The organism is Rosistilla carotiformis (assembly GCF_007753095.1).
Taxonomy (GTDB): domain Bacteria; phylum Planctomycetota; class Planctomycetia; order Pirellulales; family Pirellulaceae; genus Rosistilla; species Rosistilla carotiformis.
In genome coordinates this window covers 461,372-519,042 of sequence record NZ_CP036348.1, presented here as the reverse complement: position 1 = coordinate 519,042, position 57,671 = coordinate 461,372, and the positions used below count along the sequence as shown (strand labels likewise).

Annotated in this window: 37 protein-coding genes (2 of these 37 running past the window's edge); 21 read left to right on the top strand and 16 right to left on the bottom strand. The window is 59.0% G+C overall.

All coding sequences use genetic code 11. The annotated features are described in order from the left end of the window. Both Poly24_RS01910 and Poly24_RS01905 read right to left on the bottom strand, forming a co-directional pair. Nucleotides 1-898 carry the 5' portion of a FecR domain-containing protein gene (locus Poly24_RS01910; protein WP_145089685.1) on the bottom strand. The gene continues 866 nt to the left of window position 1, outside the view, so the window shows 898 of its 1,764 coding nt (coding positions 1-898); it begins with the start codon at nucleotides 896-898; its stop codon lies off the left edge, out of view. Beyond that, entirely contained in the window at nucleotides 898-1,458 is a 561-nt protein-coding gene (locus Poly24_RS01905) for a sigma-70 family RNA polymerase sigma factor (protein ID WP_145089682.1), read from the bottom strand. Before Poly24_RS01905 ends, Poly24_RS01910 begins: the two co-directional genes overlap by 1 nt. A 912-nt stretch (nucleotides 1,459-2,370) precedes the next feature. Here Poly24_RS01905 and Poly24_RS01900 point away from each other — a divergent pair. The 6 genes from Poly24_RS01900 (at nucleotide 2,371) to Poly24_RS01875 (ending at nucleotide 11,323) form a co-directional block, all read left to right on the top strand. Beyond that, the gene (locus tag Poly24_RS01900; RefSeq protein ID WP_145089679.1) at nucleotides 2,371-4,863 is read left to right on the top strand and encodes a DUF1592 domain-containing protein; all 2,493 of its coding nucleotides are present in this window, start codon (nucleotides 2,371-2,373) and stop codon (nucleotides 4,861-4,863) included. Nucleotides 4,864-4,886: 23 nt separating this feature from the next. Then, entirely contained in the window at nucleotides 4,887-6,263 is a 1,377-nt protein-coding gene (locus tag Poly24_RS01895; RefSeq protein WP_145089676.1) for a DUF1552 domain-containing protein, read from the top strand. Further along, the gene (locus Poly24_RS01890; protein ID WP_197452249.1) at nucleotides 6,260-7,528 is read left to right on the top strand and encodes a hypothetical protein; all 1,269 of its coding nucleotides are present in this window, start codon (nucleotides 6,260-6,262) and stop codon (nucleotides 7,526-7,528) included. Before Poly24_RS01895 ends, Poly24_RS01890 begins: the two co-directional genes overlap by 4 nt. A 125-nt stretch (nucleotides 7,529-7,653) precedes the next feature. After that, entirely contained in the window at nucleotides 7,654-9,036 is a 1,383-nt protein-coding gene (locus Poly24_RS01885; RefSeq protein ID WP_231753412.1) for a hypothetical protein, read from the top strand. A 309-nt stretch (nucleotides 9,037-9,345) separates the two neighbouring features. Then, nucleotides 9,346-10,428, top strand: coding sequence for a PepSY domain-containing protein (locus tag Poly24_RS01880; protein ID WP_145089673.1), 1,083 nt, complete (start codon nucleotides 9,346-9,348; stop codon nucleotides 10,426-10,428). Nucleotides 10,429-10,582: 154 nt separating this feature from the next. Then, nucleotides 10,583-11,323 carry a class I SAM-dependent methyltransferase gene (locus tag Poly24_RS01875; RefSeq protein WP_145089670.1) on the top strand — a complete coding sequence of 247 codons (741 nt, stop codon included), beginning with the start codon at nucleotides 10,583-10,585 and terminating at the stop codon, nucleotides 11,321-11,323. Between the two features lie 53 nt (nucleotides 11,324-11,376). Here Poly24_RS01875 and rarD read toward each other — a convergent pair whose 3' ends face one another. From rarD to lepA, 3 genes are all read right to left on the bottom strand, one after another. Beyond that, on the bottom strand, nucleotides 11,377-12,318 hold the full coding sequence (rarD, locus tag Poly24_RS01870; protein ID WP_231753411.1) for an EamA family transporter RarD: 942 nt from the start codon (nucleotides 12,316-12,318) through the stop codon (nucleotides 11,377-11,379). Between the two features lie 424 nt (nucleotides 12,319-12,742). Further along, nucleotides 12,743-13,918, bottom strand: a complete 1,176-nt coding sequence (locus Poly24_RS01865) for a Gfo/Idh/MocA family protein (RefSeq protein ID WP_197452247.1) — start codon at nucleotides 13,916-13,918, stop codon at nucleotides 12,743-12,745. A gap of 51 nt (nucleotides 13,919-13,969) precedes the next feature. After that, nucleotides 13,970-15,766 (bottom strand): translation elongation factor 4, encoded by a 1,797-nt coding sequence (lepA, locus tag Poly24_RS01860; protein WP_145089667.1) that lies wholly within the window; start codon nucleotides 15,764-15,766, stop codon nucleotides 13,970-13,972. Nucleotides 15,767-15,947: 181 nt separating this feature from the next. Here lepA and Poly24_RS01855 point away from each other — a divergent pair, with 181 nt between their 5' ends. The 9 genes from Poly24_RS01855 (at nucleotide 15,948) to Poly24_RS01815 (ending at nucleotide 30,171) form a co-directional block, all read left to right on the top strand. After that, a complete protein-coding gene (locus Poly24_RS01855) occupies nucleotides 15,948-16,922 on the top strand; it encodes an Rpn family recombination-promoting nuclease/putative transposase (RefSeq protein ID WP_145089664.1) in 975 nt (324 codons plus the stop codon). Between the two features lie 270 nt (nucleotides 16,923-17,192). Continuing rightward, nucleotides 17,193-18,365: a hypothetical protein gene (locus Poly24_RS01850; protein WP_145089661.1), complete on the top strand. Its 1,173-nt coding sequence runs from the start codon at nucleotides 17,193-17,195 to the stop codon at nucleotides 18,363-18,365. Nucleotides 18,366-18,592: 227 nt separating this feature from the next. Continuing rightward, nucleotides 18,593-19,903, top strand: coding sequence for a beta-ketoacyl-[acyl-carrier-protein] synthase family protein (locus tag Poly24_RS01845; protein WP_145089658.1), 1,311 nt, complete (start codon nucleotides 18,593-18,595; stop codon nucleotides 19,901-19,903). Nucleotides 19,904-20,173: 270 nt separating this feature from the next. After that, nucleotides 20,174-21,493 (top strand): xylose isomerase, encoded by a 1,320-nt coding sequence (xylA, locus tag Poly24_RS01840; RefSeq protein WP_145089655.1) that lies wholly within the window; start codon nucleotides 20,174-20,176, stop codon nucleotides 21,491-21,493. Between the two features lie 266 nt (nucleotides 21,494-21,759). Then, nucleotides 21,760-22,902 (top strand): glycosyltransferase family 4 protein, encoded by a 1,143-nt coding sequence (locus tag Poly24_RS01835; protein WP_145089652.1) that lies wholly within the window; start codon nucleotides 21,760-21,762, stop codon nucleotides 22,900-22,902. Next, the gene (locus tag Poly24_RS01830; protein WP_145089649.1) at nucleotides 22,899-25,250 is read left to right on the top strand and encodes an O-antigen ligase family protein; all 2,352 of its coding nucleotides are present in this window, start codon (nucleotides 22,899-22,901) and stop codon (nucleotides 25,248-25,250) included. Before Poly24_RS01835 ends, Poly24_RS01830 begins: the two co-directional genes overlap by 4 nt. 71 nt (nucleotides 25,251-25,321) lie before the next feature. Beyond that, on the top strand, nucleotides 25,322-26,560 hold the full coding sequence (locus Poly24_RS01825; RefSeq protein WP_145089644.1) for a DUF1573 domain-containing protein: 1,239 nt from the start codon (nucleotides 25,322-25,324) through the stop codon (nucleotides 26,558-26,560). A 37-nt stretch (nucleotides 26,561-26,597) separates the two neighbouring features. Continuing rightward, nucleotides 26,598-28,469, top strand: a complete 1,872-nt coding sequence (locus Poly24_RS01820; protein ID WP_145089641.1) for a multiheme c-type cytochrome — start codon at nucleotides 26,598-26,600, stop codon at nucleotides 28,467-28,469. 253 nt (nucleotides 28,470-28,722) lie between these two features. Further along, entirely contained in the window at nucleotides 28,723-30,171 is a 1,449-nt protein-coding gene (locus Poly24_RS01815) for a sulfatase-like hydrolase/transferase (protein ID WP_197452246.1), read from the top strand. Nucleotides 30,172-30,197: 26 nt separating this feature from the next. On the opposite strand, the gene Poly24_RS01810 is transcribed toward Poly24_RS01815, so the two are convergent. The 5 genes from Poly24_RS01810 to nusA all read right to left on the bottom strand — a co-directional run bounded on the left by Poly24_RS01810 (nucleotide 30,198) and on the right by nusA (nucleotide 37,278). After that, nucleotides 30,198-30,938 carry a YebC/PmpR family DNA-binding transcriptional regulator gene (locus Poly24_RS01810; protein ID WP_145089638.1) on the bottom strand — a complete coding sequence of 247 codons (741 nt, stop codon included), beginning with the start codon at nucleotides 30,936-30,938 and terminating at the stop codon, nucleotides 30,198-30,200. Between the two features lie 164 nt (nucleotides 30,939-31,102). Next, nucleotides 31,103-32,152 (bottom strand): hypothetical protein, encoded by a 1,050-nt coding sequence (locus tag Poly24_RS01805; RefSeq protein ID WP_145089635.1) that lies wholly within the window; start codon nucleotides 32,150-32,152, stop codon nucleotides 31,103-31,105. Between the two features lie 70 nt (nucleotides 32,153-32,222). Then, on the bottom strand, nucleotides 32,223-32,618 hold the full coding sequence (rbfA, locus tag Poly24_RS01800) for a 30S ribosome-binding factor RbfA (RefSeq protein WP_145089632.1): 396 nt from the start codon (nucleotides 32,616-32,618) through the stop codon (nucleotides 32,223-32,225). 72 nt (nucleotides 32,619-32,690) lie between these two features. Further along, nucleotides 32,691-35,591: a translation initiation factor IF-2 gene (gene infB / locus Poly24_RS01795; protein ID WP_145089629.1), complete on the bottom strand. Its 2,901-nt coding sequence runs from the start codon at nucleotides 35,589-35,591 to the stop codon at nucleotides 32,691-32,693. 163 nt (nucleotides 35,592-35,754) lie between these two features. Beyond that, entirely contained in the window at nucleotides 35,755-37,278 is a 1,524-nt protein-coding gene (gene nusA, locus Poly24_RS01790) for a transcription termination factor NusA (protein WP_145089626.1), read from the bottom strand. Nucleotides 37,279-37,752: 474 nt separating this feature from the next. Here nusA and Poly24_RS01785 point away from each other — a divergent pair, with 474 nt between their 5' ends. Beyond that, on the top strand, nucleotides 37,753-38,178 hold the full coding sequence (locus tag Poly24_RS01785) for a response regulator (RefSeq protein ID WP_197452245.1): 426 nt from the start codon (nucleotides 37,753-37,755) through the stop codon (nucleotides 38,176-38,178). 34 nt (nucleotides 38,179-38,212) lie between these two features. On the opposite strand, the gene xerD is transcribed toward Poly24_RS01785, so the two are convergent. Next, complete coding sequence (gene xerD / locus Poly24_RS01780) at nucleotides 38,213-39,163, bottom strand: site-specific tyrosine recombinase XerD (RefSeq protein ID WP_145089619.1); 951 nt, start codon at nucleotides 39,161-39,163, stop codon at nucleotides 38,213-38,215. A 317-nt stretch (nucleotides 39,164-39,480) separates the two neighbouring features. On the opposite strand from xerD, the gene Poly24_RS01775 reads away from it, so the two are divergent. Then, entirely contained in the window at nucleotides 39,481-41,418 is a 1,938-nt protein-coding gene (locus tag Poly24_RS01775) for a c-type cytochrome domain-containing protein (RefSeq protein WP_145089615.1), read from the top strand. Nucleotides 41,419-41,444: 26 nt separating this feature from the next. Here Poly24_RS01775 and Poly24_RS01770 read toward each other — a convergent pair whose 3' ends face one another. Both Poly24_RS01770 and Poly24_RS01765 read right to left on the bottom strand, forming a co-directional pair. After that, nucleotides 41,445-42,860 (bottom strand): DUF1501 domain-containing protein, encoded by a 1,416-nt coding sequence (locus tag Poly24_RS01770; RefSeq protein ID WP_231753410.1) that lies wholly within the window; start codon nucleotides 42,858-42,860, stop codon nucleotides 41,445-41,447. 4 nt (nucleotides 42,861-42,864) lie between these two features. Then, complete coding sequence (locus Poly24_RS01765) at nucleotides 42,865-46,026, bottom strand: PSD1 and planctomycete cytochrome C domain-containing protein (RefSeq protein ID WP_231753409.1); 3,162 nt, start codon at nucleotides 46,024-46,026, stop codon at nucleotides 42,865-42,867. A 78-nt stretch (nucleotides 46,027-46,104) separates the two neighbouring features. Here Poly24_RS01765 and Poly24_RS01760 point away from each other — a divergent pair, with 78 nt between their 5' ends. After that, nucleotides 46,105-46,848 (top strand): AraC family transcriptional regulator, encoded by a 744-nt coding sequence (locus Poly24_RS01760; protein ID WP_145089606.1) that lies wholly within the window; start codon nucleotides 46,105-46,107, stop codon nucleotides 46,846-46,848. Between the two features lie 103 nt (nucleotides 46,849-46,951). On the opposite strand, the gene Poly24_RS01755 is transcribed toward Poly24_RS01760, so the two are convergent. The 3 genes from Poly24_RS01755 to Poly24_RS01745 form a co-directional block, all read right to left on the bottom strand. Further along, nucleotides 46,952-47,998 carry a hypothetical protein gene (locus Poly24_RS01755; protein ID WP_315852229.1) on the bottom strand — a complete coding sequence of 349 codons (1,047 nt, stop codon included), beginning with the start codon at nucleotides 47,996-47,998 and terminating at the stop codon, nucleotides 46,952-46,954. Between the two features lie 364 nt (nucleotides 47,999-48,362). Continuing rightward, the gene (locus Poly24_RS01750; RefSeq protein ID WP_145089603.1) at nucleotides 48,363-49,049 is read right to left on the bottom strand and encodes a PH domain-containing protein; all 687 of its coding nucleotides are present in this window, start codon (nucleotides 49,047-49,049) and stop codon (nucleotides 48,363-48,365) included. Nucleotides 49,050-49,798: 749 nt separating this feature from the next. Next, nucleotides 49,799-50,716: an endonuclease/exonuclease/phosphatase family protein gene (locus Poly24_RS01745; RefSeq protein WP_145089601.1), complete on the bottom strand. Its 918-nt coding sequence runs from the start codon at nucleotides 50,714-50,716 to the stop codon at nucleotides 49,799-49,801. A 978-nt stretch (nucleotides 50,717-51,694) separates the two neighbouring features. Between Poly24_RS01745 and hisD the strand changes: the two genes are divergently transcribed. From hisD to Poly24_RS01730, 3 genes are all read left to right on the top strand, one after another. Continuing rightward, nucleotides 51,695-53,056 carry a histidinol dehydrogenase gene (hisD, locus tag Poly24_RS01740; protein WP_391556902.1) on the top strand — a complete coding sequence of 454 codons (1,362 nt, stop codon included), beginning with the start codon at nucleotides 51,695-51,697 and terminating at the stop codon, nucleotides 53,054-53,056. A gap of 143 nt (nucleotides 53,057-53,199) precedes the next feature. After that, on the top strand, nucleotides 53,200-54,273 hold the full coding sequence (hisC, locus tag Poly24_RS01735) for a histidinol-phosphate transaminase (protein WP_145089595.1): 1,074 nt from the start codon (nucleotides 53,200-53,202) through the stop codon (nucleotides 54,271-54,273). A gap of 290 nt (nucleotides 54,274-54,563) precedes the next feature. Then, nucleotides 54,564-57,671 carry the 5' portion of a PSD1 and planctomycete cytochrome C domain-containing protein gene (locus Poly24_RS01730; RefSeq protein WP_145089592.1) on the top strand. 366 nt of this gene lie beyond the right edge of the window, so 3,108 of the gene's 3,474 nt are visible here — the first part of the coding sequence; the start codon lies at nucleotides 54,564-54,566; the stop codon falls past the right edge of the window.

Here is a 57,671-nt window from a genome sequence, read left to right as displayed (position 1 = left end):
CCGATCTCAGCGAATCGACCCCCGCCACCTTGATCTCCGGCTGGACCGACGCATTCTGAGAGAACCGGGACTGAGAGTAGGCCTCCAAACGCAAGGGCTTGTCCCCCTGAGCAGGCGTTCGGGAAATAACTTCCACCTCCCCTTCGTAGACCTGGATATCTGCATGCCCCGATTCGTCGACCACGGCACCAAATTTTGTCCCCAGATCAATGATCCGCATGTCGGGCGTCAACACGGTGAATCCCTTCGCCCCATCGGGAACCACAGCCGCTAGCTTACCGCGATGCAAACAGGCTTCCCACGCCGACCGAAGCTCCAACCGCGCGGGCCCCTCGACGACAACTCCAGCGCCACACTGGAAGATCAACCGAACCAAACCAGCATCGATGTGGACCAGATCTCCGGCTCGCAACGAGTCACCGTATTCGATCGGCTGCTCATTCCAGACGGCGTCTTCGCTGTCCAGCAGAACAGCGACGACCGGCGTCTCGGGAGATGGAATCACCGCTGTCGCGCGCGGAACCGCGTCTTTGTCGTCAATGGCGATTGGAGTGTGCCGCGAATCGGACAGAAAAAACGCAGCGAGCAATAAGACAGAGGCAACCAGCGCCGCGAGGACTCTCCAATGGGCAACAATGCTTACGTGACGCGATGGCCGGTTCGATAGAATTGCCGGATCCGCTTGCTCGAAGACGCCTTGCCAATCGACATCCTCAGATGACTCGTCGGTCGGATAGTTGGCCTGAAGCAACGTATCGAACCAAATCTGCTGAGTGTAGGTTTGCAATCGCTGCGGATCCCGCAACATGAGGTCATCCAACTCGCGGTGTTCCCCATCGGACAGCGAGTCTGCCAACAATTTGGCCAACAACGTTTCGAAGCGTTTCGTTTCGGACATCAGGTCGCCACCTCGGCATCCAATTTCCGTTCGACACAACCACGCAACTGCACGCGAATCCGAAACAACTCCATCGCCAACGACTCGGCCGTGCGACCTTGCGATTCTGCAAGAAGCTTGACGGGCACCTGCTTTTGATAACGCGATTGCAACAATCTGCGTCGGGTTTCATTCAGTTGCTGCAAACAGGACCGCAACAGCGTTAGTTTCTCATTGGCATGCTCGGCTTGTTGCGCTGAGATAGCGGCGATTTCCGCAATCATCGGTTCACTGAGCGACTGATGCCGCTGTCGCCCATGCTTTTTCCAGTAAGCCAACGTTTGAAGATGGGCGATCTTGCATGCCCACGACATAAAGGTCCGCGAAGGATCGTATTCGACACGCTTCCGCCACAGCACCATGTTTGTCTCCTGAAGCACGTCGTCGAGATCTGCATCGCAACGCAACAGGGTCCGCAGAAACGCTCGCAAGGGCACTTGGCTGCGGGCGATCGAAGCCACGAATTGTTCATCGCATAAGGCTTCTTGCGCTTCACAAGGAGATGCTACGTCCACATTCATTCCCTTCTCCTCGAGCGATCATCATCGATCAAATGGAAAACTTCTCGGTGAAAGACTTATCCGCAATCCCGTCAAGATAACGACAATATTCAGAGTTTTTGAGAATTCGGGGATTTTCGCATCCCTACAGACCCAAGCAATGCGCGATGATCATGCAATAACACAGCACTTTCACCGACCGCTAAAAAAATTTGGCACGGCGTGAAGCATCCGTTACGCCAGACGCTCGAGACGGCATCGCGATGGCCACCCGACCACCACTGAACCCATATACCCCAATCGCCGACACGGCGTTTTGGCGTTTCCCTACCGCCGGATTAGGCACTGTGCCTTCAGGCAGTCGGACTGCGCTTCGCATCGCGAGGAGTTGTGTGCGTGCGAGATAGTGTGATGCAAGTTTGTCGTTGCGAGTCGCAACACATCGCTATTTTTTGTGCCCGCCGATGCAAGGCTCCACGGTTGTTCTTTCGCGAGCCGCCTCGCGATCGAACGCTTGCAAAAAGCCGCAATTCTTGTTGCCCTGCAACTTCTGAAGAAAACCTTGGCACGCTGTTCTCCAGCGATTCCCAAGCCCGGCCAACGCGACTGAGGAAGAAGACCAAACGCACCCTTCTAGGGGCGTGCAAATCACATAAGATGGAAGTAAAGTAGGATGAACCCCCATCAAGCCGTTCAAACCATCGCTGCACATGCTGCGGTCCCGCTCGATCCCAATTGCTTCAAACTCCGTGGTGCAGCAACCCCATGGGCTCCAATACCGAGCCCCGCAGCGTCGTCTCCACCAAACTTCCGAAGTTCCAAGTTGACGTCACAAATGTTGCTGGCAGTCTCGAGCCGACGCGTAAGATGGACTGACGGAAACAGGCAACTTGAGACTCCGTTTTTATTGCAATGCAGAGAAGTAACTTTCTAATGACGCCCCAATTCATCGCCCCCAACCTCGTTGTTCTTCCCTCCTCGACGGTGCCTCGCTGTTTCATCGCTATTGTGCTGTTCCTCGCTGCCGGCCTTGGACTGGAGAATGCCGCCTACGGGTCGGATCCGTTTGAAGCCTTCCTCGAGAAGCATTGCGTTCGGTGTCATGGCCCTGAGAACGAAGAGGGGGACGTGCGGATCCACCAACTCTCTCGCGATTTCAAGTCGGGGCTCGACAGCCATCATTGGGCCGAGGCACTTGAGAAGGTTAACAGTGGCGAGATGCCTCCAGCAGGAGAGCCGCAACCGACGCAGGAGGAAATCTCGGCGTTCGTCGCCAATCTTGACGCACGCCTGAAAGAGGGTCGAGCGGCGCGGATGGCGGCCAGACCGCCAGTGTCGCATTACCGACTGAGCCGGAAAGAGTATCAAAATACGGTCTATGATCTGCTCGGCGTGCGCTATGATCCCACCAAGCCGGGCGAATTGAACGAAGATACGCTTTGGCATGGTTTTGAGCGGATCGGGTCGGAGCTTTCACTCTCCCCATCCCACATCGATCGCTACTACCGGGCTGCGGAACTCATCCTCGACAGGGCCTTCCCCGCCACCTCCAGCGAGCCCCGAAAAGTCCACAAGACCGCGGCCGAATTGCGTTACGGCGGTGGCAAGGCCCAACAGGAGGCGCTGGACCGATTCGGCATCAAACGGCCGCTGCGCTATCTGCTGTTTCCCGGCAATGTCCAGAACGCCCTCTCGCCCAATTGGTTCGGCCGGACCGGGCCGGAGCACAGCGGGCTATACAAATTCCGCATCCAAGCCAGTGGAGTCCGACCGACCGGTGGCCAACCGGCGCATCTGAGCATCGGCAAACGGACGGGTGAGGAGACGGTGGATGGCCTGATCGAGTTTGACATCACCGCCCCAGAGGACAGTCCGCAGGTTTATGAATTCGAAGTGTTCCTTGAGATGCCCACGAGTCTGCACTTCTGTGTGGTGGCGACCGATGTTGTGGACCGAAGAGCCGGTGCCGCCTTCCGCAATGCGCTCAGCAGCCGGGGCGGTTATATCTTCACGCACAGCAGCGAGACCCTGCTCCTGAATCCGAACGCTCCGCAGATGTTCGATGACAAAGGGAACGGCATCTTCTCCACCGTGCTCCTCGACTGGATCGAATGGGAGGGACCACTTGTTACGGAATCTGAAAAGTCTCGGCGCAACGATCTTGTCCCTCCCGATGACGCGGCGCCCGAAGTGGTCGCAGCGCATCTTCAACGCTTCGCCGAACGCGCCTGGCGGCGGCCGGTGAAAACGGAAGAGCTGGAGGCTTATCTGCAAGCCTACCACTTCGAGCGAGAAGCGGGAGAGAAGACGGCCGACGCCTTTCGTGTCGCGATGGTGGGCGTGCTGACCTCCAGGCACTTCATCTACCTCGTCGAGGGCGACCCCGTGGCTCGCGAACGCCTCAACGACTGGGAACTTGCCTCCAGGCTCTCCTATTTCCTCTGGAGTTCGATGCCCGACGACACCCTGTTCACGGCTGCCCAAGCGGGCTCCCTGAATGGTGAGGGGCTGAAGCAGGAGGTGGACCGGATGTTGACGGACGACAAGATCCATCGCCTGGTCGACGACTTCGCCCGACAGTGGCTGCAACTGCACCGCGTGGGAATGTTTCCCCCGGACAAGAAGCTCTACCCGGTCTACGATGCGTGGCTCGAGACGAGCATGCGATCTGAGCCGATCGAATATTTCCGTGAGATGTTCGCGAAGAACCTACCGATCGACAGTTTCATCGATTCCGATTGGACGATGGCCAACGCCCGGCTGTGCGATTTCTACGGACTGCCGGAACCGAAGTCGGACGGATTTCAGCGCGTCGCGCTGAAGCCTGAGGATCATCGCGGCGGTCTGCTCACGATGGGAGCGGTACTCGGGCTGACCTCCGATGGCACTCGCCATCGCCCGGTCCACCGCGGTGTGTGGGTCAGCGAATCGATCTTCAACAAACCACCTCCGCCGCCACCGGCGAACGTAGACGCCATCGAGCCCAATCCGCCGAAAAGCCCCAAAGCGACTCTCCGCCAGAAAATCGAGGCACACCGCAACGACGCCAACTGCGCCGCGTGCCATGCGAGAATCGACCCCTTGGGACTTGCGTGGGATAACTACGATGCCATCGGCCAATGGCGCACTCATGAAAAGGTTGCGGCGGGCCTCGGCGAAGATCCCTTGGTCGATCCCTCCGGCGTGTTGCCCGACGGCCGTTCATTCGAGGATTCTGTGCAATTTAAACAGCTGCTGCTCGAAGACCGCGACCAGATCTCGCGGGCCTTCATCGAGCATCTTTGCACCTATGCTCTCCGCCGCGTCCTCACCGTCGACGATCGAGAGGAAGTGGCAGCGATCGAGGCGGAAGCCAAAAAACACGACTACCGCGTCAAAGATGTCATCCGAGCTGTGGCCCTGTCCAACCTGATCCGCAAACGCTAACCAACCGAAATCGTGAGAACCCTATGAGCAACTATCTTTCCCAATCCTGGCTGATCGACCGCCGCCATGCCCTTCGTGCCATGGGCAGCTTGATCTCGCTGCCCCTGCTGGAATGTATGGTCCCACTGCGGGCGGCCGAAAAGGAAACCGCCGCGCCCCGCCGCAGTGCCTTCATCTATCTCGCCAACGGCGTCCATTCGCTGAACTATCAGATCACCACACCGGGCAAGGACTACCAGCTTTCCAGATCGCTCATGCCTTTGGAGAAGCATCGCCAGGTCATCACGCCCATCAGCGGCCTGCATCATCCGGGTGCCCTCAGCCATCACCACAACTGCATCTCGGTCTGGTTGACCGGCGGAAAGCTCGGTCCTTCGGATCGCAACACGATCTCGGTGGACCAGAAGATGGCGGAGGTCACGGCGCAGCACACCCGCGTCGCGTCGATGGAGGTCGCCATCACGCAGGATTCCCTCGCCTGGACGGCGGACGGCGTCCGGCTGCCTGCGATGCGTCGTTGCAGCGAGATCTTCGCATCGATGTTCGAGGAACCCAAAGGAGGCAAAACGGCACAAAGGAGGGCGCTGCGTCGCAAAGGGAGCGTCCTGGACGCGAACCTCGCCGAAGTGCGGCGACTCGAGAAAAAGATGGGATCGGCCGACAAAGGGCGGATGGACCAATACCTCAGCTCCATCCGCGAGGCGGAGATCCGAACGCGACGGGCCGACGCGTGGCTCGACACGCCGCTGCCGGTCGTTTCCGACGCGGACCGCAAACGCACCAACCGCGATATTGCCACCACCATGGCAGGTGATTATTTCCGCACGGTCTACGACCTGATGGTGCTCGCCTTTCAAACCGACGTGACGCGCGTCGCCACCTTCAGCATGGGAGGTGAAGGAGATGCCATCGCCATTCCCGAAATCGGTATCACCGAGTCGCGCCATCAATTGAGCCACCACGGCGGGGACGCAGGCTACATGGAAAAGCTGACCATGTATGACACCTTTGCCGTAGAGCAGTTCAGTTACTTCCTCACCCGGCTTGCGGAGACCAACGACCTCAACGGCAAGCCGCTCCTAGACTCGACGATGGCCCTGTTCGGCAGCGGCATGTGCTACGGCCACAGCCATGGTAACGCGAACCTCCCGCTGGTCCTTGCCGGTGGGTCGGATCTCGGGCTGAAGCACGGCAGCCACCTCGACTTCAATCAGTCGGCGGATGACTTCAAAGGCTACGCGCTCGGTTCCGACGGAGCCCTCACGACCGCCCACTATCAACTGTGCAGCCGTCCCGCGAATCCGAACGCCCACATGAGCAATCTGCTGCTCATGATGGCCCAGCGGATGGGCGTGGAAATCGACCAATTCGGCGACAGCAACAAGGTGATCGAAGTATGATGCGTTTCCTCAATCCAACCTGGCTTGCGGCCCTCTGCCTCTGCCTGTTCACAATCGCCAGCACCGCGGACGAGCCGTTCCGCCCCGAAGCGGGAACGTTCCCCGCTTTGGATCAAGCACACTCCTATCGAGGCGAACTTGTCTTCGTGGATCATGCCAACCGCCGCGGCAGCATCCGCGTGCAAGGGTCGGGCATGTTCTTCCGCAACGACCCGCACCCCTTCGCCATGCTCCCCTACGGCATCGTGCGTTATCACGACGCACCGGCGGATCTGCGCGACATCCCGTTGGGCACCGTGCTACACGTTCGGGCGTTTCTCCCGCCCGACCCGACGATCTCTGCCGTGCCAGTACTGCCAGTCAACAACAAGTCAAAAGACGCGAACCACAATCGCGGCACCGGCATCGCCCCCGCTGAGAACCACGTGCTCCTCCTGGAAGACGAACCCAGTCACTGCCAGCGCGAAGGATTGGTCTGGAAGCTCAAAGAAGTGGACCTCAAAAAAAACAGCGAGGGGATGATCGTCGCACGCCGTGAACCGAAGGAAGGTAGCAACGAAAACGCCACGGAGGAATCGATGACCTTCGACGCCGCCACGCGCATCTGGCGCGGCCGCGAATGCCTCTTGATCGAGGACTTGATCTCCGAAGGCACCTGGCCCACCAGCGGCAAGAAATCGCTCGATGGGCAGACCGCCCTGCTCGGCATCACCTGGAAGCCGACGCCCGACGGCGTGTTCACGCGCTTCCACATCTCGGACATCTGGCTGGACGACGAGGCGATGCAACGCGCTGCCCGCAAGCAAACCGAAACGCACAAGGCTTTTATCCGCAGTCGCTGGATGCCCGCCTGGATCGATCACGTCGAATATGGAAAGTTCGGTCGCGCCAAGGTGACGGCGACCTTGTTCGGCGGCATGGACGAATCCCTCTACGCCGATTTCGAAAAAGATGCCCCTGCCATGATGAATGCGGTCGAGCAAACGCTGAAGCACACCCACGGCGCCTACGGCCCCGCGCACATGGCTTCACGAGGTTCCATCCTGGAGGTCACTCAGACGAGCGGAGAGGTGCCGTTGGGCAGCAGCGGCATCCAGATCCATTTTGAGACCGACCTGATCATCGAAGGCATCCGCCCCGGCAGAGTTGTCCGTGTCCGGCCAACAAGCTGGCCTCAGGTTCAGTTGCCGCGCGAGGAATACCTCAACGATGGATCCAACATGGAAGAACGCTTCCCGACCCCGGCGATCTTCCCAAAATACTAACCCTGAAAAATCGCCCGGGCTGCCTATCTCAGAGACTCCGGTCGCAACCGTTTTCCGATTCGATGTCACCCAATGGCAACATTGGCGAGCGGCGGAAAGCAAATTCCCCGGCGAACATAGAACCGTTGTCGCGACTGTTCCTGAACATCGAGGACAGGTTTTCTAATCCGATAAGTTTCCACCTGCCGCTCCCCTTGCGATCCCAATCGGCACGCATGTTGAAATTGAGCTTGATCCCTATGCACCCCACCCTCACATCGCTCGCGGCCCTCTACATCAGTCTCTCCTTACTCGCAAACGCCGCCAGCGCGGACGAGCCTTTCCGACCTGAACCGGGAACGTTTCCCCCTTTGGAAAAATCGCATTCCTACCGCGGAGAACTCGTGTTCGTGGACCATGCCAATCGCCGCGGCAGCATCCGCGTGCAATCGATCGGCGTGTTCCGAAGAAACGCTCCACACCCCTTCGCCATGCTCCCTTACGGCATCGTGCGTTATCGCGGCGCACCGGCGGATCTCCGCGACATCCCACTAGGGACGATCATGCACGTCCGGGCCTTTCTCCCGCCCGATCCCACGATCTCCGCCGTACCGGTGCTTCCGGTGGATAACCGCAAGAAAACCGTCAGCCTAAGTGGTGTCGGAATTGCTCCCGCCGAGAACCACGTCCTCCTGCTCGAAGACGAGCCCAGCTATTGCCAACGCGAGGGCAAGGTCTGGAAGCTCAAAGAAGTGAACCTTCAAAACAACCAAGGGATGGTCCTCGCCAGCCTCGAAGCGAAGCAAAGCGATGGCGATGACGCGAGCGTGGAATCGATGACTTTCGATGCCGCCACCCGTATCTGGCGTGGTCGTGAACGACTCAGCGTCAAGGATTTAATCGACGAAGGCAACTGGCCCGCCAGCGGCAAAAAATCCCTCGGCGGCCAAGCCGTCCTGCTCGGACTCACCTGGAAGCCCACTCCAGGCGGCGTGTTCACTCGCTTCCATATCTCGGACATCTGGCTCGACGGCACCGCGATGCAACGTGCCACCGACAACCAAAACGAAGTGCACAAAGCTTTTATCCGCGGCCGTTGGATGCCCGCCTGGGTCGATGCCGTCGAGTACGGCAAGTTCGGCCACGCCACCGTAACCGCGACGCTGTTTGGCGGTATGGATGCCTCCCTCTACGCTGATTTCAAGCAAGGTATCGCGGCGCTGATGAATGCGGCCGAAAATACGTTGAAGCATACCGAAGGAGGCACCGCGGGGCCTTCGCAAATGGCCGCGCGAGGCTCGATCCTCGAAGTCACAACGACGCCCGGAGACGTTCCGCTGGGCAGCAGCGGCATCCAGATCCGTTTTGAGATGGACCTCATTACCGAGGGGATCCGCCCCACGCGAGTCGTCCGCATCCGCCCTGCAAACTGGCCCGACGTCCACGTGCCACGCGAGGAATACCTCAGCGACGGGGCTTCTAGCGTTAACGAACGTTTCCCCACCCCAGATATCTTCCCGAAATACTGATTGGCGTTTTGTCATTGATTCTTCGTTCCTGCGACCGACTCCACTTACGCGGCTGACCGGCAGATCGAGGCGCTTTGCATCAAAACCGATCCACCTCCCCTGCCCTGCCCCACTCTCTGACGTGGCTGCCGACGCGGTGAGGCGACTCGATTGCCCCCCTTGTTGCTTGCCCAGATTGCAGCAACGATCTAAACGACTCCGCACCCTACGGAGAACATCTCACTTTACAATGCATTCGCTGAGCGTAACTGCGATCCACCGCGCGATCGCGTTGGCCGCGATTCACCTCCCCAATCCTCAACGCCTGCCATGTCGAGCTCGACCGAATCCGCCACTCCCAGTTCGCCCGACGATCTCGATAACGCAAATGGCGAATCGGCGCGACGGGTTCCCAAAAAGAAGACGCGAGCTGAAAAGCTGGGCCGATCGACGGTGATGCTGCTGCGGCGGATCCATCTCTATTCGGGCATCTTCATGTTCCCCTGGGTGCTGATGTACGGGTTCAGCGGATGGATGTTCAATCACCCGCGGATGTTCACCGCCGACGAAGTCACCACCTATCGCGCGGCGGATCTCGACGACGGGCTGCTGACCGACCTGACATCGGCGCAGCAGACGGCGATTGCGGTCGTCGAACAAATCAACCTTCAAACGTCCGAATCCCAGGGCCCCGAACTGCGCATCACCGACGACCGGCGACCGCTGTTCAGCGGACACCTGGAATACAACGTCAACACTCCCACCGCCAAACACCAATTGGCCGTCAACCCCGTCACCGGCGACGGCGAAGTTCGCACGACGCTTGTCGATCCCGAAGCTGACGACGCGGCAGATAATAAACCCGATCCGTTGGCAGAGGTCTATCGAGTCGAGATCGAGCCAAATGTGTCGGCCGACATCCAACGCCAGATTCCGGAAGTGCTCGATCAATTGGGGCTGCCATCGAACCGGGCCAGCCTCGGGTATCGAAAACTGAGCGTCGTTTTTTCGGCCGAAGCCGACGGAATTCCCTGCATCGTCAGCTACAACTTGGCCGACGGCAGCGTCAACAGCGTTCGCGAGGACGACCGCCCGCAACTGACCAAAAAAGCCTTCTTGCAACGCATGCACCTGGGACGGATCTACACGCCGGTCATGGAGATCCGTTGGCTGTGGGCGCTGCTGGTCGATGCGATGTTCGTCTCGATGGTCTTCTGGGGCTGTTCGGGGTTATTGATGTGGTGGCAGATCAAACGAACGCGATGGTTGGGAATGGGGCTGCTGGCGACAAGCATCTTGTTCGCCACCTTCGTCGGCCTGGGCATGCACGATCAAATGACCAGCACCGGCCCGCCGAAGAAGATCCCAGCAAACTTGCCAACCGACACAAAGACACCCGGCAATTCGAAATGACCCGTGGCCGCACGTTCCAATCGATCTCGAACGGAACGGCGCGCATGCCCCTTGCTACAATGGGCGCCGACGCCAACATTCGGCCAGCCAGTGCAGGCAGACCAAGAAACAATTCAACAGCCAACCCTATAGTCCAAAAGGAATGAGAGCACCGATGACTCACCGATCCTTCCTTCACATCTCGCTAGCAGCATTGTTTGCCCTCTCGGTCCAAACGTCAGCACGACTGGAAGCCCAACAGACGGCAACCGAAGCCCCCGCGTCGATCCCCCTGCCCGCTGGGATCAACGACAACTTCAAGGATCCCGAACTCAACGTCAGCGAATGGCTGGATCGCTTCGAAGTCGAAAGCCGCGAGGTCTACGCCGGCCGAAAAGCTGTGCTCGAAGCGTGTGCGATCAAACCGGGCGAAAGGATCGCCGACGTCGGGGCGGGGACCGGTTTCTACAGCCAGTTGTTCGCCAAGACGACCGGCTGGGACGGATGGGTCTACAGCGTCGACATCGCGCCAAGCTTCCTGCAGCACATCGCCTCGCGAGCGACCGCCGACGGAATCGAAAACCTGACAACGGTACTCGGCACCGACGTTTCGATCCGCTTGCCTCCCGAATCGGTCGACCTCGTCTTCATCTGCGATACCTACCATCATTTCGAAAAACCGATGCAATCGCTGGCCTCGATCTACCGGGCGCTAAAGCCCGGCGGACGATTGGTCCTGATCGACTTCGACCGCATTCCAGGCAAATCGCGTGAGTTCATCCTCGGCCACGTGCGGGCTGGAAAAGAGGTCTTTCAAAGCGAAGTCGTCGCGGCAGGCTTCCAGTTCACCGATGAAGTCGAAGTCGATGCGTTCGAAGAAAACTACCTGCTGCGATTCACCAAGCCCAGCAAATAGAAGGTAGCGTCTGCGGTTGGTCGCCTTTCGCTCTGCGAAAGGCGACCATCGTTCTATTCGGCTAGCGCGACTTGGCGGGCTTGCCGCGTCGCTCGGCTCTGCATCTGCAGGCCGCCGACGATGAAGACGGTCACGCCGGTCCAGACAAACAGAAAACCAATCAACTTGCTGCCGCCAAACGCTTCGCCAAGCAACACGACTCCGACAAACCACTGCAACGTGGGCCCCACGTATTGCAGGATCCCGATCGTCGTCAGCGTGACGCGTTTGGCCGCGGTCGCAAATAGAGCCAACGGGGCGATCGTGAGCGCTCCACCGATGATCAACAGCAACCAAGTGACCGGCGTGTAAGGTTGTGCGCCCGGATCGGGGGACTGCAGCAACAGGAACGCCAACGCGGCGGGAAACAGCAGCCCCGTCTCGATCGACAATCCTTCCAAAGGGGGCAGCGTCGCTTTCTTCTTCAGTAGACCGTAGGTCGCAAAAGCGGAGGCCATCGCCAACGCGATCCACGGCATCCCCGAGCCCATCATCACCATCACGGCAACGCCAACCGCGGCAAAGCCGACGGCGATCCACTGAAATGGCCGCAACCTTTCGCCCAATACGACGACTCCAAGCAGCACGTTCAACAGCGGGTTGATGTAATAGCCCAACGAGGCCTGCAGCACTTGGCCGCTGCCGACCGCATACATAAACGCACCCCAGTTGATCCCGATCATCGTTGCTGTCGCCGCGTAGATCGCTAATTTCCGTGGCTCACGAAGCTGCAGCAGAGCGCGACGCAGCCGAGGCATCGCGATCGATAGCGTCATCAACAACAGGAACGACCAAATCACGCGATACGCCGTCAACGTAGCCGAGGGAACGTAATCGAGCAGATGCCAGTAGAGCGGAAAAAAGCCCCACATCATATGGGCACCAACAGCGCACATCGCACCGATCCGCTCGTGACGCGTCGACAAATCGCACTCTTCACCCTGCTGCTCGTTCAACCCGTTTTCCTCTTTCCCTTCATCCCTCTTCCCGTTGCATCCAATGGATCCTTGCCGATCGCCAACCCGCCGCTTGAGACAACGTATCGGGCGATAGGTTCAGTGGCAACGGACACCATCTGGCGGCTGGCCCCCTGCAAATGGGAGCACAAAGTTGCGATGCCCCGCCCCAGCGACATGCCAGCAAACGATGCCACTGGCCCAGCCTACACGCCCAATCCATTTATGAATATGTGCCCGAGGGAATCGAAACGGCGCAAGCATTTCCATTGTTCAGGACGCATGACGAACCGGCTAAATTCGCGTGAACATACGGTTGCCGCGAGGGACCGTGGGGAGCGACGAAGGACAAACTGCAGCTCGGCGAGATGTGGGATTGTAGCCGACGATCAACCGTCGCATTTTTCGCATCGATGGTCGCCTTTCATATTGACGACGGCGACCCGCCGAGCGTCACCCAGCGTTGTTCTGCCGATGACGTCTGCCCGGCTTCGGCCAGCGCCACCCCGTCGACGCCGCGACGCAGCGTCCAAGGAAAGGGTTCGTCCGCCGCAACGTGCCGCAAAAACAACTCCCACTGAACTTTAAAGGCGTTGTCGTAGGTTGTCGTGTCGGGCAGCTTCTGCCATCCGCTGCGGAAGTCGATCGGTTGTGGGATGTCGGGATTCCAAACCGGCCGCGGCGTCGCAGCCATCTCTTGAACCCAACAGTCTCGCAATCCAGCGACCGCCGAGCCCTTGGTCCCATCGATTTGGATCGTCAACAGATCGTCGCGTCGCACCCGCGTCGCCCAAGAGCAATTGAACTGGCACGTGATCCCGCTTTCGGTCACAAAAATCGCATACGCCGAATCGTCCGCGGTGCAGGGATAGGGATTCCCCGCCTCGTCGATTCGCTCGGGCAGATCGATCGTCGCGTGAGCCAGAACGCGATCGATCGGGCCCAACAGATCGCCCAGCAGATACTGCCAATGACAGAACATATCCAACATCATCCCGCCGCCGTCCTCGCGACGATAGTTCCACGAAGGCCGCTGCGCCGGGCGATCGGGATCATGGCCGGTGAAGACCCAATAACCAAACTCGCCGCGGACGCTGAGGATATCGCCGAAAAAGCCTCCGTCGCGGAGCGCTCTCAATTTGCAAACGCCCGGCAACCACAACTTGTCCTGGACCACACCGTTTTTGATCCCCGCCGATTCACAAAGCTCGGCCAAGACCATCGCTTGAGGCACATCGACGGCGATCGGTTTTTCGCAATAAACCGCCCTGCCCTGCTGAGCCGCCTGGCGGACGATCGACGCCCGCACCTGAGTGCTCGAAGCATCGAAGACGATATCGACCTGGGGATCGGTCAGGACGGCATCGACATCGGTCGACCAAGCGACCTGCGCCCCGATCTCTTCGTCCGCCACAACCTCCGCCAAGTGTCGCAACTTCGCCTCGTCACGCCCCAACAGAATCGGCGTCACCTGAATCATTTCTCCGCTGGCCGCGCGGACGCCTCCTTGGCGCATGATCGCCAAAATCGAGCGGACGAAATGTTGATGGGTTCCCATCCGCCCGGTGACACCGTGCATCGCGATCGTCAGATTCGTCATCTCACAGACCAACTTTGATTGCTAGAGCTATCGAAGAACGAAACCGGCCGATCAGTCTTTATCGGCTTGCAACACGGAGACAAACGCTTTTTGCGGGATGTTCACGCTGCCGAACTGCTTCATCTTCGCTTTACCCTTCTTCTGCTTCTCCAACAGCTTATTCTTCCGCGTCACGTCACCGCCGTACAGTTTGGCTGTAACATCTTTGCGGTAGGGTTGGATCGTCGCACGGGCGATGATCGTGCCACCGATCGCACCCTGGATCGGGATCTTAAACTGGTGTCGTGGAATCGCTTCGGCAAGCTGTTCGCAGTAGTGCAACGCTCGCGTCCGCGCCTTCTCGCGGTGGACCAGATAAGAGAGTGCATCGATCGGTTCTTTGTTGACCAAGATCTCCACCTTCACCACGTCGGTCGTGCGGTATTCGATCGGCACGTAATCGAACGATCCGTAACCGCGAGTGATCATCTTCAGCTTGCCATAGAAATCGAACAGCACCTCGCCCAGCGGCATCTCGCTGACCACTTCGACGCGCCCCGCCGACAGGTAGTTCATCGTCTGCGATTCGGAGCGATGATCTCGACACAACTCCATGATCGGACCGACATACGCCTCGGGCGTCAGGATCGTCGCCTTGATATAAGGTTCCGCCGCCGATTGGATCTTCATCGGGTCGGGCCAATAGCTCGGGTTGTCGACTTCCAACGTCGAACCGTCGGTCATCGTCAACTGATACTTCACCGAGGGAGCGGAAATCACCAGCCCGATGTCAAACTCGCGTTGCAGTCGTTCCTGGATCACGTCCAGGTGCAACAAGCCGAGAAAGCCGCAGCGGAAACCGAAGCCCAACGCGGCGGAGCTATCTTTTTCGTAAGTCAACGCAGCGTCGTTGATGGCCAATTTGTCCAAGGCCTTGGTCAGGTCCTGGTATTCGTCGGTGCTCATCGGATAGACCGACGAGAAGACAACTTGGCGCGCCGGTTGATAGCCGGGAATCGGCGCGTCGGCCGGGCGATCTGCCAGCGTGATCGTATCGCCGATCTCGATGTCTTGGACGCTTTTGACTCCCGCGACGATGTAGCCGACTTCGCCCGCGCTGAGCTGTTTGCGCGGAACCAGCTTCAGTTGGTTGTAGCCGAGCTCATCGACTTTGAAGTCGCGATCGGCGTGCATGAAGTGGATGATGTCGCGCGGCTTAAGCGTCCCTTCCATGACGCGAACCTGCAGGATCACGCCGCGGTATTTATCGAAGTGGGCGTCGAAGACCAACGCCTTCAGTGGCGCCGTAGGGTCGCCTGTGGGAGGAGGTAGATGTTCGACGATCCCAGCCAACACATCCTCGATCCCTACGCCGGTCTTCGCCGAAACCGGAATCGCCGCAAACGGATCGAGCCCCAGATCCGAATCGATCTCCTCGCGAGCTCGGTCGACATCGGCTGCCGGAAGATCGATCTTGTTGATCACCGGCAACATTTCCAAATCGTATTCCATCGCCAGGTAGAGATTCGCGACGGTCTGCGCCTCGACGCCCTGGGATGCGTCGACGACGATCAACGCCCCGTCGGAAGCCATCAGCGAACGGCGGACCTCGTGCGAAAAATCGACGTGCCCGGGGGTATCGATCAGGTTCAGCAGATAGTCCTGACCATCGGGAGCTCGGTAGTCCAACGTGACGGTATTGCTTTTGATCGTGATCCCCCGCTCGCGTTCGATATCCATCGAATCAAGCATCTGGTCGTGGAACTCGCGCAGCGAAACCCCGCCGCACGACTGGATCAGGCGATCCGCGAGCGTCGATTTACCGTGATCGATGTGAGCGATAATGCAAAAATTGCGAATATGTTTCATTCGTCGAGTTCTTTGAGGTGGGGGAGCCATTGTCTCGCAAGCACCTCAATCCTAATGAAAGAGACGAGCCGACGACAGGGAACGCCGGTTTGAGAACATTCTTGCTCGCAATGCCGCCCCCCACGCGACTGGATTGTTCAAGGACTCCGGCCTCGGCGACAATAAGGGGCGGAGGTGCCCGATGGCTCTGGGGATCAGTCCTTTAGTCGACTTTGCGTTCAAGAAGATCTTTGGCAGCCCTGAAAATGTTCGGGCGCTGATCGGACTTCTCAATGCCGTGCTCGACCGGGCTTCACCGATCATCGCCGTGGAGATCCTCAATCCGTTCAACTACCAAGAATTCGCCGATGCGAAACAGATCGTGCTGGATGTCAGAGCCCGCGATGACCAGGGGCGATCGTTGAACGTGGAGATGCAGGTATCACGTGTCGGCGGATTGCTGCAACGGCTGAACTATTACGCCTGCTCGCTGTACGTCGACCAGATGCAACGCGGTGGCAACTACTGGACACTCCGCCCGGCTATCTCAATCTGCTTTCTCAACGACCAATTATTTCGCGACACACAACAACCGCACCACTGGTTTGAACAGGTCGATATGGCCAGCGGACGCCGGTTGGCGGGCGGGATCGAAGTACACACGATCGAGCTGCCAAAGTATAATTTGTTAGCCGCCACGATCAGCCAAGCGAGCCGGATCGAACAGTGGGTCTATTTCTTGTTGAAGGCAGATCAGCACGAGACTGCCGAACTGCGGCAAATGTTTTCAGCGTTGGAGTTCCAGGCCGCGATCGATGCAATCGACCGAATCGCAGCGAAAACCGAGGACCGAGTCATGTACGATGAACGAGAAAAAGCGATTCGCGACCAACAATGGTTAATGGAAGGAACGCGCATGGAAGCCCGCCAAGAAGGATTACAGCAGGGAATGCAACAAGGTTTGCAGGAAGGAATGCAGCAAGGCTTGCAAGAGGGGCTACAAGAGGGTTTACAGAAGGGACGCCACGCGGGCGTGCTCGCCGGTCAAATCCAGCTGCTGCAGCGATTGTTGCAACAGCCCGAACAGCCATTGGAAGAACTGCTGCAATTGCCCACCGAAAAACTGACGGCACAACATACCGATCTCCAATCGCAAGCCCGTCTCCGCAACACCTGAGACGCGGATTGCCCAAAGCCTCTGCGGAGGCCAGACGCGTCCATCCGAAATGGTAAACGTCCAGCCTGACCTAGCGCAATTGCCAGCAAAGCTGTCGACGATGTCGCTTTCAAGGCTTTTTAAAAATTGGGCTAAACCTTTGCCGCTCCGCCGCCGGGATCGCTCTTGGCCCGCGTGACATCGCCTGTCTATACTCCCGGCAACGCGCTACCATTTTGAGTACAAAATCGATCGATCTTGCTGGCAGACGGCGACCAAGGAAGGCAACGCATGTTCCAAAAGACTCTACACGCATCGCTCACGATCGCACTGGCGATTGGTTTTGCGACGTCCGCGCGCAGCCTCAACGCCCAAGTCACTCCGCCCCCCACAACCGGTGGACTCTCGACACCGCCGAGCATGCAACGCGCACCGGCCACAACCGCAGCGACTTCGGTCAGCGGACAGCTGCCGCGCGATGCGAACCAAGAGTTCCGGCAATACGACCTGAGTCGCTACACCAACAACCTGTCGAAGATCGACAAACCCGAACAAGCTGTCGTCGATTGGGTGCTGCGAGAAACCGGCACCGATGTCTGGTTCTCCGAACCCTTTGGGTTCTTGAGCACCAACCGCAGCATGCTGACCGCCTACCACACGCCGGAGATGCAAGCGGTTGTCAAAAAGATGGTCGACCGATTCGTCAACGGCCCCACCGATCCTCAAATCCTGAAGCTGCGTCTGCTGACCGTCTCGAGCCCTAACTGGCGGGCTCGCGCGCTGCCGTTGATCCAAGACGTCAACGTGCAATCGCCAGGTGTCCAAGCTTGGCTGCTGACCAAAGAAAACGCCGCCGTCCTGATTTCGATGCTCAGCTCGCGAACCGACGCTCGCGAATCGCAAAACTCCCAAATGACGATCTACAACGGGCAAACCCAATCGCTTTCGAGCACCAAAGGGCGAACCTATGTCCGCACGATCCGCCAAGCATCGACTGTCTGGCCTCCCTACGAACCGGAGATCAGCGAAGTCCACGAGGGCTATCAATTGGAGATCAGCCCGCTGTTGGACACCGATGGCAAAACGATCGAATGCGTGATCCGCGCCCAGATCGACCAGGTCGATAAATTGGTTCCAGTCGGCATCGACCTGCCGCTGCCCAACGGCCAATCGCACCGCACGCAGATCGAAGTGCCACAGATCGTCAGCTGGCGATTGCATGAACGCTTCCGCTGGGATTCCGACATGGTGCTGCTGCTGTCGTGCGGCGTGATCGCCAGCCCCGATCGGCAGACCTCGTCCAACCCGTTGCTGAACCTCGACCGCTTCATCGGCAACACTCCCGGTCGCGCCGACGCTCTGCTGTTCCTCACCTTTGGCGGCCGCGCCGGCGAAGGACTCGCCCCCACAGCCGCTACTCCTCAAGCATCGGTCGCGGGAAGCATCAGCCGAGGCCGCTACTAACTCAGCTGCGAGCCACCCGACGACGTACCAACGCAGACGGCTCGTGCGGAGATCGAACCAATCCCCAAAGCGGTGCGAATGCTATCGCACTCAGCGATCGGGATCCCCTTCTTTTCAGCCCTACTTTCCAAGTTCGGCCCACTAGCCCTGTCCTACCCCGTTCACTCCAGCCCAGGTTGGGATAAAATGCCCGGTTTGGCAAGCTACCCTTCAAATTTGCTTTGAATATGCGTGATTCCGTTTCTCCCCGTCGCGTTGTGATCACTGGTGTCGGACTTATCAGCCCGCTGGGCAATCAAGTCGAAGCGGTGTGGGAAGCATTGCGCGACCGAAAGAGCGCCGTCGACCGACTGCAAGCGCTCCCCAGCGATGTGATGTCCATCAGTTGCGGCGCCGAGGCGCGCGACTTCACCGGCAGCATCGACGAATTTGGTCCGTTGGACAAACAGCTCCAACGCGCGATCAAAAAGGGCCTGAAGCTGATGTGCCGCGAGATCGAGATGGGGGTCGCAGCGGCTCAATTAGCACTCCACGATTCGGGACTCTCGTCGGACGTTCGCGATCCCGACCGCACCGGCGTCCTCTATGGCAGCGACTATATTATGACGCTGCCCGAAGAATTCGCCGCCGGAATTCGCAAGTGCCAGGATGCCGAAGGACGCTTCCAATTCGAACGTTGGAGCGAACTGGGGCTGCCCGAAGTCAACCCGCTGTGGCTGTTGAAGTACCTGCCGAACATGCCCGCCAGCCACATCGCGATCTACAACGACCTGCGCGGTGCCAACAATTCACTCACCTTGCGCGAAGCCTCTCCCGGAGCGGCGATCGGCGAAGCGGTCTCGACCATTTCTCGCGGGATCGTCGACGCAATGGTCGTCGGCGCGACCGGCACGCGGATCAATCCCTTCCGCACGCTGCACGTGGTGATGCAAGAAGTTCTCGCCGGCGGAAGCGAAAACCCGGCGGGATTGAGTCGCCCGTTCGACAAAGACCGCACCGGTTCGGTGCTGGGTGAAGGAGCCGGGGCGTTCATCCTGGAAGAACTGGAATTCGCGAAAGCTCGCGGCGCCGAGATCCTTGGCGAAGTCGTCGGGTTTGGCTCCAGCACCGCGGGTCGCACCGCAGGGCCTCAGTTCATTCAAACCGCACTGGCCAATGCACTGCGTGGTGCGATGCGGAACAGCGACACAAGCGTCGGTCACGTCAACGCCCACGGTATCGGCACCCCCGACGGCGACATCCAGGAAGCTGCGGCGATCGTCGAAGTCTTGGGAACCGACACGCCGCCAGTTGTTGCTGCCAAAAGCAACTTCGGCAACCTCGGTGCCGGCGGCGGAATGGTTGAAGCGATCGCCAGCGTCAAAGCCCTTGCGGAGGGGTCGCTGTGGCCGACTTTAAATTACGAAACGCCCGACGCCGACTGCCCCATCAATGTCGTCAGCTCCAACGATGTCCCCGCCGGCGATAACTTCGTCAGCCTGAACGTCTCGCCTCAAGGCCAAGCGACGGCATTCCGAATCGCGAAATTTGCGGGCTGATCCGCGTTCGCGATCGAAAATACGCGTTTCCTAGATCGCACCGCCCTCCACCGCGCCGCAGCAAATGGCTTCCGCTCGCTGCCGCCGTGGACTTGTTTCCGGCGTTCGGACCGTCGATGATATTGGCGGTTTATACCTTGCGTGCCATGAAACGATGCACATCCCGCCCTTATCGGTCGGATCGTCGGCTTGGGGCCACGCGAAGCGAATCGACGGCCCCCCTCGTCGGAATCATCTATCCCCAACACCTCCTAATATTTTAGAGCTGCCATGTCTGCTTTTCCCGAAATCGGCAAGATCGCTTACGAAGGTCCTGAATCGGACAACCCGCTAGCCTTCCGTTGGTACAACCCCGACGAAGTTGTCGAGGGAAAGACGATGAAGGATCATTTGCGGTTCAGCGTCGTCTACTGGCACACCTTCCGCGGCACCGGATCGGATCCGTTTGGCCCCGGCACAGCAGTTCGCCCCTGGGAAGATGGCACCGATTCGGTTGAAAACGCCTGCAACCGAGCCCGCGTGGCGTTTGAGTTCATCGAGAAACTGGGAGCTCCCTTCTACGCTTTCCACGATCGCGACATCGCTCCCGAGGGCGCGAACCTCGCCGAAACCAACAGCAACCTCGACGCCGTCGTCGCCGTCCTCAAAGAGGAACAGCAACGGACCGGCATCAAACTGTTGTGGGGAACGGCGAACATGTTCAGCAACCCCCGCTTCATGCACGGTGCGGCCACGTCGTGCAACGCCGACGTCGTCGCGTACGCCGGCGCTCAAGTTAAAAAAGCCCTCGAAGTCACCAAGGAACTCGGCGGCGAGAACTACGTTTTCTGGGGCGGCCGCGAAGGCTACCAGAACCTCTACAACACCGACATCCGCCGCGAACTGGATCACCTGGGATCGTTCTTCCACATGGCGGTCGACTACGCCAAAGAGATCGGGTTCGACGGGCCGTTCTTGATCGAACCGAAGCCGAAAGAACCGACGAAGCACCAGTACGATTCGGACGCCGCGGCCTGCATCAACTTCCTTCGCGCGTACGAACTGACCGACCATTTCAAATTGAACATCGAGACCAACCACGCCACGCTGGCTGGCCATTCGATGATGCACGAATTGGATTACGCCGGTGCCCAAGACATGATCGGTTCGATCGATGCCAACACCGGCGACATGCTGCTGGGCTGGGACACCGACCAATTCCCGACCGATTATTACCTGACCTCGCAAACGATGCTAATGCTGCTGAAATACGGCGGTCTGACCACCGGCGGCGTCAACTTCGACGCCAAGGTGCGACGCGAGAGCTTCGAACCGATCGATCTGTTCTACGCGCACATCGGCGGCATGGATGCGTTTGCTCGCGGGCTGAAGATCGCCGCTGCGATCCGCGCCGACAAGGCGTTGGAAAACTTTGTCAGCGAGCGCTACGCAAGCTTCGATTCGGGGATCGGCCAGAAGATCGAACAGGGCAAGACCAGCTTAAAAGAACTGGAAGCCTATATGCTCGAGAAGGGTGAAGCCGACGCGAACCAGAGCGGCCGCCAAGAGATGCTCGAAAACGTTTTTAATCGCTATATCGATCGTGTGTAAAACAGTCGTGATGTCACGAACGGTTACCTTTCGAGCGATGACAAACGTTTTCAATCGCCATATCGATCGTGTGTAAACAGAAGTGATGTCGCGAACGGTTACCTTTCAAGCGGTGACAAGCGTTTTCAATCGCCATATCGATCGTGTATCGCCAAACGTGGCAAAACGAACGTTTCCGGTGCAATCGATGACAAACATTTTTCATCGCTTTCGCTATACTGTTCGTTTGCCATAAGAAAACGCTCCCTTAAAAATCACCTTCGCGAATGCTCGACCTACGATCGCTATTGTTCTTGCTCGCAGTCACCGCGCTGCCGGCTGCGATCATCAGTTGGATCGTCGTTGCGGTGGTGCGTCGGTTCGCCGAACCGTTAGGACTCGTCGACCGACCGGGAGAGCGCAAGGTCCACACCACTCCCACGCCACTGGGCGGCGGGATCGGGATCTGGGCCGGAATCATCGGCACTTTCCTGGCGGGATCGATCACCGTCTGGTATCTGATCAACCTGCCGATGATCGCCAACCTATTGCCCGCAAGCGTCCTGGAACATGTCGACGGGCTGCGATTTCGCACCCGCGAATTGTGGCTGGTCCTTGGAGCGGGGACTGTCCTGACACTGCTGGGGCTCGTCGACGATTGGCGCGGCTTGCCCGCGACACTCCGCCTGGCGATCGAATTCGCCGTTGCAATTGCCAGTGTTTTGGTGCTCGGTTACGGCCTGACGGCCTTCATTCCCGTCCCGTTGGTGACATCCACCCTTTCGGTGATCTGGATCGTCGCGTTGATCAATTCGTTCAACATGCTGGACAACATGGATGGTTTGAGCGGCGGAGTGGCGGCAATCATCGCGGCGATGCTGGCGGCGGTGATGCTGTTGAGTCCCGATCCCGACACGCAGCAGCCACAGTTTTTTGTCGCGGCGATGCTGCTGGTCGTCGTCGGATCGCTGCTGGGATTCCTGTGGCACAACCGCCCTCCGGCAAAGATCTTCATGGGCGACGCGGGCAGCTACCTGGTCGGGTTCCTGATCGGAATCGCCACCCTGGCGGCGACCTACGCTGGCTACAAAGGGAGCGAACGACCGCATGGCATCCTGGCGCCGCTATGTGTGATGGCGGTACCGCTGTACGACATGACAACGGTTCTGTGGATTCGGATCCGCGAGGGGCGCAGCCCGTTCGTCGCCGATAAAAGCCATTTCTCGCATCGGCTGGTTGATCTGGGACTCACGAAAGTTCAAGCTGTTCTGACGATCTATCTGGTCACGGGAACCTGTGGTCTGGCAGCGCTGCTGTTGGGCCGCGTCGATTCCCAAGCGGCGATCATCGTCGTGGGGATCGTCCTCTGCATGCTCGCTCTTGTTGTGATTCTGGAATCGACCGGTTGGCGAAAAAAAAACAAAGATTGACGACCACCAAGCCGAAGCCGCCCGAACCGAGCCATCGCCACGGTCCGAGCGATGCATCGGCAGCCCCTTGGCCGCCGGTCGCGTATGCCGGCACACTGGCTCGGTTCGGAATCGCGGCGCTGTTGGTCGCGACATTGCTGGCTCCCGCCGATAGTACGGCGGTAGAGCAGGGATCGGCGACCTACCTGAGCCTACTGACGCTGCCGCTGGCGATCGCTGCATTTTTCTATTGGCCCGCTGGACCAACGCAGGGCCGCCGGACCGAACTGCTGCTGCTGGCTCTCGTCGTTTGGGTCGGCCTCGCCACCTGGTCGGTCGCCGGTCGCGGGAACCTCCGTTTTGCGGTCAACGAGTTTTGGGTCTGGCTCGGCTGCCTGGCGGCCTACGCATCGGCACGGCGAGCGATCGTCACAACAGCGCAGAAACAGTGTCTCACCATCGTCCTGTTAGCGTCACTCACGACGTTGGCAATCCACGCGATCCATCAGAAATACGTCAGCATCCCCGCATCGATCGAACAATACCGCCAGGATCCCGAGGGACAATTGCGCCTCGCCGGACTCGACGCTCCCGCCGGATCGGCCCTTCGCTACCAGTACGAAGGGCGACTGTTTGCCGCGGAATCGATGGCGACGTTCAGCCTGTCGACCTCGGCGGCAGTCATCCTGTTCATGGGACTCACGATCGCCGGCGGCATGGTTTTGTGGCGGCGGAAATTGCAGCTGACCCAGCTGCAAACAGGGGCGGCGGCGGTTGCTACGGCGATGCTTGCCTGGGGAATCCTGACCACCGGCAGTCGCATCGTGCTGATCCTTTCGATCGCCGGAGCGATCGCGATGCTGGTGTGTCGATTTGTCGGGGGCGTCTGGTTAAAGGCCCCGCTTCGCTCCGCGGAAGACTCGGAGGCGGAACCGACCTTCGCAAAGCGAAAGGCAACCCTGGTGCCGATGCTTGCCGTTGCCTGCGCCTTGGGAGGAACCTGTCTCGGCGCAGCGATCACCCACTCCCCTGCCCTGCTGGCCAAATTCCCACTGTCGGTGCAGTTCCGGTTTCAATACTGGGCCAGCAGCTTCCGAATGCTTGCCGACCATCGGTGGTTCGGTGCTGGGCCGGGAAACTTTCAATCGACCTACCCACGTTTTAAAGCGGCGTCGATGAGCGAGATGATCGCCGACCCGCACAACTTCCTGTTGGAATCAGCCACCGCCGCGGGACTGCCAGTCGGCATCCTGTGCATGGCGATCTTGTGGAGCCTGGCGGCGGGCTGGAGCCGAAGCAACCAAGGTGAACATTCCAGCGAACCGGCGATGGACGGAGAGGGACTGAGCCGGCGGAGCCAAGCCGCCGCAGGCGGCCGCTGCGACTGGGCGATCTGTGGCGGTGCACTGCTGTCGGTCGCAACGGTCTGGTTCCTGGGGCCCTGGTTTGGCGTGGCTCCCGATATCGAACCCTATCTGATTTCGATCCCGCTGGCGGCGACATTCGTCTATTTCATGGCCGGCTGGTTCGGGACGGATGTCAACTGGGAAGCGATCGCTTGGCCGGGCTGCTTCGCCGTCCTGGCCGCCCTGCTCTTCTCCGGAGGTTGGACGACGCCGGGGATCGCGATTCCGCTGTGGGTCCTGATCGGCGCGATCAGCTCGCGCCAGCTGCCTGCCGAAGCGAATGCCCGCACGCCACGACAGCTGAGTCTGCTGGCCGGGCTGGGCTTGCTGGCCCTGTTCTGCGTCACCACGCTCACTCCTGTAACGCAAACGCTAGCGTTGACTCAAAACGCAAGGGACCGGATCGCCACTGGCGACGCCTCATCGGCGATCGAGATGTTGCGACAAGCGACCGAGGCCGACCGCTGGGACGCTGCGCCAGCGATGCAGCTGGAATCGGTCCTGACAAGTGCATTGATGCAGCAGCAACCGACAGCGGCAGTTCGCCAACAGTGGCAGCAGGCGAAGGAGGAAGTGCTGCGCCGCGACCCGAGCAATCCGCGAGCTTGGCAGCAGCTGGCCGAATCCCAGCTGAGGATCTACCACCGCTGGGGCGACCGGCAGGACTTACAGGCCGCACTCGAATCAAACGAAAACGCACTACGACTGGACCCGACTAGCATCCAGATCGCCGCTCAGGTTGCTGTTCTAGCGGCCGCCAGCGGTGACAGCCCACGCGCCGAAGCCGCCTGGCAACAAGCGGAACAGCTGGCTAAGGTCAACCAAAACCTTGAATCGGACTGGAATCTGCTGACCATCCTCCCGGCGACCGGTTCCACGGATGGGCAGGCTTTTATCGAACGCCTGACGGTCCAACAGGCGTGGGCGAACCGAAAAGCGGGATCTCCCGTAGAAAACGATTAAAAATCGGTGAAACGACCGAAACGCGTTTCGAACGCGTCCCTTCCCTTCCTCCATCGAAGACCTGAAAATTCATGCGTGTCCTAGCAATCATCGCGCTGGCTTTGATCGGCGGCATCTCGATCGGCAAGCTGACCGGCTCGCGTCAAATCTCCGAATCGGTGGACCATTTTGGCCCGTTCACCGAAGTCGAAGGCTTTGACGAGGAGCAATTACCAGCTTACCTCAGCTCGCTGATCCCCGATGCGGTCGGAAAGATCGAGGTGATCGGCGAGAAGGAATTCGACTTCGGCGTCATGCACCGCAACACCGAAGGGGAACACGCCTTCAAGATTCGCAACGTGGGGACAGGCCCGCTGCGAATGAAGGTCACCGGATCAACCTGCAAATGCACCGTGGGTGAACTCGAAAACGAATCACTCGCTCCCGGCGAAAGCTCAGAAATCAAGTTAACCTGGAAAACACGCTCCAGCAGTGCCGAATTCGCTCAAACGGCAACGATCCAAACCAACGATCCCGAGAACATCGAACTGAAGCTGACCGTCCACGGCGCGTTGGTCGAATCGCTGTTGACCGAACCTACCGACTGGTCCGTTGGTAACGTCACCTCGGGTGAACCGATCGAATTGAAGCTGACCGCCTACAGCTACGACGCCGCCCCGATCGAAATCGTTTCGGCAGAATTCCTTGACGCTCCGGTTCAAGAACTTGCCGAAATCCACTGGACGGAGCGAAAACCTGACGAAAAGACCGATGGGAAACACCACGCGGCGAGCCAAGTTTTTGAATTCGACGTAAAGGTTCACCCCGGCCTGCGGCAGGGTGCGATGAATCACTTAATGCGAGTGAACTACAAGAGTGAAGATCTCGAAGAGGTTAATCCATCGTTCGACATCAATCTTTCAGGAAAAATCGTCGGCCCGCTGCGGCTGCTCGGCGGCAGCAAATTAGAACAATCCGAAAAGGGGGGCGGCGGCGGGTACCGATTTAATTTCGGGACCGTTCGCAAGGGAGATCCAGGGGACGAACGGATCCACCTGGTAATCCGCGGCAAAGAGTACGACGATCTGGTGGTAAAGATTGGGGAGATCAAACCCGACAATGTGTTCGCAGTGAGCTTCGGAGAGGAGAATCGTCGAGGTTCCCTGCGATCGATACCGATAGATATCAAAATCAAGCCCGAGGCCCCTGTCGGCATCGTTCGTGGGATTAAATCACTCGATACCGGCTACGTCATGCTGGAACCTCAAAATAGTCAACTGTCCCCATTGAAGCTGTGGTTGACGGTGGAGGTGACCGCCGTGGACAATTAGGCAGGGAAAATTCGACAACGCGGTGCGATCCAACACTATGCATAGAACACATCTACGATTCCTGACCGTCACCTGTGGCTTGCTGCTCCCCTGGGGTTGCAACCAACCTACACCGGTCGTCCAGGAACCCAACGAGATCGCGGAACCGGTTGAAATTGCCGCCGATCCCGCAGCACCCGAGCGAGCCCCTGAAATCACCCCACCGCCACCAGCCGCCGCTGCCGAACTTCCGGCTGCAGCACCCGAAGAGGCAGTGACCGACAACGACACGCCCGCCGCGATCCCACAAACGACCGATAGCAGCTCAGCGACAAAGGACGCCGATGAGGCGATCGCGCTGACAGCCGCTGCGAAAAACGGAAAATCGACTGCCGTCGAAGAAACCACCGCGGTCACCGAAGCCCCCCCCGCAACGGAAGATGCCGTTGCCGAAACCCCAAGCGACTCGGCGCAGGCGACCGATACCGCCAGTTCACCCGCGGTGACAAAATCGCCTCTGGACACCGAAATCGATAACCGTTGGAAGAGTTGGCCCAAGCCGAGCGCGGTGATTCTGTTCACCGGTGAACAACATGGCTACATCGAACCTTGCGGTTGCACAGGACTGGAAAACCAAAAAGGCGGCCTGGCGCGACGCCATACATTGATCAAGGAGATCGAGGCGCTAGGCTGGAACGTGGTACCGATGGACGCTGGCAATCAAGTGCGTCGCTATGGCCAGCAAGCGGGAATCAAGTTCCAAACCACCGTGTCGTCCCTGCGGACGCTCGGTTACCGCGCCGTTGGATTTGGCCCCGACGACCTGCGATTGGATGTCGGACTGCTGCTTTCCGAAGCGGCCAGCGATCCAGACAGTGCATTGCAGTTCGTTTCCGCCAACGTGACCCTGCTGGATCCGGAACTACTCCCCGCGACTCGCGTTATCGTTTCGGGAGGCAAACGGATCGGTGTGACATCGATCCTCGACCCCAAGACGATCGGGCAACCACTCGGTGATGAAATCATCGTCGACCCTGTTGCCCCGGCAGTGAAGAAATCGATCGCCCAAATGGCGAAAGAAAACTGCGACTACAAAGTGCTGATGTACTACGGCGGCAACAGCGCTGAAGAGGACATCAACGCACTCGGAGCTCAACTCGATGGGATCGATCTGGTCGTGATTGCCAACGAGTTTGGCGAACCGACGTACAAACCGCAAAAGGTTCGAGATTCCGCGAACACGGAAATGATCCTGACCGGCCACAAAGCGATGTATGCCTGCCTGATCGCGCTTTACGACGATGGTTCGCCCAGCCGCTATGTTCGCATCCCTTTGACGTCCGCGTTAAAGGACTCTCCAGCGATGCTGCAATCGCTGGCCGTCTACCAAGACCACCTAAAGAACCTCGGGCTCAGCGGCCTCGGCTTGAACCCGATTCCACATGCCAGTGGCAGCAAGTTCGTTGGGTCGGAAAAGTGCGGCGAATGCCACACCACCGCGATGGCGATCTGGGAGGCAACGCCTCATGCCCACGCGACCGAATCGATCGTTCATCCGCCCAACGACCGTGGCGACATCGCCCGGCATTTTGATCCCGAATGCCTCAGCTGCCATGTGACCGGATGGAATCCGCAAGGCTACTACCCTTACCTGAGCGGCTACCTGAGCCTGGAGTCGACGCCGCATATGGTCGCCAACGGCTGCGAGAACTGCCACGGACCGGGATCGCAACACGTAGCGGCCGAGGAAGGAGACATTACCGCCAGCGACGACCTGCTGGAGAAATTGAGAAACGCGATGCGGCTGCCGCTCGACCAGGCGCGTGAACGCTGCATGGATTGCCACGATCTCGATAACAGCCCCGACTTTCACAAGGACGGTGCGTTCGAGAAGTACTGGGAACAGGTCAAGCACGTCGGCAAGGATTAGCCAACCGATCGTGCGCGTGCAACAACGACCCGACCATCCGTCCGTCCCGCGCGACGACGGATTTGCACTGTACTGGATGCTTGGCAATCCAGTGCTCCCGATCGAGTAGCAACGGCCGCACATTCGCTGCGTCCTTCCCCCGCGAGCCGGGGAGCCAACAACCGAGGGCAGACGCAACGGAACGCATCGTCGGATCGGCTCCACGTACGCGACTCGGACAACTTTGCTAGCTGACGAGACATGCGATAGAATCTTGACTGACATTTTACAACTGGAGGTCATGATGGCTTATTCGCAGCTTGTTCGTCGGATCGGCTTTTTCGCGGCGTTGATACTGGCCGGAACGGGTTTCGCAAAATCCGCAACGGCGGCACAGCGGCCAAACTTTCTTGTCATCGTCAGCGATGACCAGCGGCCCGATACGATCGCAGCGCTGGGGAACCCCGTGATCGAGACCCCCAACTTGGATCAACTGGTTCGAGAGGGGATGACGTTCACGCGAGCAAGCTCCGCCTTTCCGCTGTGCGTTCCCAGTCGCGCGGAGATCCTGACCGGGGCGACCGCGTTTCACAACGGCGTTCCCTACGGCGGCGGAAGACTGAAGAAGGGGCAAGTTTTCTGGGCCGACGCCCTTCGCGATGCCGGCTACCAAACTTGGTACTGCGGAAAATGGATGAACGACGGCGCCCCCAAGACGCGTGGTTATGATGAAACGGGTGGATTGTTCAGCAGTGGCGGTGCGGGACCACAGGGTCGTGAACCGCGCTACGGCAGGCACGATCGGCTGATTACCGGCTATCGCGGCTGGACCTTCAAATCGGCGGACGGCAAGCCGGAACTGGAGAAAGGAATCGGCGTGGTCGGCGAGACCAGCAAGTACATTGCCGACGGGGCGATCGATTTGCTGCAACGCAAAACCGACAAGCCGTTCTTCATGCACGTCAACTTCACCGCCCCGCACGATCCGCTGATCATTCCGCCGGGATACGTTGGCAAATACAAAGCTTCGGAGATGCAGGTACCGGCAAACCTGTTACCCAAGCACCCCTTCGACCACGGGAACATCGACGGCCGTGACGAACAACTGCTCCCCTGGCCGCGGACCGAAGGGGACGTCCGCGAGGAAATCGCCGCCTATTACGCGGTCATCGATGACATGGATGCCCAGATCGGTCGAATCCTTGACGCGCTGAAAGCTTCGGGCCGCTACGACAACACGGTGATCCTCTTCACCAGCGACCACGGCTTGGCGCTCGGAAGCCACGGCCTGATGGGGAAACAAAACATGTACGAGCACACGATCGGTGTTCCGTTTATCATCGCCGGCCCGGGAATCCCAAAAGATCAACGAACGGCGGCGCAGATCTATCTGCGCGATATGTATCCCACGACGTGCGAACTGGCGGGAATCCCGATCCCCAAAACCGTGGAAGCCAAAAGCCTTGTGCCGATCCTTCGCTCGCCCGAGGCAGAGATCTACCCTGCAGTGTATGGATACTACCAGGACACCCAACGCATGATTCGGACCTCGCGATGGAAACTGATCCGTTATCCAAAAATCGGCCGCACCCAATTGTTCGACCTGGAAAACGATCCCGAAGAACTCGTCGACCTGTCCGAATCTCGAAAACACCAAGCATTGGTCAGCCAACTTGGCGACCAGATGGACCAATGGTTTCAACAGCAAACCGACAGGCCATAACCGCAGACCGACGACGCCGACATCGATCAGCCGCCTAACGAATCATCGGTGATGCTGAGATTGGTCGAAACGCTTTGCACATCGTCGTGCTCGTCCAACAGCTCCAACAAACGCATCGCCTGCTGAGCAACGGATCCCTCGACCTCGACAGTCGTCTGCGGCAAACGCGTCACCTCGCTCAGCTCCGGCTGCAACTGAGCCGCTTCGAAGGCGGCTAACAGATCGCTGAAGTTCTCCGGCGGACAAGTGACTTCCCAGCCCCCCGAATCGCCGCGTTGGATGTCGTCAGCGCCCCCTTCCAGGGCAACCTCGGTCAACCGCTCTTCATCGGTCTCGGCAGCAAACAGAATCAATCCCTTGCGATCGAACAGATAGGCGACCGAATTGATCGTCCCAAGATTTCCGCCGTTGCGTTCGAACAGAACGCGCATCTCCGGCGCGGTCCGGTTGCGATTGTCGGTCAAGACGTCGCATAGAATGGCGACGCCACCGGGCCCATAACCCTCGTAGAGAACCTCTTCCAAGTTCCCGCCGTCGAGTTCACCGGTTCCCCGCTTCACCGCCCGTTCGATGTTATCCTTGGGCATGCTGACCGCTTTGGCATCATCGATCGCCTTGCGGAGCCGGATGTTGGTATCGAGATCTCCGCCGCCCAACTTGGCTGCCACGATGATCGCCTTGCTCAGTCGACTCCAAAGCTTTCCACGCTTGTTATCGACGAGGGCCTTCTTGTGCTTAATCCCAGCCCAATGGGAGTGACCCGCCATTGTTGCTTACCCGCGTTTGGAATCATCAAAAAGAGAGAGACTTCAACCTGGAAAGCTCGGTTAGCCCAACAGGGCAATGCACCCGACAAAACCAACAAACAGTCCAAGCGTCGAAAAACCGCGCGACGGTTATCGACCCCTTAAAAAATGCCCAGCAGCCCAAACTATCGAGGCTTCTTCTTCGTCAGCTTCTTCGTTGCACTACGGGCCGGTTTGGCAGCTGCCGTCGAATCCCCCTTCTGCTCGGAATCCTTCGTCGACTTCGATTTCGAAGCTCCCTTTTTCGGAGCCGCCTTAGCCGGAGGCGTCGATTGCGTTGCCGCCTTCTTGGCCTTAATCGATGCCGCAATTCCCTTCAACGGCGCCTTGTCGGAAGGAACGGGTGCGGTGGACTTCTTGGCCGGCTTCTTTACCGCGGCACTCTTACTGGCCGCAGCTTTGGTGGCCGCGGTCTTATCGGTCGACTTATCCGCAGCCGCTTTATTGGCACCCGACTTGTTGCTGCTCGACTTGCTCGGGCTTGCAGGAGCCACCTTCTTGCCCGGCAACAGATCCGCCGCGTCGGGATTCACCTGCAAAATCAATTTGTGCAGCTCGGGGTCCTGAGGATTGCTGGCCAAATCCAACGCCGCTTGGTGAAGCAACGATGAGAACTCGGTCCCCTTGGCCTTTGGGATAGCCCGTTCGATCCCAGGCACCTTGCTGGTCTCCCGTTCGGCGTCATTAACAATGCCACAGTAGTAACAAATATCGATCCCAACCGCATTGATTGGAATCGCGTGCCCACCAAGCCCTTGTTGGACGATATACGCCAACACGAACGAGGTCATTGCTGGAAATTCGCTCAGATCCTTGATCGTCTTACCAAGGTTCTGCTTCTTCATCTCTTCGATGTCGAACGAATAATAGGTCTCAAACAACGCGTGCAGATTCTTCTTCAATCGCGATGCCGCTTCGTTCGCGTTAGGCAACCGCGGGAACGATTCAGCCAACTCGCTAACCGTTGTCACGCGGACTTCGTTCCAATCGAAGTAGTCTTGTTCTAAACGAGCAATCCCTTCATCGGCCGCTTCCTGCGACCCGTTTTCCAACAGACAAGCGTACAAGAAGTGCTCAAACAAATTCCTACCAGCCGAAGGGGGCAGCGGCTTGTAACGCTTTTTCAACAGACTGAAAAGCTTGGTGATCCTAGCTGACCGATTGGTTGTGCTCATGTTGTTTGTTTGCAGATGTCAATGATCGGTATATGAAAACGAAGGGATAAACCAACACGCCAACAACACCCTACGACGCGTCTTCCGACGTATCCGCAGCGGCATCATCCGACGGGGGCGGAGTCTCTTTCCGCAATTCCTCGAGTATGCGACTAACCTCAAGCGCGTTGTTGAGGCCTTTATCAATTTTGAAAGTCAATCGCGGCGTGTACCGTGTGTCGATACGCGCGGCGATTTTGGATTGCAAGTAGCCAGCGGAATTCTGGAGCCCCCGCAGCGTCAACGCCTGCTGCTTCTCATCCCCCATCACGCTCACGCGAACCTTCGCGTTTCGCATGTCCGAATCGATCTCGACCCCGATCACCGTGACATCCTTGACTCGCGGGTCGCGCAACTCCGTAAGAATCGATGTTGCCACGACTTCACGGATTGCCTCGGCGGCTTTGAGTTGACGACGCGATGTCACGATAGGATAGCCAATAGGAGAAAACAGATGCGCTAACAGGAAAAACGAACGAGGCCCACCGGGCCCTCAACCTCAGTCGAGGGTTCGAGCGAACTCTTCAATGCGGTAAGCTTCCAGGACATCATCTTGTTTGATGTCGTTGAAGCCTGACAATCGGATACCGCATTCCATTCCGCGTGGCACCTCTTTGACGTCTTCTTTATGGCGTCGAATCGAATCCAACGGATAATCGCCGATCGTCCGTCCATCGCGATTGACCCGGATACGACAACCACGTTCGATCGAACCTTGAGCGACATAGCTACCGGCAACAACGCCAACTCGACTGATCGAGAAGACCTGTTTCACGACAGCACGTCCCAATTCGACAACTCGCTCCTCGGGCTTCAAGCGACCTTCAATCATCGCTTTCAAATCGTCGGTCATTTTATAGATCACGTCATAACGACGAATCTCGACCTTGCGATCATCGACCATGCTGCGAGCGGCTTCATCGGGAATCACATTGAAGCCCAAGATCACCGCATCGCTTGCCGATGCCAAAGTCACATCGGCGACGGTGATACCACCGACCGAACGTTGCAAAACGCGGATCTCGACTTCGGGATGATCGAACTTGGCGATCTCCTTGTCGATCGCTTCCAACGAACCCTTCATGTCGGCACGAATAATCAAGTTCAACTTGGCACGGTCTTCCGACTTACCCAACTTGCCGTCTTGCAGCAACTGTTGGAAATGCTCGAAGCTGACCTTGGTCGTAATCCCCGACAAGTTCTGGCTCTTGCTGTCGAATTCGCGTGTCTCGGCGATCTCGCGAGCTTCGGCAATGTTGTCCAACACATGGAACCGATCACCCGCACCTGGCGGCTGATCCAATCCCGTTACATTGACCGGCGTACTTGGGCCGGCTTCCCGCATCGGTTCGCCGGTCAAAGTGTCGGTCAAAGCCTTGACGCGTCCATGAGCCGGTCCACAGACAACGACATCGCCAACCTTCAGCGTTCCGTTCTGCACGACAAACTTCGCAATCACACCGCGGTCGGCCTGCTGCTCGGATTCCAGACAGACACCCAACGCATCGCGGTTAGGATTCGCCTTGTATTCATTCAGCTCCGAAACCGTCAGCAGCGTATCGAGCAATTCATCCATGCCCAAACCGGTTGTCGCACTCGTGCGGACCACCTCGACATCGCCACCCCATTCGCTCGGGGTCAGGCCATGTTCGGTCATCTGGGTCATCGGACGATTGGAATCGACCCCTGGGATGTCCATCTTGTTCAGCGCCACAACGATCGGAACGCCAGCCGCTTTCGCATGACTGATCGCCTCTTCGGTTTGTGGCATGATGCCGTCATCCGCCGCGATCACCAACACAGCGATATCGGTGACGTTTGCACCGCGGGCTCGCATTTCGGTAAACGCTTCGTGACCAGGAGTATCGACAAACGTGATCTTACGACCGTCTTTGTCGACTTCATAAGCGCGAATGTGCTGGGTAATTCCCCCCGCTTCGCCCTTCACGATCCGAGTGCCGATCAGATAGTCCAGCAAGCTGGTCTTTCCGTGGTCGACGTGCCCCAAGAAAGTCACAATCGGTTGCCGTGGCACCAAATCGGCTTCTTCGTCGGCTCGTTCTTCGATCTGATCGATCAGATCTTCTTCCAACGAAGTCTGGCTCTTCAACGAAATTTCGAGATCCAACTCCGCGGCAATCAATTCCGCTGTTCCCTGATCGATTTGAGCATTGATGTTCATCATCATACCCATACCCATCAGCGTCTTGAGCACTTGAGCGGCACTGATACCAGCGGCTTCGGAGAAACTGCGAATCGAACACGGCAACTCCAACACCACATTTTCTTTTCGCGGTGCCGCAGTATTCTTTCCTGTTCGCGTAATCGTACGCCGCCGACGACGATCGTCCCCATGCGAGAACGATCGCTCGATATCTCGTCGTCCGCCGCGACGCCCCTTGTTCCGGTCGGCGCGGGCACTGGCCATTCCGGCGATGCCCTTCTTCTTTGTTCGCTCTTCCTCGAGATCGGCTGCCTTGCCAGCACGGCCACGCTCGTTGCCCGTTCCGGTGAACGAACTCAATGCGCCGCCAACCTTGCCCTTGCCCGAATCCGCCTTTTTGCTATCGACATCATCCTGGACAAGCTTCTCTAGAGAAGCCTTCATCCCCTGTCCCTGCTTGTGACCCTGGATGACGTCCTTCGACAGACGAATCTCGGGCTTCTGCGCGGGGGCTTCGCCAGCAGCTGGACGCGGCTGACGCGTTGGAGACTTTGGAACGGCCGCCAGATTGATGACTGGACCACGCTTCTTACCGCCGCCGGAGCGATCGCCCCCCTCGCTTCCGCCAGAGGGTCGGTTGCCACCGGAACGACCGCGACCGCCAATGTCACGAATCCGTGAACTCGCACCACCAAGAATGGCTTCACGCCGCAGAGGCGCATTGGCAGCGGGTTGGACGGGCTTGTTCGGCTCCATCACGACCGGCTCACGCGGCGCAGCGGGAGGTTCAGCCGGCGGCGATACTGCCGCGGCAGGCTTCACAGGGGCGACTGGCTCTTCAGCCACTTCAACCGAGGCCTTCGGGGCCTCAACAGGAACTTGAGTTGCTGCGATGGCAGGAGATTCCTTAACATCCGAAGCTGGCGTGTCCTCGACCTCCACTTCGGAAGCCGACTTTGGTCGAGATTTCAAGACTGCCGGCGGCCCCGCCTTTTTGATCGCGGTACCCAAAGGACCGGCGCCGCGAACTGGTCGCACATCTTCCTTAATGGCTACTTTCTCGACCTTGGGCGCACCAAGCTGACTCAGGTGCTTCTTGACCTTTTCCACTTCATCGTCATCAAGACTTGCGAGCGCAGAGCCCTTGCCAGTAACGCCTACTTTGTTACATATCTGGACAAGTTCCTTGCTATCAATCTTCAAGTCTTTAGCTAGCGCGTAGATGCGTACGGCCACGTTGAGGAATCCCTCTTGCTGGTTGGTATGCACCGAACGGACGTAAATCGTGCCCGTTCGCGTGCCAATCTAATCTCGAGTTCACATATTCAAGGCTCCTCCGCGCGATGCAAAAACACCGCTAGGGTCCCGTAATCAGTTGACTCTTGTGTCCAGGACAAGCTTACGTCTTGTCCGGATCTTCCAATTCACCCGAAGCGATCTGTTCCGCTTCGTCATCGTTATTTGTATTTTCAACGGCAACATTCTCTTTATCAGAATCTTGCTTCGTCGATTCGTCAATCGTCTCCGATTCTACTGTTGCATTTTCTTCTTCGCTAACCGCTTCGGAACCGCGGTCTTCTTCCGCGTCTTCCACAGCCACCGACGAATCACTCTCACCCTGTTGGGCTCCATCGGAAACATTCTCCTCGGAACCTTCGGCCACAGCTTCTTCCGCCGCCTGACCTGATTCCGCCGCAGCCGATTCGTCAACGGCTGCCTGAGCCGCTGCTGTCTCGCGTTCGTGCTTGCGTTTTTTGCGTTCTTCGGTAGCCGCAGCTTCGGCTTCTTCCGCCTGCGTTTCCGCTTGTTCGACGATCACATCGACCTGTTCGGCCGTCAGCCCACCCATCTGCATGAGCGTTTCCGGCTCGATCACCGAAAGATCATCATACGACAGATAACCTTGTTCGACCAATTGCTGAGCCAGATCTTCGGTCATGCCATCTAACTGGCTAAATCCAGCCACGGCACGCTCGATCTGCTCTTCCAGCTCTCCGCCGGTCATGATTTCGATATCCCAGCCGCACAGCTTGCTCGCCAAACGAACGTTCTGTCCGCGACGACCGATAGCCAACGACAACTGGTCTTCCTGAACCAACACAATCGCACGCCCGATCATATTACACAACAGCACCTGCTCGATCTCGGCGGGCTGCAACGCGTTGGGAATCAGGATCTGAGGGTCATCGCTGTAGCGAACCACATCGATATGCTCTCCCGCCAACTCCTCGCGGACGCTCTTAATGCGGCTGCCCCGATAACCAACACAAACCGCAATCGGATCGACTTGCGAATCGGTGCTACTGACAGCGACCTTGCTGCGATAACCAGGCTCGCGGCTGATCGAATTGATCGCGATCACGCCTTCGGACAATTCGGGAATCTCCTGCTCGAACAGGCACTTCACCAACTGAGGTCGCGTCCGGCTGAGGACCACGCGGACCCGATTTCCGGTCGCGCGAACTTCGAACACAACCGCGCGAACACGTTCGTTGGCATGCAAACTTTCGCCAGAAATCTGTTCGCTGCGAGGCAAAATCGCTTCGACATTCCCCAACTGAACCGTTGCAACTCCTCCGTCAGCTCGCTGGATCACGCCACTGACCATCTGCCCAATCTGTTCGCGATATTCTGCCATCAAGGCATCGCGTTCGGCCTCGCGCACCTTTTGAATGATGACCTGCTTAGCTGTCTGAGCTCCAATCCGGCCGATCTGCTCTTGGTCCAACGGCGCGCCATTGATTTCGGCATGGATTCTACCAGAATCATGATCAATACGCACAATAATGTCAGCTTCTTCGCCGTACTGTCGGCGCGCAGCAGTCGCCAGCGCGGACTCAATGGCCGAAAATAGTAGCGAGGGGTCAATATTCTTCTCGCGATGAAGAGAATCGACGTATCGAAGTAGATCCTGAGGATTCATGCGACGGCGTAACCGATCGGTCTGTATGTACAAAAATGGAGCCCGAGCGTAGCACACCCGGGCTTCTGGCTAATTGCTTAGTCGGGTAAACCAGCAAAGTTACCCGTATAAACGAATAGTGTCAACCAATATCGACTGCCTAAGTGCCCGTGGTGCCATGCTTTTGCGCGATCGTGTAACGGTACAACCGCTCCGATTCGCAGCCTCTCGCACCCCCCAGACTCAAACAACGTCTGTCTTTACAGCGATGCCGGAAAACGACGCGCAACAGGTATCGATGTCGCGTTTTCCACACCTAGGGGAGGCCAGATATGCAACCTATGCCGGATTTTGCGACCTAATTTGCCTCATGAGGCGAATTCGCAACGCGAGCACGCCTCTGCCTCACAATTCTGTCCTAAATTTTCTCGGCGGAGGTGTCAGCGGCAAATCGACACCCCAATGGTCGGTCGCGTGTTACACCTGAAGGAAACAATGAATCACCCCCCTGCAAAACAGATCCTAGTCGCCGAAGACGACCCCGTTTTCCGTCGCGTGATTGTGTTCGCCTTAAAACAAGTGGGATTCTCCGTCGATTCGGTCAGCGACGGTGAACAAGCGCACCGTCAATTGAACTTGGGCGACTATGACATGCTGGTCACCGACCACCAGATGCCACTGTGCAGCGGGCTCGACCTGATCCACCGTCTTCGTGAATCCAACCGCTTTGCCCAGCTTCCCATCGTGCTGTGCACTGCCCGCGGGCTCGAACTGGACAAAGAACACCTGCTGGCCGAGTTCCAACTGACCGATATCATGCACAAACCGTTCAGCCCGCGACTGCTGGCCGAACGGATCCGCTACCAGCTGGCCAAACACGACCTGAGCCACCCGCCGCGCCCCCAAAACGCCTGTATCTGACCGCCTTCGGCGTCCAATCTCAGGATGCTGCAATCTAAGCCCGCGGATGAAATTCGCGATGCACCTTCTGCAGCCGACTGTGATCGACGTGGGTGTAGATCTGCGTCGTCTGGATGTTGGCGTGCCCCAACATCTCCTGGACCTGCCGCAACCCCGCCCCTCCGGCCAACAAGTGTGTTGCAAAACTGTGCCGCAAACTGTGCGGACTGATCTCGTCGGAGATTCCCGCCCGCTGGGCGTAGCGTTTGACCAGCCGCCAAACCTGGATTCGATCGAGCGCTTGCCCGCTGCGACTGAGGAACAAATGGTCCGGCGTCGTTGCCGCCAAAGCGACCAAACGGGGCCTCAACTGATCGATATAAAACTGGATCGATTCGATCGAGCGCAGCCCCAACGGGACCATCCGCTGCTTGCCCCCCTTTCCTTCACACTTCAGATGCTTCTGCTTTAGATTGACGTTCTGCAGCCGCAAACCGCAGACCTCCGACGCCCGACACCCAGTCGCATACAACACCTCCAACAACGCTCGATCCCGCTGCCAATAACTGTCCGAGCGGCGCGGTGCGGCCAGCAGACCATCGACTTGGCTGGGGCTGAGCACCCCCGGCATCCGCTGCCACAATTTCTGGGTGGTCAGCAGTTCCGCAGGGTTATCCCGAACCACCCCCTCCAGCTGCAAGTACTTATAAAAGGTTCGCAGAGCGACGACGTGCCGCGCCACGCTCGCCGGCGCAAGCGACCGCTGGCACAGCCAACTGACATACTGCGAAAGTTCGGCGATCTTCAGACGCGGGATCGACCGGTCCTCCAACCAATCGAGGAAACGCTTCAGATCGCGGCTGTAAGCCTTGATCGAGTTCTCCGCCAAATGGCATTCGTTCCGCAGATAAACGATAAAGTCGGCGCAATACGACTGACTCCGTCCATCGGAATTTTGCGCCGGACCGCGCGACTTCAATTGCTGCAGCTTGGTTGGACGGGCCATAGTCGGAGACATCCTCGGGGCAACGAGATGAGCAAACGGCGTACAATTCCCTCTTCGACATCCATTGCGGGGAATTGCAACTTCAATCCGAGAGTTCCGATTCCACGAGCCGATCTGAACGATTCAAGGTACAAACCCGCACGGCAACCGTTGATTAACACAGACAAACAACAGTTTTAGGTTTTTACGGACTCGACGATTCAGTTATCCTAAAAAGATCTCACCCCAGCTGCGGGTGCACCCGCCATTTCCAGCGGCGGCGCGAACCGCGCCCGCCTGCTCGCTCCTCCTTTCGACACGCCAAGCGAAACCAAACGATGTCCATATTCCAACGAATCGCGATCGTCATGCTGTTGGCCAGCGGATCGCTAACGATCGCGCAGCCCGCCTGGGCCGTGATCACCCGCGCCCAACGCATCGAACTGACTCAAGTCGGTGGGATCATCAAAAACGCCGGCGAAAACTACCTGCAAGGCAAATTCGAAGAGTCGGGCAAATTGGTCGAAGAAGCCCAATCGCGGCTGGAAAAATTGGTTGCCGAAGGGGACATGCAGCTGTTTCGCGAAGCCGATTCGCTGTTCACGCGGATCGGCCGGGCTCACGCGCTTCTGGAACTCGAAGGCATCCGCTTGGCTCCGTTCGCAAAACCTGAGCCGCCCCAACCGATGGCAGCCCCCAAACCGGAAGCTCCAGCCAAGCCAGCCCCCGAACCAGCGACCGAAGGGATCAGTTTCACCAAAGAAGTGGCTCCGATCTTGGTCCAACGCTGCGGACGCTGTCACGTGACCGGCAATCGCGGCGACTTCAGCATGTCCGACTACGCAACGCTGATGAAGGGCCCTGCAATCGGCATCGTCGTCGCTCCAGGCAGCCCCGAAGGCAGCCGGTTGATCGAAGCGATCGCAACGGGCAGCATGCCCCCCAACGGAAACGGAATCCCCGCGGCGGAACTAAAGAAATTGAGCGTCTGGGTCGCCGCCGGAGCGAAATACGACGGTGCCGATACCGCGATGCAATTAACCTCCTTTGCAACGACGGCCGGCCAACCCGCTCGCACGCCAGCGGCCGCGATCCGCCAATCGACAGGCAAAGAATCGGTCAGCTTTGCCAAAGACGTCGCATCGATCCTGGTCCAAAACTGCAACGGATGCCATATCGACGCGATGCAAACCCAAGGCGGCCTGCGGATGGACACGTTCGCCCAGTTGAACCGCGGCGGCGACAGTGGCCCGATCGTGATGCCGGGCAAGGCGGACATGAGCCTGCTGTTGCAGCGAATCAAAGGCGAAGGAGGCAACCGCATGCCCGCCGGCGGACGCCCTCCCCTTTCCGACGAACAGATCCAAATGATCAGCACCTGGATCCAAGAAGGAGCGACGCTGGATGGCAAAAGCCCCGACCAGCCGCTTCGCGTGATGACCGCGCTGGCCTGGGCGCGCGACGCGACGCACGAAGAACTGATGCAACGCCGCACCGAGATGGCCGATCACAATTGGAAGATGGGCAGCCCCGAAGATGAGCCGACACAGATCGAAACGGACAACTTTTACGTCGTCGGCAGCGTCGGCCCCAACACGCTCAAAGCCGTCGCCGAACAAGCCGAAGCCGCGTTGTCCGATGCCAAGGGAATCGTCCGCCGCCCTGAAAAACAGGGCCAATCAACCTTCAAAGGCCGCGCGACCATCTTCGCCTTCCCGCGTCGCTACGACTACAGCGAATTTGGCCGGATGATCGAGGGCCGCTCCCTTCCGCAGGACTGGACCCAGCACTGGCGTTACGACGGCCTGGATGCCTACGCGGCAATTGTCGTCACCCCCAACGACGAGGATGCGCAGATCAAATCGCGACTGATCGGCCCACTGACCAGCCTGCTGGTCGCCGAGACGGGAGACGTTCCGCACTGGCTCAGTGAAGGAATCGGACGAGCTGCGTTTGCAAAATCTGCCGGTCGCGACAACGAAACCGTCGACACCTGGAACGAAGAACTTCCCGTGGCGCTGGCAGCCTTCAGCAAGCCCGAGCAATTGCTCACCAACAAACTGCCACCGAACCAAGCCGATCTGATTTCGTACGCGATCGGGCAGTTCCTGATCGATCGAGCTTACAAGCCGAAGTTCGACAAACTGATCAACGAACTCGCCGCCGGCAAAGACTTTGGCACCGCCTTCGTGACCGCCTACGGTGGCCAACCTAAGGATGTGTTAACCGCCTTCGGCCGCTGGTACCAAGCCAACGCCGGACGCCGAGGACGATAGATCGTCGCCTCCTACCGAGCGATCGATCAAACGATCAGCTCATTAACGACACGCGCAGGCTCGACACCGGTCAACCGGAAATCGAGCCCTTGGTGTCGATGAGTAAACCGCTGGTGATCGATCCCCAAAAGATGTAGCGCGGTGGCGTGCAAGTCGTGAACGTGCACGGGGTTTTCGACCACGTTGTAGCTGAAGTCGTCGGTCGCTCCGTAGCTGAAGCCGGGCTTGATCCCCGCCCCAGCCATCCAGACCGTAAAGCATCGCGGATGATGATCGCGGCCCGCGTTGGGCGATTGCCAATCCCCCTGCCCCGCTACCCCACGGCCAAATTCGCCCCCCCAGATCACCAGCGTATCGTCCAGCAAACCGTGCCGCTTCAGATCCAAAACCAACGCCGCACTCGCCTGATCGGTGTCCATACAACGCGACACACACCACGAACTCAGTCGAGAATGATGATCCCAGTCGGGATGAAACAGCTGGATAAAACGTACCCCGCGCTGAGCCATTCGGCGGGCCAGGATACAGTTGGCCGCATAGCTCCCCGGACGCCTTGAATCGGGCCCATACATATCGAAGACCGATCCCGGTTCATCGCTCAGATCGGTCAACTCGGGGACGCTTGCCTGCATTCGAAACGCCATCTCATACTGCTCGATCCGCGATTCGATCTCGGGATCGGCGGTCGCTTCGAAATGCTTGCCGTTCAACGAACCGAGGGCATCGAGCATCTCGCGTCGCAATTCTCGCGGGAATCCGTCGGGATCCTTCAGATACAAAACCGGATCGCGAGCGCTACGCAGCTTGACGCCCTGATGCTCCGAAGGCAAAAAACCACTCCCCCAATAATGGTCGTACAGCGGCTGATCGCTGCCGCGCTGCATCCGCGACAACATGACAACGTAGTCGGGAAGATTCTTGTTCTCGCTCCCCAGCCCGTAGCTTGCCCAGCATCCGAAACTCGGCCGCCCCACCAATTGATGGCCAGTCAAAAACTTCGTCATCGCGGGAGCATGGTTGATCTGATCGGTCACCATCGACTTGACGAAACAGACTTCGTCGGCGATCGCGCCGAGATGCGGTAACCACTCCCCGACCATCGCGCCACATCGACCGTGCCGCCGAAACTTGGCAACCGATGGCAAGATCAATTGCTTCTGGTTCTTAGTCATCCCCGTCAAACGCTGCCCCTGGCGAACGCTATCGGGCAATTCGGTCCCAGCCAATTTGCCCAGCTGCGGCTTGTGATCGAACAGCTCGATCTGCGACGGCCCGCCCGACTGCGTTAGGAAGATGACCCGCTTGGCCTTCGGTGCAAAATGAGGCAGCGAGGCCTCAATCGCTGAACTCGCGTCGCCCGACTCGCTGGCAAGCAACGAACCGGCGGCGATCGCGCCGAGACTGAACCCGCCCGAACCGATAAACTGTCGTCTCGAAATCATTTGCTCATTCATAACTGATCGCTTCGTCAAGGTTCATCAACAAACTGGCCACCGTCATCCAAGCCGCCACGCGCGGCGCCGCCTCCGGCGACACCTTGGGTCGCTGCCCCACGGTCACGTAACGCGCCGCGGCCTCGGGCTGACGATCGAACGTCTGCAGCGTCCGCTCGTACACTCGCAGCACTTCCACCAACTCCGATTCGTCCAACGACCGCCCCAAAACGCGAACCGCCAACTGCTGTGCAAATTCAGTTTGCCCCGCGTCGCCCGACAAATCAGCCAAGCTGCGCGACGCTTCGAGCATCGTCTGATCGTTCATCAGCGTCAGTGCCTGCAGTGGCGTGTTGGTCAACCGCACACCGGTTTCGCAGACACGGCGCTGAGCGCTGTCGAACAAGAAGGTCGGCGCGACCGACCGACGCCAAAACGAATACAGCGTGCGACGGTACTGCGCCGGTCCTAAGCTGGGATCGTAATCAAATCGCCCCATCGTGATTTCCGACCAGACACCGGGCGGTTGGTAGGGGTACACCGGCGGGCCACCGACGGTCGAATTCAGCACCCCCGAAACCTTCAACGCATTGTCGCGCAACATCCACGCCGGCAAGCGCCGCCGAGGATAGCGGGACAGCAACCGGTTATCCGCATCGCGCTCCCGCAGCGACGCCGACGCGACGCTCGATTGACGAAACGTCTCGCTGGTCGCGATCAATCGCAGCACGTGCCGCAGATCCCAGTCAGCTTCGATCAGCTCTACCGCCAACCAATCCAACAAGCGGGGATGTGTCGGCAACTCTCCCTGCAAACCGAAGTCGTCGGGAGTCCGAACCAGCCCCGAACCGAACATCATCTGCCACATCTGATTCACGATCACCCGTGCGGTCAGCGGGTTCTTGGAATCGACCAGCCACCGCGCCAGGTCCAACCGCGTCGCCAAATCCTCTTGCGGCCAATCGAACACGCTGGGAAGCACACCCGGCGAAACCTCTTCTCCCTTCGCGTCCCAAACGCCTCGCTGCAACACATGTGTTTTCCGCGGCGTCTCGCGATCCTTCAACACCATCACCTTGCGGGGCTTCGTCTGACCGCGGACCGCCTTCAACTGCCGCCGCGCCTGCTGCAACCGCTGGTGCTGTTCTTGGTACACGTAATCGCTCAACAGAAACTGGTCCAACAATCGCTTCCGCAAGTCGTCGGGAATCGTCTCCCCCTTCTCCGAATCGGTAGCATCCGCCAGCGACTCCAACCAGTCTCGCATCGGTGAACCGCCGTCGGCCCGCCGCACAGTCTCGCCCAACTCCGATGCCAACGCGATCCGAAACTTTCCAATGTTCGCGTGGCCGTGCGTCGACCGTTGCTGAAAGACGACAACCAAACGATCCCCCGGCTGAACCTCCCATGGCGACGTCAGTTCGTAAACGCCAACCCGCGACTGATTGGCATCCGCCCCTTCGGAAGTCCAACCATCGCGAGCGTCATCGTTTAACGTCTCGGCGATGTTGGCGTAGCGACGGTCCCAAACCGATTTGCGTTCTTTCTGCGGTTCAAAATCGGCTGTCGCCCGGGCGAGCGGCAACTCCATCTCGATCGGACTGCTGGTCCGTTTGCCCGACAGTTTCACACTGGTCAGCGTAAAGTCGCCGGTCCCGAAACGCGTGTAGCGACCGTCGACATGGGATGCGTCTGGCAAGACCTCAATCTTCCATCCGCTCACCTGCCGCATCCCCGCGGGAACTTCCAGCTCGATCCGATAATCGTCGCGAGGCGTATCGGGGCCCGATGCCACGACAACCTGCTCGCTATCGACTTCAAAAACCGTCCCCTCGCTGCTGCTGACCTGGACCGATTCAGGAACCCACCACGGCTGATAGGCGGACGGATCGAGAGCGTTCCGCCGCTGGTCTTGCAACCAAACCTGGAACCGCGACTCGGCAGCCGCTCGCTCGGCGGCTTCGTCCGTTTCACACTTGGCGACAAACTCGGCAAGCTCCTCGACAGCCTGCTCGGCTTTGGGCGAAGTGTATTCCAGATAGGGCTTCGCCCCCATTCCCGCCTTGCCATCCTCATCGATGCTGTTGAAGAAGGCCGAGACGGCGTAGTAGTCGCGGTGGCTGATCGGATCAAACTTGTGCGAATGGCATTGGGTGCAACCGAGTGTCAGCCCCAACCAGACCGTACCGACGGTATTCACACGATCGATCACATAGTCGACGCGCGACTCCTCGGGATCGCGGCCGCCTTCACCGTTGGTCATGTGATTGCGGTGAAAACAGGTTGCAAGAATCTGTTCGGCCGTGGCGTCGGGCAGCAGGTCGCCGGCAAACTGTTCGATCGTGAACCGATCAAACGGCATGTTCTTCTGAAACGCATCGATCACCCAATCGCGCCACGGCCAGTTCTGCCGAGTGGCATCGATCTGAAACCCATCGGAATCGGAATAACGCGCCGCATCCAACCACCACATTGCCATCCGCTCGGCATGTTGCGGCGACTCCAGCATCCTGTCGACAGCTTCCTGCCACGCTTCGTCCGATGGCGAATCGACAAACGCATCCATCACCGCGGCGTCGGGGGACATCCCGGTCAGACTGAACGCCAAGCGACGGATCTGCGTCGCAGCAGCGGCTCGCGGCGACGGCTGCAAGCCTTCTCTCTGCAGCAAATCGCGAACAAACGCATCGATCGGATGCGCCGCCGACGTCGGCACCTGCCCGCGCTGCGGCGGTTCAAACGACCAATGTTTCCCCCATTTAGCACCTTCGAAAATCCACTGCCGGATCGCCGCCCGCTCCCCTTCGGTTAACGGCTTGCGATGCGAATCGGGCGGCGGCATCACGAGATCGGGATCATCCGAAACGATCCTTTGCCAGACCTCACTGGCGTCGAGATCCCCCGCGGTAATCGGCCGATAGCCTCCGAGATCGGCTTTCGCCCCCGCTTCGATATCCAACCGAAGATCCGCCTCGCGAGTCCCCTCATCGGGCCCGTGGCAATGAAAGCAGCGATCCGAGAGCAGCGGCAGGATAGCCTGCGAGAATCCGATCGCATCATCAGCCTCCGCGCGACCGGAACCTCCGCTGACGAACAAGCTGAAAAACAGACCGACGACGGTAAGGCAAACCAATCTCCGCACAGAAGCCTCGATGGGAAATCGTGTAGTTTTCATGAAGTGCATCGCTTCATATTAGCCACCGTGGCTGCAGATCGCTTGGACACGAAACCCTCGCCTTGGTATGATTTGACCATGGCCGATACTTCCATCCAAGAGAAATTCTTCGCCCGCAATCCCTCGCTGCAATCGCTTTTTGCACTTTTTGACGCCCTACCTCAGACCTACTTTTACGCCAAGGATTGTGACAGTCGGTTTGTGAAGGTGAACGCGATGTTCCTGGAGAACCACGGAATTTCTTGCGAATCGGAAGCTCTGGGCAAGACCGACCGCGACTTCCACCCGCCGGTCATGGCCGAAGCGTACATCAGCGAAGACCAACGCGTGATCCGCGACCGCCGCCCTTTACCGGGCCAGATCTGGCTGGTGCTTCACCGTCGCAGCGTCCCCCGATGGTACGTCTCCACCAAGACGCCGCTATTGGATCTTCGCGGCGACGTGATCGGAATCGCCGGCGCGATGTACCGCGTGGAACAACAAAAAGAACTTGCGACGCACCTGCAGGAACTACTGCCAGCCGCCAGATACATCGAGCAGCACTACTGCGAACCGATCGTCATGCCCGAGATGGCGAAACTAGCAGGCCTCTCCTCGACGCACTTCAACCGCAGGTTCCAACAACTGCTGCGGATGTCGCCCACCCAGTACCTGCGCTCGATACGAATCCAGGCGGCGCAGCGGTTGCTGACGACATCGTCTCGCACGCTTGCCGAGATCGCGTTGGACGTCGGCTATACCGACCAGAGCCACCTAACCAAGCGTTTCCGCGAAACAACAGGAATCACTCCCGCCGCTTACCGAAAACGCTTTGTCCGCTAACGTCCGATCGACTGCAAGCAAGGCAGCGCAGCGCGACCATTCGCTCTGCGGCGGGGAAAGCAACCAAGGCACAGCGGTCCCGCAGTGCCTGGACGCGATTAAACTACTTCTGCTCGACAGCTTCGAAGATCGCAATTTGACCGTCGTTCCGTTTGCCGGCAGCGTTTTCGCCACCATTGGGCCAGGAAAGAACGACGCCATACAGCGTGCCGTCTCGTTCCACGGGGCAGAAGCCGTGCATGTGATGCATGTAACCCAAGGTTTCGTAAGTCGCGGGAACCAACATTCCCGATGGCTTGCCACCATCCATCACCAACAACGGTGCCAGCCCCTTGGTCGACGCCAGTGGATTCAACAGCGGCAGGAACATGCTCGAACCGATGTGCGAGATGTTGCAGGGAGTCGATCCCTTGGGCAGGTCGAGATAATACTTGGCATCGGCGCCCGGCATCTTGATCTGAGCCCCGCTGGATGTGAATGCAAAGACGCGGCCATGGCTGCGCGATGCAACTTCGACGATCTCCTGCCCCGCTTCGGTCGCCACCTGAACGCCATGCGCGGTGCTGAAGACACCACCGACCTGCTCCTTGCCGCCCCAAGCGGGACCGCCCCATTGCCACTTGCCATCGCGGATTTCCGCCGAAAGAGCGAAGTCGCCCGGAGCGTAACCGATCACGACGACCAACCGCTTGGCAACTGGAAGATAGACGACGTCGCAGGGAGTGAACCGGCCACCGGCAGCGAAATATGCGTTCACCGTTGGGTTGTCGAACTCATCCCCCTTGGGCTGCGTCAACTGAGCGATCACTTTGCCACGCTGCGAGACGACGACGCTGCCAGTATTGGTCGAACTGAAAGCCCAATAGGACTGATCCTCGATCATGAAACAATCGGTCCCGTGAGCGTTCATGCCGGCGGCGAACAGCGGATCCTGCCCTTCGACCAGCGTCCACTCTTTCATTTCGGGGTCGAGCGTCACCAAGCCATGCTTGGCGACAACAGTCACGATCTCGCCAGTCGACGAATCGCGATCGGCGTTGTTGTGCAGGCCCCCTTTGGCCGCAGCGATCATCGCTTCGGACTGCTTCCCGAGATCGGGGCGGTGCTTCCAAACGTAGCTCTTGCCGTTGGCTTCGAAAGTATTTTGCATTGCATCCACAGGGGCTGAGCCATTCTTTTTTGAGGTACCGTGGTCGTGTCCCTCGTGGGCGACCGCATCGCGAGAAAGGCAAAAGAGCAATGCGACGACACAGCAGCAGGCGATCCGAAAAACAGTCACGTTGACTCACTTCGTTGGTGGGAAAGATGGGAAGATAGGTAAACGCATTGTTCTCAAAGCGACCTCCCTCATCAACCGGTCGACGCAAATGAAGGCAGAGAGGCCAGCACGGACGTTCACCCATCAACCTCCGGCCCCACCAAACGCAACCGGAATCAAGCGACCGCAGCCGCCGCAATTCCCCGCCTCGGCTCCCCCTTCCACGATCGGGGCGACACGGAAACGTAGGCTCTCCCTAGCTCTGGTTTTCGCGGATCAAGCGGATAATCCGTTCGGGATGCGGCAAGCCATGGGCAACCACTTCCAAATCATCTTGGCCGGAACTGGAGATCCCAACACCGCCGATGTTCAGCAACCGCTGCGTGAACGATTGGTCCAGTTGGATATTGCGAACGTCGTTGTGTTGCACTTCGGAGGTCGCCCGCGAGATGATTCCCTCCTGATAGATCGTGCGGTCATCGGTCACCGTCAACGTAGTAAACCGACTGACCAACATCCAGACCCCAACGACCCCAGCGATCACCAGCAACACGATTCCGCAACCCCAAGTCACCAGCGACGCCGGCCCCAGCATCGCGTTTTCATCAAAGGCGTAGCCAGCGATCGAAGCTCCGGCCAGCGACGCGATCAGGACAACCAGGGATACCAAAAAGAGGGCCCCGAGGATCAAGGAGGCGAGAGGCCGAGCGCGAAAGACAACCGGATGAACCTTCGCCAACGTCCGCTCGCTCGGCTCCGCCGCCATCCGATCGGCGTTGACCGATTCCCGACCAACCTCCTGAACCGAAGTGACCACCGCAGTGGGAATTTCGATCTCAAACGGTTTTGCGCATTCGGGACAGACGACCGGTCCATCGAGATGTTCGATCGTGCTATCGACTTTGTTCTGACAATAAGGGCATTGAGCGGTAAGGACTTGCATGGCGATCGACTCCAGAGTTCAAGTAGCGATTGGTCGTGGCATCGCCAAACACTCTGCATATCCCATGCCACCCCAAACGCCGCTCTGCTGGAGTCGAGCCTTCAGGCGAAATCTCGTTTAACCGCGAGGGCAACGCCCCGCGCGTCCAATCCCCGTCAATCTAAAAAACAATCAAGCCACCGAGTTCACCGAGCCCACAGAGAAAACCAACAACGAGCGCACTTCTCAGTGATCTCTGAGACCTCTGTGGCTAAATCAAAAACAGCCCCGCTCGTTTAACCGCGAGGGCAACGCCCCGCGCGTCCAATCCCCGCCAATCTAAAAAACAATCAAGCCACCGAGTTCACCGAGCCCACAGAGAAAACCAACAACAAACGCCCCCTCAGTGATCTCCGAGTCCTCTGTGGCTAAATCAAAAACAGCCCCGCGCGTTTAACCGCGAGGGCAACGCCCCGCGCGTCCAATCCCCGCCAATCTAAAAAACAATCAAGCCACCGAGTTCACCGAGCCCACAGAGAAAACCAACAACGAGCGTCCCCTCTGTGATCTCTGAGACCTCTGTGGCTAAATCAAAAACTGCCCCGCTCGTTTAACCGCGTGGGCAACGCCCCTCGCGCCCCCCGCCGAACTAAAAAGCAATGAAGCCACCGAGAAAAACCACCAACGAGCGCATCCCTCAGTGATCTCTGAGACCTCTGTGGCTAAATCAGAAACCTGCGGTCGCATCCGTCCTATCCTCTGGGCGATCACTATTTACCATCTCGCTGCAAGCGTGCGGTCACCGGATAGTGATCCGATGGCGCCCGTCCCTCTTTGGCTGTGCGATCGATTTGCGCGTCGAGGATCTTCCGGTTGCCACGGGTAGCGATCCAGTCGATTCGAGGCCCGGCAAACTGATCGCCCAGGAACCTCGAGATCGTCGTATCCCCCTTCGTCTCCTTGGGCCTCGCGACCGCGAAGGTGTCGACAAGCCGCGACGATTCCGCGGCGTCGGCGAACAGGGTGCGATAGGGCACACTGGTAACCGATGAATTAAAATCTCCGGTCAACACGACGTCGCAGTCCGCTCCCAGTTCGTCGATCTTCCGCAACACCAATGCGGCCGATTCGTCGCGAGCCTGTTGTCCGCGATGATCGAAGTGCGTGTTGATAAACAGGATCTCGCGCGGCGAGTTCGACTGGCGGTCTTTCAATCGCACCCATGAAGAGATCCGCGGTAGGCTGCTATCCCACGACTTGCTGCCCGCCTTGCCCGGCGTCTCGCTGAGCCAGAAGTGGCCTTCATCGCGCAGTTCAAAACGCTTGGTCTTGAAGAACAGCGCCGTCATCTCGCCTTTGTCACTGCCATCGTCTCGCCCCACACCAACACTTGTGTAATCGGGCATCCGTTGCTCGAGGAACTGTTTCTGAAACTCCAGCGTTTCCTGAGTCCCCAACAGATCGGGATCGTAGGCCGCGATGGTTTCGGCAACAAATTCTTTCCGCCGCTCCCAATGGTTCTCGCCATCAGACGCCGTCCCATAACGAATGTTGAAGCTCATCACTCGCACGTCGTCTGCGATCGCAACGGGACTCGCGGACAGCGAAACCAACGTGCTCCACAACAGAACAAGCGGTAAAAACGCAGCGAAGTAGAAACATGAAGAACGTCGACGGGAGAGTGTCATAGGTGAAGATCGCCTGTTGGATGGAAAGGAGAAACTAAAAACAAAACGGGTTCAGACAAAGCGCGGCTCCGCCCTGTTCGGCCCTGAAAAAGGAACACGCCCCCGCTTTCCGCATCCAGCATACTGAATGGGGCACGCAAGTGAGACAACAAGCAAAATCGCAGGGAAGAAAAAAGGGGTTGCCCACACATCCCCATGCGTTGACGCCTGAACAACAAATATGAACAGTCGCGACAGCGGCGAAAGCATTTAGCTGCGGGCATCAGCCCGCAGATCAAACGCCTCCCACTGAAAGCCGCAGCCGCGAAGCGGCGACAGCAACCGACTGCTACCGCCGCTTCGCGGCTAGCACAATCGCGGACGCACACTTTCCTGCAGGCTGACGCATGCAGCTAATCGCTGCCATCGCTTCGCGATTCAACCGCACAGCCGCAAAAGCCGCGAACGCGGCGAAAGCAGATCAAACGCCCAACCGCCGGCGCAGCCGCGAAGCGGCGACAGCAACCGCCTGCTACCGCCGCTTCGCGGCTGACACAATCACGAACGCTCGCATCTGCAGGCTCACGCCTGCAGCTAGTCGCTGCCATCGCTTCGCGATTCAACCGCACAGCCGCAAAAACCGCGAACGCGGCGAAAGCATTTAGCTGCGGGCATCAGCCCGCAGATCAAACGCCTCCCACAGAAAGCCGCAGCCGCGAAGCGGCGAAAGCAACCGACTGCTACCGCCGCTTCGCGGCTAGCACAATCGCGGACGCACACTTTCCTGCAGGCTGACGCCTGCAGCTAGTCGCTGCTATCGCTTCGCGATTCAATCGAACAGCGGCGACAGCGTTCAAGTGCGGGCGTCAGCCCGCAGACTCAACGAAACCAAATCCGCCCTCCCCTGCCCTGTTTTGTGGGCCATACGCGATTGCTGGCGGGCGAGTTATATTGATGAAGAAGCTGCATTGTCCTCTTTGCCTCCAAACGCGATCTGCCGTGAACCAGCCAATTTCCATCAACATCCCACGCGTCGATGCCCGCAATGGCGCCGCCCCCGCGATCCTCGACCAACTGCGTGCCAAGCTCAGCCCGGCTGGCGATGTCGTCAGCCCCAAGGGGCGCGAATTGACGCTAAAGGTCTTCGGCGAAGCCTTGGCTCCGGCCGCCGTCGTCGATCGGATCTGCAACGATATCCAACGCGATGGCGATACCGCTCTGCTGCGTTATTGCCAATCGCTCGATGGAGCGGATCTGGATGCCGCTTCGCTGCGCGTCCCCGCCGCCGAACTGCAGCAAGCCCATGCCACCGCCGATCCCGAGTTCCTGCAATGCATCCGCCGGATCGCGGAAAACATCCGCACGTTCCAATCGGCGATCCTGCACCAAGATGTCACGATCACGCCCAAGCCAGGCGTCAGCTTGACCCAGCGGTATGTGCCGCTGCGTCGGATCGGAGTCTGCGTCCCCGGTGGCGCCGCCGCCTATCCGTCGACGGTGCTGATGACCGTAGTCCCCGCGCAAGTCGCCGGCGTCGGGGAGATCGCCGTCGTCGCGCCGCCGACAAAATTCGGATCTTACAACAACGACATCCTCGCCACCTGCCATGAACTGGGCGTGACCGAGGTCTACCGGATGGGAGGCGCCCAAGCCGTCGCGGCGATGGCCTTCGGAACCGATACCGTCCCGGCAGTCGACAAGATCGTCGGCCCCGGCAACTTGTTTGTCGCGTTGGCGAAGAAGCAAGTCTATGGACATGTCGACATCGATTCGATCGCCGGCCCCAGCGAAGTGATCGCGATCGCCGACGACACCGCCAACCCAGCCCACGTCGCCGCCGACCTGTTGTCGCAAGCTGAACACTCCCCCGGCTCGGCGATCCTGATCTCGTGGAGTCAGTCGCTGTTGGACGCCACGTACGCGGCGATCTGCGAGCAACTAGAAACCCTGGAACGCAGCGACCTGACCCGCCCCAGCTTGGAAGCCTACGGCGCGTTGATCCTCGTCGACAACCGCGAACAAGCGCGGCGGATGACCGATGCGTTTGCACCGGAGCATCTGCACATTCAATGCGAATCGGCTCGCCAACTGGCCACATCGATTCGCAATGCCGGCGCCACCTTCATCGGCAACTACACCCCCGTCGCTCTGGGCGATTATGCAGCGGGCCCCAGTCACGTGTTGCCGACCAGCGGCACCGCCCGCTGGGCCGCTGGCCTGTCCAGCAACGACTTCGTCCGCAGCGGCAGCATGATCGAGTTCGACCAAACCGGCCTCGAAAACATCGCCGACGACGTCCAACTGCTGGCTGAAAAAGAAGGCCTCACCGCCCATCGACTCAGCGTCTCGATCCGCCGATAACACCGATGGTCGCCTTTCGCTCAGCGAAAGTGCGGCAACCAGCACGCCCCTCCAACGCACTTTCGCGGAGCGAAAGGGGATTAAACCAACATCCTTTCGCGGAGCGAAAGGCGACCAACCAACCGCCAGCTCGATCTCAACCGATGACCAACAGCAAACTCCGCTTCCGCCCCGCGCTGTCGAAGATGAAGGCCTACGTTCCCGGCGAACAGCCTCAGGGTGGCAAATTCATCAAGCTGAACACCAACGAAAATCCCTACCCACCGGCTCCCGCCGTGGTCGAAGCGATCCGCGCGGCGGCCGACAGCCGACTGGAACGCTACCCCGACCCCGTCGGTTCGTCCTTTCGCCGCATGGCCGCGCAGCGACTTGGCCTGCCCGGCCCCGAGTGGATTTTGTGTGGCAACGGAAGCGATGAGATCCTGACGATTCTGGTCCGCGGATTTTTGAGCGACGGCGACCTGCTGCGGATGCCAACTCCCAGCTACATCTTGTACCGGACCCTCGCCGAGATCCAAGGCGCCCGCTGCGAAGAGATTTCGTTTAACGCCGACTGGACCCTACCGGCCGCATTCAGCAGCCCCGACGGCGATCCGCGACTGACCCTTCTGCCCAACCCGAACAGCCCCAGCGGAACCGTTCTGTCGCCGCAAGCTGTCGCGGAAATCGCCGCCCCCCTCCCCTGCCCTCTCGTCGTCGATGAAGCTTACGGCGACTTTGCCGAAGAGAACTGCATCGACCTGGTCAAGCAACACGAAAACATCTTGGTGACGCGGACGCTCAGCAAATCGTATTCGCTGGCCGGCCTGCGATTTGGGTTCCTCGTTGCCCAACCGCACGTGATCACCGAACTGACCAAGATCAAAGACAGCTACAACTGCGACGCGATCGCGATCGCCGCCGCCACAGCCGCGATCGCCGCCAGCGATTGGCAAACCGAGAACCGAGCGAAGATCCTGGCGACGCGCGAGCGAGCCAAGGGGAAGCTCCGGGAACTCGGCTTCGACGTCCTCGATTCGGCCGCAAATTTCTTGTGGTGCACCCACCCCGATCGCGCACTCAAACCGATCTACGAATCGCTGAAAGAGAACCAAGTGCTCGTCCGCTACATGGACTACGCCGGCTGGGGCGATGGACTGCGGATCACGATCGGCACCGACGCACAGATCGACGCCGCCCTAGTCGTCCTGGCTCGCCTGCTGCAATCCGACGCGTAACGCATTCGCAACAGCGTGTCTCATACAACGACGATCAAGCCTTCATCGACGGCACGATACGTTCAATCGCCTACGCTGCCAAACCCTGCTTCCGAAGCGGCCCGCTGCGCCGCGGGCACCGCACGATGCCTTCGATCAAGGCCTCGCAAGCTGCTGCGCTGACAATTGAGAGCCAAAGATGCTTCGCTGCGACCGGGACACTATAATGGCGTCGGAGTCCAAGAAAGCGGAGAGGATTCGGGGCCCCCGGACTCGCCGCTTTCGTTCGCCATCCCGCCGGTGAAAACCACATGAGCCCACCCCTAAAGTCGAAGCGAACGCAATTGTTGCGCTGCGCCGCCGCTGCGCTGGCCTCACGGAATACGAATCCGTTTGCTGGCCACGCTTATCGCCTCCCAGCAACAGTCATTCTATTCATCCTCGCTGGATCGATCGCAACAGCGGAACAGTCGCCACAAGCGATCGAGTTCTTCGAAAACAAGATCCGCCCGCTGCTGGCCGACAATTGCCAAAGCTGTCACGGTAGCAAAACGCAATGGGGAGGACTGCGACTCGATTCCCGCCAGGCGTTGCTGCAAGGTGGCGACAGCGGAGCGGCGGTTGTCGCGGGAGCAGCGGGCGAAAGCGAATTGATCCGCCGCATTGTTTCCGATGACGAATCCGAAAAGATGCCGCCGCCGGACAGCGAAAAACAACTCACCGCCGCCGCGATCGCGGATCTCAAACACTGGATCGACAACGGTGCTGCTTGGCCCGAATCGGACGCACCCAGCAACGACATGGCCGATATCGCCGCATCGCACTGGGCCTTCCAACCTCTAACCTCTCCCACGCCGCCGACTCCGCAAAACGTGGATTGGGGACAGACGCCCGTCGATGCGTTTATCATCCGTGCGCTGGAACAACACAACCTATCGCCGTCGCCGTCCGCCGACCGACGCTCGCTGATCCGCCGAGCGACGTTTGACCTAACTGGACTGCCACCGACCGCCGAACAAGTTCAACGATTCGTTGAAGACGATGGTGTCGACGCCTATCCGCTGTTGATCGATCGGCTGCTCGATTCGCCAGCCTATGGGGAACAATGGGGGCGACACTGGCTGGACGTTGCACGCTACTCCGACACCAAGGGCTACGTTTACGGACGCGAAGAGAAACGCTTCATCCATGCGTCTCACTATCGCGATTGGGTGATCCGATCCTTTAATGAAGACCTTCCCTACGACCGATTCCTGCTGCTGCAGATCGCTGCCGACCAAGCCGCCCCCGACGATCCGGCGGCCGCGGCGGCGATGGGCTTCCTGACCCTGGGCCGCCGATTTCTCGGAGTCCAACCCGACATCATCGACGACCGCATCGATGTCGTCACCCGCGGCACGATGGGGCTGACGGTCAGTTGTGCCCGCTGCCACGACCACAAGTTCGATCCGATCCCCACCGCCGATTACTACTCGCTGTACGGCGTTTTCCAAAACTGCGCGGAACATCCCGTCGCGCTGCCGCGACCTCAAAGCCATCCTACGTCCGATGAACTTTCGGATTTTGAAGTCGAACTTAAAAAGCGGCTCGATGCGCTGGAAGCTGGCCTCTCGGCAGCCCGCACCGAATTCGCAAAGCTCGCCCGACAACGGATCGGCGAATACCTGCAAGCTCAATTCGAACTGGACAAATATCCCGAACAATCGTTCAGCCAGATCCTCAGCAAAAAGGATCTACTGCCATCTACGGTTCGACGCTGGCAAAAATATCTGCAGCAGCCCGAGCGGCAATCCGACCCGATCTTCTTGATCTGGTATCAACTGGCGCAACTCCCCGACGATCGATTCGCTGAGCTTTCGCAAGCGGCACTGGCCAGCCTTTCACAGGACTCTCCCGCGATCAATCCACGCGTCGCGGCGGCGTTTGCGACGGCGCCAAGCTCCAAGCAGGAACTGGTCGATCGGTACGCCAAGCTGTTCACCGATGTCGACCAGCAGTGGCAAACGCTGGCCGAGAAAGCGACACAAGCCGCTGAAAATCAAACCGAGGTGACACCGTCGACGCAGTTGCCCGATCCGGCCGATGAGAGCTTGCGGCAAGTGCTTTACGGCGACGGATCTCCTTGCATGATTCCCGATCTACCGATCATCAACATCGAATTTGATGTCGACACCGGCACCTGTGTCGCGCTTTGGAAACTACAGAACGCCGTGGACCAATGGATCATCTCCAATCCGTCAGCCGCTCCGCATGCGATCGTTTTGCGAGACCGCGAGCCGTTGGTTCAGCCACGGATCTTCCGCCGCGGAAACCCGGTCAACATTGGCGATGAAGTCCCGCGACAATTCCTTGGCGTCGTCGCTGGCAGCGATCGTGCCCCGTTCGCTCGAGGCAGCGGACGACTGGAACTCGCCCAGGCGATCGCGTCGGCCGACAACCCGCTGACAGCAAGGGTCTGGGTCAACCGCGTCTGGGCTCATCATTTCGGCCGCGGAATCGTACCGACAACCAGCGACTTCGGCACCCGCGCCGAACCGCCATCGCATCCGGAACTGCTCGACTGGCTGACTCGCGGATTTATCGAATCGGGCTGGAGCACAAAGTGGCTGCATCGTCAGATCATGCTTTCGTCAGCTTATCGCCAACGATCGACCGGGCCAGACAGCCCGTCGGAATACGCAGCCGCTCGCACCGCCGATCCCGAGAATCGCCTGCTGTGGCGGATGAACGCAAGGCGACTCCGCTTTGAAGAACTCCGCGACGCACAACTCGCCGCGGCGGGAACGTTGGACATACAGCGCGGCGGCAAAGCTGTCGACTTGTTCGCCTCGGCCGCCAGCGGATCGCGGCGAACGATCTATACGATGATCGATCGCCAGTCGCTGCCGAGCGTTTTGCAAGTCTTTGATTTTGCGAACCCCGATCTTCATACGCCCCGGCGTTCCGAAACGACCGTTCCACAACAGGCGTTGTTCGGCTTGAACCATCCGTTTGTCGCCGACCGCGCTCGCGAGATCGCCGCCGCATCGAAGAGGTCGGATTCCGAAGCCCCCGCCGATCGGATTCACCAGATGTTCGCGGCGGCACTGCAGCGCCAGCCCAGCGAATCCGAACTGGCCGCAACGTTGGCGTTTGTTCGCGACGAGGACTCCCAGTCGATCGATGAGGCAGCGGAGGAGGCGAAACAGGCGTGGACTTACGGCTACGGCGAGATCGATGCCGAGGCGCAGCGGCTGTTGAGTTTCACTCCCCTGCCCTACTTCAGCGGCTCCGCTTGGCAAGGCAGCCCCCAATATCCCGACGGCCAAATCGGCTGGGCCCAGATCAACGCCGACGGCGGCCACCCCGGCAACGATCTAAAGCATGCGATCATCCGCCGCTGGACCGCTCCGGCCAGCGGTCGCTACCGGATCCAAACC

Bases quoted from the DNA above. Each gene is read 5' to 3' on its own strand.
- Poly24_RS01905 (WP_145089682.1), bottom strand. From the start codon at position 1,458: ATGAATGTGGACGTAGCATCTCCTTGTGAAGCGCAAGAAGCCTTATGC.
- Poly24_RS01900 (WP_145089679.1), top strand. From the start codon at position 2,371: ATGACGCCCCAATTCATCGCCCCCAACCTCGTTGTTCTTCCCTCCTCG.
- Poly24_RS01895 (WP_145089676.1), top strand. From the start codon at position 4,887: ATGAGCAACTATCTTTCCCAATCCTGGCTGATCGACCGCCGCCATGCC.
- Poly24_RS01890 (WP_197452249.1), top strand. From the start codon at position 6,260: ATGATGCGTTTCCTCAATCCAACCTGGCTTGCGGCCCTCTGCCTCTGC.
- Poly24_RS01880 (WP_145089673.1), top strand. From the start codon at position 9,346: ATGTCGAGCTCGACCGAATCCGCCACTCCCAGTTCGCCCGACGATCTC.
- Poly24_RS01875 (WP_145089670.1), top strand. From the start codon at position 10,583: ATGACTCACCGATCCTTCCTTCACATCTCGCTAGCAGCATTGTTTGCC.
- Poly24_RS01865 (WP_197452247.1), bottom strand. From the start codon at position 13,918: ATGACGAATCTGACGATCGCGATGCACGGTGTCACCGGGCGGATGGGA.
- lepA (WP_145089667.1), bottom strand. From the start codon at position 15,766: ATGAAACATATTCGCAATTTTTGCATTATCGCTCACATCGATCACGGT.
- Poly24_RS01855 (WP_145089664.1), top strand. From the start codon at position 15,948: ATGGCTCTGGGGATCAGTCCTTTAGTCGACTTTGCGTTCAAGAAGATC.
- Poly24_RS01850 (WP_145089661.1), top strand. From the start codon at position 17,193: ATGTTCCAAAAGACTCTACACGCATCGCTCACGATCGCACTGGCGATT.
- Poly24_RS01845 (WP_145089658.1), top strand. From the start codon at position 18,593: ATGCGTGATTCCGTTTCTCCCCGTCGCGTTGTGATCACTGGTGTCGGA.
- xylA (WP_145089655.1), top strand. From the start codon at position 20,174: ATGTCTGCTTTTCCCGAAATCGGCAAGATCGCTTACGAAGGTCCTGAA.
- Poly24_RS01835 (WP_145089652.1), top strand. From the start codon at position 21,760: ATGCTCGACCTACGATCGCTATTGTTCTTGCTCGCAGTCACCGCGCTG.
- Poly24_RS01825 (WP_145089644.1), top strand. From the start codon at position 25,322: ATGCGTGTCCTAGCAATCATCGCGCTGGCTTTGATCGGCGGCATCTCG.
- Poly24_RS01820 (WP_145089641.1), top strand. From the start codon at position 26,598: ATGCATAGAACACATCTACGATTCCTGACCGTCACCTGTGGCTTGCTG.
- Poly24_RS01810 (WP_145089638.1), bottom strand. From the start codon at position 30,938: ATGGCGGGTCACTCCCATTGGGCTGGGATTAAGCACAAGAAGGCCCTC.
- Poly24_RS01805 (WP_145089635.1), bottom strand. From the start codon at position 32,152: ATGAGCACAACCAATCGGTCAGCTAGGATCACCAAGCTTTTCAGTCTG.
- nusA (WP_145089626.1), bottom strand. From the start codon at position 37,278: ATGAATCCTCAGGATCTACTTCGATACGTCGATTCTCTTCATCGCGAG.
- Poly24_RS01785 (WP_197452245.1), top strand. From the start codon at position 37,753: ATGAATCACCCCCCTGCAAAACAGATCCTAGTCGCCGAAGACGACCCC.
- xerD (WP_145089619.1), bottom strand. From the start codon at position 39,163: ATGGCCCGTCCAACCAAGCTGCAGCAATTGAAGTCGCGCGGTCCGGCG.
- Poly24_RS01775 (WP_145089615.1), top strand. From the start codon at position 39,481: ATGTCCATATTCCAACGAATCGCGATCGTCATGCTGTTGGCCAGCGGA.
- Poly24_RS01770 (WP_231753410.1), bottom strand. From the start codon at position 42,860: ATGATTTCGAGACGACAGTTTATCGGTTCGGGCGGGTTCAGTCTCGGC.
- Poly24_RS01765 (WP_231753409.1), bottom strand. From the start codon at position 46,026: ATGAAAACTACACGATTTCCCATCGAGGCTTCTGTGCGGAGATTGGTT.
- Poly24_RS01760 (WP_145089606.1), top strand. From the start codon at position 46,105: ATGGCCGATACTTCCATCCAAGAGAAATTCTTCGCCCGCAATCCCTCG.
- Poly24_RS01755 (WP_315852229.1), bottom strand. From the start codon at position 47,998: ATGCAAAATACTTTCGAAGCCAACGGCAAGAGCTACGTTTGGAAGCAC.
- Poly24_RS01750 (WP_145089603.1), bottom strand. From the start codon at position 49,049: ATGCAAGTCCTTACCGCTCAATGCCCTTATTGTCAGAACAAAGTCGAT.
- Poly24_RS01745 (WP_145089601.1), bottom strand. From the start codon at position 50,716: ATGACACTCTCCCGTCGACGTTCTTCATGTTTCTACTTCGCTGCGTTT.
- hisC (WP_145089595.1), top strand. From the start codon at position 53,200: ATGACCAACAGCAAACTCCGCTTCCGCCCCGCGCTGTCGAAGATGAAG.